Here is a 56,751-nt window from a genome sequence, read left to right as displayed (position 1 = left end):
ATGCCGGGCAATGCCTGCCACTGCGCCAGGCTGCGCTGCTGCAACTGCATCCAGCTGTCCGCAGCCAGACCGTCCGGATTGATCGGCGCACCGAGCGCCCGCAACCAATCGTGAAACGGACGCTGCCGAGCCTCGGCGAAACGTTGGCTCAACATCGTGGCGCTTTGCGGGCCGATGCCCGGCACCGTCCGTAATTGTTCTTCGCCAAGCTGCAGCCAGTCGAGCAGCCCGTCGAGATGCTGCGTCTCGAGCAGTTTCTGCCAGGTTCCAGCCCCGATGCCGTGCAGGTTCAACGCCCGCTTGCCGCTGAGCCAGGTGAGGCGGGCGTGGAACTGGCTGGTGCAGGCGGGCGAGGCGCGCAGGCAGCTCAGGGCGTGGTAGTCATTGTTATCGGGGATTTCCAGTGGCGAGCGCAGGGCGCTCTGCAGCACCACGCTTTCCAGCTTGGGAATGGTCTGCCCGGCCAGGCGGATGGCGATCTGGTCGCCGGGGCGAATGTCCAGTTGCCGCCAACGTTGCAGTGAGCCCGCGCTGACCACCTGGATGGTGCGGTCGTCGAGCTTCACCGGCTGCAAGCGCAGCAACGGGGTGATGCGCCCGGTACGGCCAATGCTGAACTCGACCGCCTCGACCAGCGCGAGCGCTTCGCTGGCCGGATATTTCCAGGCCGCTGCCCAGTGCGGCGGTTCGGCGCGCCAGCGGTCGCTGCTGGGGCGCCGGCTCTGGCGCAGCACCACGCCGTCGGTGGCGAAGGGCAGGGGGCTGCGGTACCACTGTTCTCGCCAGCGCTGTGCGGCGGTGGGGCTGGCGACGGGCTGGCTGTAGGTCCGGCTGTCCTGGAGGCCCATGCGCGCCAGGCGATCGAGGCGCTGCTGGATGTCGGCCGGCCCATTTGGCCAGTCCCAGACGAACAGGCCGATGCTGGCCGCCTGCTGCTCCTGCAATTCCTGGCGAGCCATGAAGCCTGCCACGGTGCTGCGCGCCGCGGCGCCACCCTCGCTGGCCTGCACATGGCCCGGCCGCTGCAGATAGAGTTCGCCTTGCAGAATCAGTGTGCCGCCTTCGTTCAACTGCTTGGGGATAGCATCGATGCGTGCCGCCTGTGGCGTCCAGTCCTGGCCGCTGCTGCCGTCGCCGCGGCTGATCACCTGCTGCAGGGTGCCGCCTTCGTAGTGCAGGGTTACCGCCACACCATCGACCTTGGGCTGGATCCACAGGTCATCGCGGTTCGCCATCCACTGCGCGACGGCGCGCTCATCCGCCAGCTTGCGCAGCCCGGTCTGCGCCACGGGGTGCTGGACGTCGCCTTGCGTACCGCGCAGAGGGTCGTTGCGGGTGACTTCGTCGCTGCAGCGTTGCCAATGTTCGAGGCGTGCGCGGGCCTGGTCGTAGAGTTCGTCGCTGATCAGCGAGCGACCCTGGCGGTGGTAGGCGTCGTCCCAGTGGGCGACCTGGGTCGCCAGTTCGGCGGCCTGCCGAGCATGGGCGGGAGTCTGCGCCGGGCAGTCGTCGGCCAGGGCGATGGCGGGTACTGGCAGGAAGATACAGGCAGCGATCCAGGCTTTCATGGGCGGAGCATCCTTGCTCGGGCGATGAATTGTCGAGGCGGCACGTCGGCGCCTGGGGAAGAGTTTTTCAGACTAGATGTCGATCCTGGTCGCGGCAAATCGACTGGTGCCTGTGAAACAAAAAGGCCCCGCCAGAATCTGGCGGGGCCTTGGCTGCTGCGTAAGGGCTTACAGGCCGGCGGCGGCGCGCAGGTCCGCAGCCTTGTCGGTCTTCTCCCAGGTGAAGCTGGTGAAGCTGTCGGCGCCGACGGTCAGTTGCTGCGGCTCGCGGCCGAAGTGGCCGTAGGCGGCAGTCGGCTGGTACATCGGGTGCAGCAGGTCGAGCATCTTGGTGATGGCGTACGGACGCAGGTCGAAGACGTCGCGCACCAGCTTGATGATGGTCTCTTCCGCCACCTTGTTGGTGCCGAAGGTGTTGATCGAGATGGAGGTCGGCTGGGCCACGCCGATGGCGTAGGACACCTGGATCTCGCAGCGCTCGGCCAGGCCGGCAGCGACGATGTTCTTGGCCACGTAGCGGCCGGCGTAGGCTGCCGAGCGGTCGACCTTGGACGGGTCCTTGCCGGAGAATGCGCCGCCGCCATGGCGGGCCATGCCGCCGTAGCTGTCGACGATGATCTTGCGGCCGGTCAGGCCACAGTCGCCCACCGGGCCGCCGATCACGAAGTTGCCGGTCGGGTTGATGTGGAACTGGGTGTCCTTGTGCAGCAGTTCGGACGGCAGGGTGTGCTTGATCACCAGCTCCATCACCGCTTCACGCAGGTCGGACAGCGATACGTCCGGGTTGTGCTGGGTGGACAGCACCACGGCGTCGATGCCGACTACCTTGCCGTTCTCGTAACGGCAGGTGACCTGGGATTTGGCGTCCGGGCGCAGCCACGGCAGCAGGCCGGATTTGCGCGCTTCGGCCTGGCGCTCGACCAGGGCGTGGGAGAAGCGGATCGGCGCCGGCATCAGCACGTCGGTTTCGTTGCTGGCATAGCCGAACATCAGGCCCTGGTCGCCGGCGCCCTGGTCTTCCGGCTTGGCACGGTCGACACCCTGGTTGATGTCCGGGGACTGCTTGCCGATGATGTTCATCACACCGCAGGTGGCACCGTCGAAGCCGACGTCCGAGCTGGTGTAGCCGATGTTGCAGATCACATCGCGGACGATCTGTTCCAGGTCGACCCAGGCGCTGGTGGTCACTTCACCGGCGATGATCGCCACGCCGGTCTTGACCAGGGTTTCCACGGCCACACGGGCGTGCTTGTCCTGGGTGATGATGGCGTCGAGTACGGCATCGGAAATCTGGTCGGCAATCTTGTCCGGGTGCCCTTCGGACACGGACTCGGAGGTAAACAGGGAGTATTCGCTCATCTATCGGTTGTCCTGGCGAGTGAGGGCCTCTCGGCCACGTGCGTGAGTGGAAGGGTGCGCTGGAAATGCCGCACCTGAATTTGAAAACCATTGCGCAGGCCGACATACAGGCTTTCGCCTGGCGTCAGGCCGGCGGCGATTGCCCAGTGGGCGAGATCGTCCTGTTCGAAGCCTAGCCAGAGATCGCCGCAGGTGTCGCGGGCCCAGCTCTGACCGTGGCTGCACAGTTCAGTGATCAGCAGGCTGCCGCCCGGGTTCACCTGTTCGGCCAGTTTGCACAGGGCCTGGGCCGGCGCAGCGAAGTGATGCAGCACCATGTTCAGCACCACGCAGTCGGCGCCGGGGTAGGCGTCCTGCAGGGCATCGGCCAGGTGCAGCTGCACGTTGTCCAGGCCCTCTTGCTGGCAGCGCTGGCGAGCGAGTTCGAGCATCGCCGCGCTGTTGTCCAGAGCGGTCACACGGCTGAAGCGGCGCGCCAGCTCCGGCAGGAAGCCGCCATCGCCAGGGCCGATTTCCAGCGCGCTGGCATGGGCCGGCAAGTCCAGCGAGTCGAGCAGCGCCACGACGCTGTCGCGGTACTGTGGCAGGCCGGCGATCAGATCTTGCTGAGCCTGGAAGCGCTCGGCGCTGCGGGCGAAGAAATCGCGGCTGGCAGCGGCCCGCTGCTGATGCACCTGGGCCACGCGCTGGCGCACTTCGGCGGGCAGTTCCAGGTTGTCGACTTCCTGCAGCAGCGCTGCATGCAAGGCGCCGCCGGGGCTTTCGACATGGGCGAGGGCGCGGCGATAGAAAATCGCGTTGCCTTCCCGGCGTGTCGCCACCAGGCCGGCCTGGGCCAGCACCTTGAGGTGATGGCTCATGCCCGACTGGCCGATGGCGAATATCTGCGCCAGCTCCAGCACGCCAAACGAGTCGTTGCTCAGCGCACGCAGGACGTTGAGGCGCAAGCCGTCGCCCGCGGCCTTGCACAGGGCGGACAGCAGGTCGGTGGGCTCGAAATCGAGTGAGGGCGCGCGCAGGGTCATGGCGCGCAGTCTAGTCGGTCGTTTTTCAGCCAGCAACCGCAATATCAAAAAGTTTTGATATTGCGGTTGCTGTGTTCCCGGCGGCTTTTTGCGTGGCGCAGGCGCCGCCATGGATAAAAAGCGCTGCAATATCGTCGCGGACAGACCATCTGTCATTGCCCCGATGGTGCTCGCTGGGCGAAAATGGGCGCCTTTTTCGTCCAAGCTGCTTCGGCAGTCACCCCGCAGGAGATTCAGCGATGCCCAGCCGTCGTGAGCGTGCCAATGCCATTCGTGCCCTGAGCATGGATGCCGTGCAAAAAGCCAACAGCGGCCACCCCGGTGCCCCCATGGGGATGGCGGATATCGCCGAAGTGCTGTGGCGTGACTACCTGAAGCACAATCCGGCCAACCCGAATTTCGCCGACCGTGACCGTTTCGTGCTGTCCAACGGTCATGGCTCGATGCTGATCTACTCGCTGCTGCACCTGACCGGCTACGACCTGTCCATCGACGACCTGAAGAACTTTCGCCAATTGCACAGCAAGACGCCGGGCCACCCGGAATACGGCTATGCACCAGGTGTCGAGACCACCACCGGCCCGCTCGGCCAGGGTATCGCCAACGCCGTGGGCTTCGCCCTGGCGGAAAAGATCATGGCGGCGCAGTTCAACCGCGAAGGCCACAACATCGTCGATCACCATACCTACGCGTTCCTCGGCGACGGCTGCATGATGGAAGGCATCAGCCATGAAGTCTGCTCCCTCGCCGGCACCCTGGGCCTGGGCAAGCTGATCGCCTTTTACGACGACAACGGCATCTCCATCGATGGCGAGGTTCACGGCTGGTTCACCGATGACACCCCGGCGCGCTTCGAAGCTTACGGCTGGCAGGTGATCCGTAATGTCGACGGCCACGATGCCGAAGAAATCAAGATGGCCATCGACACCGCACGCAAGTCCAGCGATCGTCCGACGCTGATCTGCTGCAAGACCATCATCGGTTTTGGCTCGCCGAACAAACAGGGCAAGGAAGAGTCCCACGGCGCCGCCCTGGGTCACGACGAAATCGCCCTGACCCGCGCCGCCCTGAACTGGAACCACGCACCGTTCGAAGTCCCGGCCGATATCTACGCCGAGTGGAATGCCAAGGAAGCCGGCCTGGCTGCCGAAGCCGAGTGGGATCAGCGCTTCGCCGCCTACTCCGCGGCCCATCCAGAACTGGCCAACGAATTCGTGCGCCGCATGGCAGGCGAGCTGCCGGCCGACTTCTCCGAAAAGGCCAGCGCGTTCATCCGCGGCGTGGCCGAGAAGGGCGAAACCATCGCCAGCCGCAAGGCCAGCCAGAACTGCCTGAATGCCTTCGGCCCGCTGCTGCCGGAGCTGCTCGGCGGCTCGGCGGACCTCGCCGGTTCCAACCTGACCCTGTGGAAGGGCTGCAAGCCGGTAGTCGCCGAAGATGCTTCGGGTAACTACATGTACTACGGCGTGCGCGAGTTCGGCATGAGCGCGATCATGAACGGCGTCGCCCTGCACGGTGGTCTGATCCCTTACGGCGCGACCTTCCTGATGTTCATGGAGTACGCCCGCAACGCGGTGCGCATGTCGGCGCTGATGAAGCTGCGCGTGCTCTACGTGTTCACCCACGACTCCATCGGCCTCGGTGAAGACGGCCCGACCCACCAGCCGGTCGAGCAACTGACCAGCCTGCGCACCACGCCGAACCTGGACACCTGGCGACCGGCGGATACCGTCGAAGCCGCGGTGGCCTGGAAACACTCGGTCGAGCGCAAGGACGGCCCGAGCGCGCTGATCTTCTCGCGCCAGAACCTGCCGCATAACCTGCGCGACCATGAAACCGAAGCGGCCATCAGCCGTGGCGGCTACGTGCTCAAGGACTGCGCCGGCGAGCCTGAGCTGATTCTGATCGCCACCGGTTCGGAAGTCGGCCTGGCCATTCAGGCGGCTGACAAGCTGACCGAGCAGGGCCGCAAGGTTCGCGTGGTGTCGATGCCGTCGACCAACGTCTTCGACCAGCAGGACGCTGGCTACAAGCAGTCGGTACTGCCGCTGGAGGTCACCGCGCGGATCGCCATCGAAGCTGCCCATGCGGACTTCTGGTACAAGTACGTCGGCCTCGAAGGCCGCGTGATCGGCATGGAAAGCTACGGTGAGTCGGCGCCCGCCGGCCAGCTGTTCGAGCACTTCGGGTTCACCGTCGAGAACATCATCGGCACCGCCGAAGAGCTGCTCGACGCTTAAGTGAGAACGACGCTGTAACGGTGGATCGGAGCGCGCGACCGACGCTCCTCTCATCCATCGTTACAGCGCCCGGTGGATCGGTAAAGCGTGATCCACCCTACGGGTTCATCCGAGATAGCCGATGTCCTATCGTACCTACCGCGTTGCCCTGAACGGCTATGGCCGTATCGGTCGTTGCGTTTTGCGTGCGCTGCATGAGCGGGCAGGCGAGGCTCGGCTGGAAATCGTCGCGCTCAACGACCTGGCCGACCAGGCCAGCATCGAATACCTGACCCGTTTCGACTCCACCCACGGGCGTTTCCCCGGCGAGGTGAAAGTCGCCGGGGACCATCTGCATATCAACGGCAAACCGCTCAAGGTGCTGCGCCTGCGCGAACCCGAGAGCGTCGACTGGCGTGCGCTGGATATCGATCTGTTGCTCGAATGCTCCGGCCAGTACACCACGCGCGAGCAGGCCGAGCGCTTCGTGCGTGCAGGCGCGCCGCGGGTGCTGCTGTCGCAGCCGATGGCCAGTGAGAGCGATGTCGACGCCACGGTGGTGTACGGCGTCAATCAGCAGTGCCTGACGGGCAGCGAGCGCCTGGTCTCCAACGCATCCTGTACCACCAACTGCGGGGTGCCGCTGCTCAAGCTGCTCGACGAGGCGGTGGGGCTGGAGTACGTCTCCATCACCACCATCCACTCGGCGATGAACGACCAGCCGGTGATCGATGCCTATCACGACGAGGACCTGCGCCGTACGCGCTCGGCCTTCCAGTCGGTGATTCCGGTGTCCACGGGCCTCGCGCGGGGCATCGAGCGGTTGCTCCCGGAACTTGCCGGGCGAATCCAGGCCAAAGCCATTCGGGTGCCGACGGTCAACGTGTCCTGCCTGGATATCACCTTGCAGACCGCCCGCGACACCAGTGCCGAGGAGATCAACCGGATCCTGCGCCAGGCCGCCGAACAGGGGCCATTGCAGGGCCTGCTGGCGTACACTGAATTGCCGCACGCCAGTTGCGACTTCAATCATGATCCCCATTCGGCCATCGTCGACGGCAGTCAGACACGGGTTTCCGGGCCTCGCCTGGTCAACCTGCTGGCCTGGTTCGACAACGAATGGGGCTTCGCCAATCGTATGCTCGACATGGCCGTGCATTATCTGGATGCCGCCGCTCACCTATCACCAGCCCCTGTTAAGGACTGATTCAATGACCCTGAACATCGCGAAAATGGCCGACCTTGATCTGCAAGGTAAGCGCGTGCTGATCCGTGAAGACCTCAACGTGCCGGTCAAGGACGGCGTTGTGAAGAGTGATGCGCGCATTCTCGCCGCGCTGCCGACCATCAAGCAGGCCCTGGAAAAAGGCGCCGCGGTAATGGTTTGCTCGCACCTGGGCCGCCCGACCGAAGGCGAGTTCAGCGAAGAGAACAGCCTGGCGCCGGTGGCTGCCTACCTGAGCAAGGCCCTGGGCCGCGAGGTACCGCTGATCAAGGACTACCTGAACGGTGTCGAACTGAAGGCCGGTGAGCTGGTGCTGTTCGAGAACGTTCGTTTCAACAAGGGCGAAAAGAAGAACGCCGACGAGCTGGCCCAGCAATACGCCGCCCTGTGCGACGTGTTCGTGATGGACGCCTTCGGCACTGCCCACCGCGCCGAGGGCTCGACCCACGGCGTTGCCAAGTTCGCCAAGGTCGCCGCGGCCGGTCCGCTGCTGGCCGCCGAGCTGGATGCGTTGGGCAAGGCCCTGGGCGCGCCGGCCAAGCCGATGGCGGCAATCGTCGCCGGCTCCAAGGTGTCGACCAAGTTGGACGTGTTGAACAGCCTGAGCGGCATCTGCGATCAGCTGATCGTCGGTGGTGGCATCGCCAACACCTTCCTGGCCGCGGCCGGTTTTCCGGTCGGCAAGTCGCTGTACGAGGCTGACCTGGTCGACACTGCCAAGGCCATCGCCGCCAAGGTCAACGTGCCGCTGCCGGTCGACGTGGTGGTCGCCAAGGAGTTCTCCGAGTCCGCCGCCGCAACCGTCAAGGCGGTCGCCGAGGTGGCCGACGACGACATGATTCTCGACATCGGCCCGCAAACCGCCAAGCAGTTCGCCGAATTGTTGAAAGCGTCGAAGACCATCCTGTGGAACGGCCCGGTCGGCGTGTTCGAGTTCGATCAGTTCGGTGAAGGCACCAAGGCCCTGGCCCTGGCCATTGCCGAAAGCCCGGCGTTCTCCATCGCTGGCGGCGGCGATACCCTGGCGGCCATCGACAAGTACGACGTCGCCTCGCGCATCTCCTATATCTCCACCGGCGGCGGCGCTTTCCTCGAGTTCGTCGAGGGCAAGGTACTGCCGGCAGTGGAAATCCTGCACAAGCGTGCAGCCGAGTAATTGACTGCAGACGGTGGGGGTCGGTGCGGGCCATTTGGTACAGACCCTAAACCTTGGCGGGCCGCGGTGGTCATTACCCTTGTATGGAAATCAGCCAGCAAGGAGTGACCCCTATGCGTAACGCGGCCGTGGTACTGATGATGTGTGTGGTTCTTGGCGGATGCGCAGGTGGCGGATCGCCACGCGACGACGCTTGCCGTGTCTTGAGCCCGGCGGAGATCGATCTGCCGACCACGCGCGAAGATCAGCGCATCGAAGGACAGAGCACAGGTGACTCGACGCCGCCTGTAGGCGAACAGAACTGCTAAGGCAAGGAGATTGCGATGAACCGTTATAAATACGCTGCTGCATTGCTTGGGTTGGCCATGTTGGCCGGTTGTGCCGGCAAGGACTACGCCGATAGCCAACAATGGAACCGCTGGGTCTGTGACAGCCAGGCCGAGGTGTTCTGGCGTTACGCCGACCCGGCTCACGAACAGGTCGATCTGCGCATGGGCGGCAGCGATATCGTTCACCGACTGAGCCTGGAGCCGTCCGGCTCCGGTGAGCTGTACAGCGACGGCACGCTGTCCTTCCATGCCAAGGGTGAAGAAGGTCTGGTCTACCGCACCGCCAATGACGATTTGCTCGGGCGCGGCTGCAAGGCGCCCTGAATGACCCGCGAGCGGGCTGCCCCACTCGCGCAAACTTGAATAGCGCCTGCCACTGCGGCAGGCTTGCACGATCAACGAGCCCTATCGGGAGATAGCAAAACATGGCACTTATCAGCATGCGCCAGATGCTCGACCACGCCGCCGAATTCGGCTATGGCGTGCCGGCCTTCAACGTCAACAACCTCGAGCAGATGCGCGCCATCATGGAAGCTGCCGACAAGACCGATTCGCCGGTTATCGTCCAGGCCTCCGCGGGTGCCCGTAAGTACGCCGGTGCGCCGTTCCTGCGCCACCTGATCCTCGCTGCGATCGAAGAATTCCCGCACATCCCGGTGTGCATGCACCAGGATCACGGCACCAGCCCGGACGTTTGCCAGCGCTCCATCCAGCTGGGTTTCAGCTCGGTGATGATGGACGGCTCGCTCAAGGAAGACGGCAAGACCCCCGCCGACTACGACTACAACGTACGTGTCACCCAGCAGACCGTTGCCTTCGCCCACGCCTGCGGCGTTTCGGTCGAGGGTGAGCTGGGCTGCCTGGGTAGCCTGGAAACCGGCATGGCCGGCGAAGAAGATGGCGTTGGCGCCGAAGGCGTACTCGATCACAGCCAGCTGCTGACCGACCCGGAAGAAGCCGCGGCCTTCGTCAAGGCCACTCAGGTCGACGCTCTGGCCATCGCCATCGGCACCAGCCACGGTGCCTACAAATTCACCAAGCCACCAACTGGCGATGTGCTGTCCATCGAGCGCATCAAGGAAATTCACAAGCGCATCCCCAACACTCACCTGGTGATGCACGGCTCCAGCTCGGTGCCACAGGATTGGCTGGCGATCATCAACGAGTACGGTGGTGACATCAAGGAAACCTACGGCGTGCCGGTCGAGGAAATCGTCGAGGGCATCAAGTACGGCGTCCGCAAGGTCAATATCGACACCGATCTGCGTCTGGCCTCCACGGGTGCGATCCGTCGTTTCATGGCACAGAATCCGGCCGAGTTCGACCCGCGCAAATATTTCGCCAAGACTGTGGAAGCCATGCGTGACGTCTGCATCGCCCGCTACGAAGCCTTCGGCACCGCCGGCAATGCGTCCAGGATCAAGCCGATCTCCCTGGAAGGCATGTTCCAGCGTTATGCCAAGGGTGAGCTGACCGCCAAGGTCAACTGATCGCAGCGCCTGGCAATTGCCCCGAAAGCCGCCTGCCCGTGATGGGCAGGCGGCTTTTCTGCATTTGGCCGGGGCGATTTCACGGCGGTGTTTTTGCCGTAAATGTGCGGTCGCGGATAATCGTTGCCTCACGAAAAACTATGTAAAACTCCTGATCCGTCATCTCGTAGGCGCTGCGCCATACTGGCGCCTCGTGTTTCAGGATGTTGGCTCCCATGCCTCAAAACTATCGCCCGTGGCTGCCATTCGGGTTGGCCGTGCTGGTTGCCACCGTGCTCGGCAGCATCGTTCAAACCCAGTTCAACCTTGCCGCCCTGCAGCAACTCGGCGCCGATATTCCTCCAGGCATTCGCCTGAGAACCACGGCCCATGATCTGCTGGGGTTCAGCCCCACCCTCGCGGCTTTGGTGGTCGCTGCCTTCCTCGTCGCCTTGCCGCTGACTTCCTGGCTCGCACCCGCCCAGGGTGTGCTGCGCTGGCTGGCCTTTCTGCTTGCTGGCGCTCTGGCGATGTTGCTGGCGCTGATCTTCGCAAATGCCGTGGCGCCAATGCCAACCTTGATCGGCGCCAATCGCTCCCTGGCCGGGACGCTTTCGCTGATGTTCTGCAGCAGCCTGGGCAGCCTGGTGTTCGCACGTTTCAGCGGCGCCGCCCGCTGATGGTCTCTTCTACAATCAAGGGTGTGATGGTGAAAGCTCTTTTGCTGGTAGTGGGCATCTGCGCAGGTGCGCTGGCCCACGCCGATTATCGGATCGAAACCGTTACTGGCGGGCTGGCACATCCCTGGGCCATGGCATTTCTGCCGGATGGGCGCATGCTGGTGACCGAGCGTACCGGGCAGCTGCGCCTGATCGATGCCCAGGGCAAATTACAGGCCGAACCGATCAAGGGGCTGCCGACACCCTTCGTGGACACTCAAGCGGGGTTGATGGAAGTGGTGCTGGACCCGCACTTCGCCAACGATCCGTGGATTTACCTCAGCTACGCCCATGGCGAGCTCGATGCCAACAACACGCGGCTGGCCCGCGCTCGCTTGGTCGACGGCGAGCTGCGCGATTTTCAGGTACTGTTCACCGCTCAGCCGGCCAAGGCGGGCGCCTCCCATTATGGCGGTCGAATCGCTTTCCTGCCCGATGACACCCTGCTACTGACCTTGGGCGATGGCTTCGACCAGCGTGAGCAGGCGCAGAACCCGGCCAACCATTTGGGCAAGACGGTGCGTTTGAACCGCGACGGCAGCGTTCCGCAGGACAACCCGCTGCGTGGCCAATCGGGTGCTGCCGAGGAAATCTACAGCCTGGGGCACCGCAACATTCAAGGCGTCGTCTACGATCATCAGCATGAGCGCCTTTACATCCACGAGCACGGCCCCGAAGGTGGTGACGAGCTGAACCTGCTGCAGCCCGGTGGCAACTACGGCTGGCCGCTGACCTCCTTTGGCGTCGATTACACCGGGGCGATGGTCACGCCATTCACCGAACTCCCGGGTTATCTGCCGCCTGAACTGCACTGGACACCATCGGTGGCGCCGTCCGGGCTGGCGTTGTACACCGGTGACCGCTTCCCGCACTGGAAAGGCGATCTGTTCGTCTCCACCCTTGCCGAAAAGAGCGTGCGCCGGGTACGGCTCGATGCGGGCCGTTTGGCTGGCGAGGACATCCTTTTCGAAGAGCTGGAGGAGCGCATACGCGGGGTCTACGATGGCCCGGACGGCGCGCTGTATCTGCTCACCGACAACGAAGAGGGCCGGTTGCTGCGCGTGGTACCGCTGTAGGTTGAGGCATAATCAGCCGCCAGCCCCTCCATCGTGAACGCCCATGACGCCGCTGAAGTACCTCCAGGGTTATCCCGCTTCCTTGCAGGAACAGGTTCGCCAGATGATCACCGGCGAGCGCCTCGGTGATTATCTGGCGCAACGCTATCAGGGTCGCCATGCGATCCAGAGTGACAAGGCCCTGTATGCCTACGTAATGGCGCTCAAGCAGGAGCACCTGAAGAATGCGCCGGCCATCGACAAGGTGCTGTTCGACAATCGCCTCGATCTGACCCACCGTGCCCTCGGCCTGCATACCGCCATCTCCCGGGTGCAGGGCGGCAAGCTCAAGGCCAAGAAGGAGATTCGCGTCGCGTCGCTGTTTCGCGAGGCGGCGCCGCAGTTCCTGCAGATGATCGTGGTGCACGAGTTGGCACACCTGAAGGAAAGCGACCACAACAAGGCGTTCTACAAACTCTGCGAATACATGCTGCCGGACTACCAGCAACTGGAGTTCGACCTGCGCCTGTACCTGACCTGGCGCGACCTGCAGGCCGCTGCGCCAGGTCAAGTTCAGTAGGCGTCGATGATCGCGTGGTGCTGCGAGCGTCCGGCTACGGTCAGCTCGACCTCGTCACCGACATGTCGCCCTAGCAGACGCTGGCCTAGCGGCGCATCGGGGCTCAGCACGAGAATCGTGCGCTGCCCGACCTGCACCTTGATCGCCGCCCCCTCCGGGCCGAGAAACAGCCATTGCTGCTGGTCGTTATCGTCGGCCAGCAGTACCAGGCTGGTCAGCCGAATGCCATGGGTAGCGTCATAGGCGCGCACCTGCAACTGGCGCCAGACGCGCAGGCGCAGGCCGATCTCTTCCACGCGGCGAGCCTGTCCGGCTGCCAGGTAGGCAGCTTCCAGCCCGAGGGTGTCGTATTTGTTCTCGGCGATGTTCTCTTCGTGGGTGGCCGTTTCATGGGCGACCCGCGCCGCCTGTTCGGCGGCATGCAGCTCGAGGCCGAGCCGCTCGATGACCTGCTGCACGATGGCGTGCTTATCCATGGTGATCAGACTCCGCTTACCGACTTTTCGCGGTTCTTGAGCAGGTGCGCCGCCAGCGTGCGCAGCGGGCCGAGCTGTCGGGCAATCAGCGAGAGCTGGGTTTGCACCAGGCGCTGAGCGTCGTCCAGGTCATCGGGTATCTGCTCCAGGCAGCTGGCGAGGTGCTCTTCATGATCGCTCTGGATCGCGACGGGTGTCTGTTCGCTCAGGCCGCGGGCAATCTCGTCGAGGCTGTCGGCCAGGCGCAGGGCGCTGGCCGGCAGCTCGTTCTGCTCGTCGGCCAGCAGGGCTTCGCCACGATGGGCGCCCAGGCCTGACAGGTAGCTGAGCAAGGTGTGGGAGAGCACCAGGAAGCGGAAGCCGATATCCGCCTCCTTACGAAAGTGCCCTGGCTCCATCAACATATTGCCCAGGGTGGTCGACAGCGCCGCGTCGGCGTTGTGGGCATTGCGCCGGGCCAGACGATAGGCGAGGTCGTCGCGCTTGCCTTCGGCGTACTGGCGCATGATCTGTCGCAGGTAGGTGCTGTTGCAGCTGAGGGTGTTGGCCACTACGCGATTGAGCCTGCGGCCCTGCCAGTCCGGCAGGATCAAGAACACCGCCAGGCCGGCGATCAGGCTGCCGAGCAGGGTATCGAACAGACGCGGCAGGATCAGCCCGTAACCGTCGCCCACCTGGTTGAAGCAGAGCAGCACCAGCAGGGTGATGGCCGCCGTGGCCACGGTGTAGCGACTGGAGCGGGTGGCGAAGAACACCACGCCGGCAGCGACGGCGAAGAAGGCCTGGATCAGCTGCGCCGGGAACAGGTCGATCAGCGCCCAGCCCAGCAGCAGGCCCAGTACGGTGCCGACGATGCGCTGCACCAGCTTCATGCGCGTGGCGCCATAGTTGGGTTGGCAGACGAACAGGGTGGTCAGCAGGATCCAGTAGCCCTGGGTCGGGTGAATCCAGTGCAGTACACCGTAACCGGCAGCCAGGGCGATGGACAGGCGCAGGGCATGGCGGAACAGCAGCGACGTCGGGGTGAGCTGCAGGCGGATGCGCTCCCATACATCGCGCAGCGATTGCGGCTCGCGGTCGAGTAGCGAGCTGTCCTGCTCCTCGGCCAGGGCATCAGGGTTGCTGGCGCTGCCGAGCAGGCGGTCGAGTGTGCCGAGGTTACCGGCCAGGGCGCCGAGCGAGCGCAGCAGATGGCGCCACGCCGGGTTGCTCTGGATACGCAGGTGCTCCAGCGACGCCTGCAGGTCGGCCTGGGCCTGGCTGTAGTGCTCGCCGTACTCGAATGGCTGGCGCAGCTCGATGGCCTGGGCCAGGGCATGACAGGCCTTGCCGTGCAGGCGCAACAGACGCTGGCAGCGGAACATCACGTCGCTGTGGAAGAAGGCTTCGGCCAGGGCGTTGTAGGGATAGTGCGAAGAGCTGGCGCGCTCGTGAATGTCCTGGGCGAGAAAGTACAGTTTCAGATAGCGGCTGACCTTGGGGCCGGGGCGGCCATTGCCGACGCGGTGCAGAATGATTTCCTTGGTGGCATTGAGCGCTGCCACCACCCGGCCATTCTGTTTGGCCAGGTCCAGACGCCGCGCTTCCACATCCAGCTGGCGCAGCGGCTCGAATAGTGCTGCCTTGAGTTTGAGGTACAGCCCCAGCTCACGGAACAACCGGGCCAGGCTCTGCTGCACCGGTTGGTGGGCGAACAAGGCATGCCAGAGCACCGACAGCACGCCATACCAGGCGGCGCCTGCCACCAGCAGCAAGGGTTCCAGCCACAGGCCGGCAATGCCACCGCGCTGTTCCACGCCGATCATGCTGTACACCGCCAGGATCAGCGTGGCCGAGCCGAGCGTGGCGAAACGCTCGCCCAGGGCGCCGAGCATGGTCAGGAAAAAGGCCGACAGCGCCAGGGCGCTGACGAACAGCCAGGGATAGGGGAACAGGAACTCGACCGTATAGGCCGCGGCGCTGAAGCAGCCCAAGGTGACCAGCAACGCGGTAAGCCGGCCCTGCCAGCTGTCATCGATCTCCGCCAGGGCGCTGGCGATCACGCCGAGGAACAGCGGAATCAGGCTGTGCATCCAGCCCTGATGCCAGCACAGCGCCAGGCTGCCGCCCAGGGCAATGAACACCCGCAGGCTGTAGCTGAACTTGTCCAATGCCCAGAGGCGACGCAGCGAGTGGCGCAAAGAGGGGGACGGCATCCGGATCGCGACCTTTAGGGAAAATGACTGACACGCTGCTCAACGCGGCGTTTCGATTGTGCCTTGCCTGCATCGTTCAGTGCGAGCGGCCGATTGCGCATTCGAAGCGCATGCTGGACGCCGCCACCGTCCAGTGGGTCACCGCGGCTGAACTCTGCGCGCGGCGCCCGGCTCCAAGATTCATGCATCGCCTCCGGCGCCGGCAGGCCCCGCCATCACTCGACAGGAGCGCCCCATGATCGATCTCCATTACTGGACGACCCCCAACGGCCACAAGATCAGCATCTTTCTCGAGGAAAGTGGGCTGGATTACCACATGCATCCGGTCAATATCGGCGAGGGCCAGCAATTCGAGCCGGCGTTTCTGAAGATCTCGCCGAACAACCGGATCCCGGCCATCGTCGACAACAATCCCACTGACGGCGGCGAGCCGATCTCGGTGTTCGAGTCCGGTGCGATTCTCGAGTACCTGACCGACAAGATCGGGCGCTTCATGCCGCTGCAACCGCGTTTGCGCGTGCAGGTCCAGCAATGGCTGCACTGGCAGATGGGCGGGCTGGGGCCAATGGCCGGGCAGAACCACCACTTCGTACGCTTCGCGCCGGAACAGATTCCCTACGCCATCGACCGCTACGTGAAGGAGACGGCGCGCCTGTATGGCGTACTGGACCGTCAGTTGGAGCGGCGTGAGTACGTGGCCGGCGACTATTCGATCGCCGACATGGCCATCTATCCTTGGGCCAAGGGTTGGGAACTGCAGCGCCAACGTCTCGAGGACTTCCCCAACATGGCCGCCTGGCTGGCGCGCATGGGTAAGAGGCCAGCGGTGCAGCGTGCGTATCAGGTTGCCGAAGCCGTTGCTCAGCGCCCCGAGCAAGTCCTGACCAGCGAGGCGCGCAAGGCGCTGTTCTAAAGCGCCTGGTCAAAGTCCTGTATGCGCATGCAGCGCCAACTACAAGGCAAACGCTGCCATCGTAGCTTTAGCTGTGGGAACGGGTGGGTACGCCCAGTCCATACCCGTTATTTTTTCCGGGCATGGCCCGCTCCCACAGATAGTTGCCAGTCCATCTTATGGGAACAATCGGCCGCTCACGCCCCACTTAGCCGTCAAAGTCGATGAATCTGGGCTGAAAGATTGAACAGGTTCTAAAACCGACGGCTGGCGGGGCGTTGCTCACGCCAGCTGCAGATCCTGCGCGGCAACCGGGCGGCCGATGAAGTACCCCTGAACATAGTCGCAGCCCAGTTGGCGCAGGTGCTCCAGCTGCTCGGCACGCTCTACGCCTTCGGCCAACACCTTCATTTCCATGCTGTGCGCCAGGGCGATGACCGCGCGGGTGATCGCCAGGTCGTCCTTGTCATGGGGCAGGCCGGCCACGAAGCTCTGGTCGAGCTTGAGCTTGTGCACCGGCAGGCGTTTCAAGCGCGCCAGCGAGCTGTAGCCGGTGCCGAAGTCGTCGATCGCCAGGCGCACGCCCAGGGCGCGCAGGCGTTCGAGCAGGGCCTGGGCCTGATCCGGGTCGTCCATCACCGCGCTTTCCGTCACTTCCAGTTCCAGGCAGCTTGCCGGCAGACCGGTGTTGGCCAGCACCTGGGCGACGCGCTGATCCAGCTCGCCGCGGCTGAACAGACGGCTGGAAATGTTCACCGCGACGAACTGCAGATGGTGCCCGGCGCCGCGCCAGGCGACCATCTGCCGGCACGCCTGTTCGAGTACCCAGGCGTCGATGGCGCTGATCATGCCGCTGTCTTCGGCGATCGGGATGAATTCACCGGGCGGCACCAAGCCACGCTGCGGGTGCTGCCAGCGCACCAGGGCTTCGACCCCTATCAGTCGGTTGTCGGTCAGGCTGTGCAGGGGTTGGTAATGCACGCGAAGTTCGTCGTTCTCGATGGCGTGACGCATGCCGGCGATCAGCTCCACGCGCTGGCGGGCGTACTCGGTCTGTTCCTGATCGTAGAACGCGAAGCCCTCGCGGCCACTGCTCTTGGCCTTGAACAGCGCCGAGTCGGCGTTGCGCAGCACGTCATCGACGGTTTTCGCGTCGTCGGGATACAGGCAGATACCGACGCTGGCCGAGATGAACAGCTCTTGGCCATCGAGCAGAAACGGCGCGTTCAGGCAGTCGATCAGCGATTGCGCCAAGTGCGCAGCCTGCTCGGCCTGGGTGCAGTCTTCGCTGAGCACGGCGAACTCGTCGCCACCGAGGCGGGCGAGGGTACTGCCGCTGCCGAGCCTGCTGGCCAGCCGCTCACCGGTAGCCTTGAGCAACAGGTCGCCGACGTTGTGGCCAAGGCTTTCGTTGATGTGCTTGAAGTGATCCAGGTCCACGACCAGCACGGCGCCGCGATCATCGTCGCGTCGGGCGCGCTGCAGGGCATGCTCGACACGCTCGCTGAACAGCAGGCGGTTGGGCAGGTTGCTCAGCGCATCGTGGTGGGCGAGGTGGTCGAGTTCCTGCTGTGAATGCTTGAGCACGCTGATGTCGGAAAACACCGCCACGTAGTGGCTGAGCAGGCCGTGATCTCCGCGGACGGCGCGGATGCACTGCCACTGTGGATAGATTTCGCCGTTCTTGCGGCGGTTCCATACCTCGCCGCTCCAGATGCCCTGGGTCTGCAGCGTGTGCCAGAGATGCTGGTAGAACGCGGCGTCGTGACGGCCCGACTTGAGCAGGGTCGGGTGCTTGCCGAGGATTTCCGCCTCGCTGTAACCGGTGATCCGGCTGAATGCCGGATTGATGTGCACGATGGTCTGCTGTGCATCGGTGACGAGCACGCCTTCCTGGGTCGATTCGAACACCGCCGCCGCCTGGCGCAAGCTGTCGGCATCGGCGCGGCGCTGGGTGATGTCCTTGACGGTGCCGATGAAGCGCTCGGGTCGACCCTGGGCATCGAGTTGCAGGCGGCCGCGCGACAACACCCAGCGGTAGCTGCCGTCGCGGTGGCGCAGGCGATAGCTGTTTTCGTAGGCGGTGTCTTCGCTCGCCTGCATCAGTTCGTCGAGGGCTCGCTGATAAGCCGGGCGATCCTCAGGGTGCAGCAATTGCAGCCACTGGTCGCGATCATCGCTCAGCTCGCCATCGCGCATGCCCAGCAGCGCGTGGTAACCCGGCGAGTAGTACACGCTCTGGCGGCGTAGGTCCCAGTCCCAGAGGCCGTCTTCGGTGGCCGACAAGGCCAGGCTGAGGCGTTCTTCGCTGGCGCGCAGCGCCGTGCCGATTCGCGCCTGGCGGCCGAGATGGCGGCTGATCGTCAGGTACAGCAGGGCGCTTGTCAGCAACACGAATACCAGGCCTTTCCAGACCTGAACCTGCTCCGTCTGTCGGGCCGTGAGTTCGAGCGATGCCAGCAGCAAGTCGCTGAACACGATCCACAGGCCGGCGGCTATCAGGTAGTTCAAAGTCAGGCGTAATGCGCCTTGCCGAGTGCTCATGGGCAGATAAGGGCTTCCCTTTCGCTGGAAAAGATCATCGCTGGGGCCAACCTTGTAACATCCTTAGTCAAAAGACCAAGTGGTTTTCCAGCAGACGATGTTGATAATGGGGTCGCGGCACTTTGTTCGCATCGCTTTTTCTCTGCAAGAGGTACCCCTGCCTATGTGGTACAACGGTTTTCTCGACTTGCCGGTCTGGCAGCTCATTGTCGTCACCCTGCTGCTGACCCACGTCACCATCGTCGCTGTGACGGTCTACCTGCACCGTTACTCGGCCCATCGCTCCCTGGAGCTGAACCCCGCGCTCAAGCACTTTTTCCGTTTCTGGCTGTGGCTGACCACAGGCATGAACACCCGCGAGTGGACGGCCATCCACCGCAAGCACCACGCCAAATGTGAAACCGCCGATGACCCCCACAGCCCAGTGGTGAAGGGGCTCGGTACGGTGATGCGCAAAGGCGCCGAATTGTATGCCGAAGAGGCGAAGAACGAAGACACCCTGCGCATCTACGGCAAGAACTGTCCGGATGACTGGATCGAGCGTAACGTCTACTCGCGCTTCCCGATTGGCGGTGTGTCGCTGATGCTGATCATCGATGTGCTGCTCTTTGGCGCGCTTGGCCTGACCGTGTGGGCCGTGCAGATGATCTGGATTCCCTTCTGGGCGGCTGGAGTCATCAATGGGCTGGGTCATGCCATCGGTTACCGCAATTTCGAGTGCCGCGACGCGGCCACCAATCTGGTGCCCTGGGGCATCATCGTTGGCGGCGAGGAGCTGCATAACAACCATCACACCTATCCCAACTCCGCCAAGCTGTCGGTCAAACGCTGGGAGTTCGACATGGGCTGGGCGTGGATCAAACTGTTCAGCTTCCTGGGGCTCGCCAAGGTTCAGCGCGTTGCGCCGATCGCTCACCGGGTGCCGGGCAAGGGGATTCTGGACATGGACACCGCCATGGCCATCCTCAACAACCGCTTCCAGATCATGGCCCAGTACCGCAAGCTGGTGATCGGCCCGCTGGTCAAACAGGAGCTGGCCAAAGCCGATGAGTCCGTCCGTCACCAGTTCCGCCGGGCCAAGCGCCTGCTCTCCCGTGAGCCGAGCCTGCTGCATGACAAGCAACAGGTGCGTATCGATGCCATGTTGGCGCACAGCCAGGCGCTCAAGGTGATTTACGAGAAGCGCCTGGCTCTTCAGCAAATCTGGGCGCGAACCAGTGCCAATGGTCACGACATGCTCGAGGCCATCAAGCACTGGGTGCACGACGCCGAGGCGAGTGGCATTCAGTCCCTGCGCGACTTCGCCGAGCAATTGAAGACGTATTCGCTGCGGCCTGTCGCTGCATGACGTAGCGCACAAAGCCGGGCGGTCGGTGAACCGCCCTCTGCAGCGATGGTCATAGCTCTGACCTGGTTGCCACACAAAAGCCCGCCATTCGGCGGGCTTTTTCGATCCTCATTGGCAACCCCCACCCTTAGCAAAAGGCCAATGTTCTGGATCGGTATATGGATGAACTTGCTGCTATCGACCTGGAAGAGCTGACCCTCGCGCTGCTGCACAGCCGTGCCGAGGGCACCCGGCTGCGTGAGCGCGAGCAACTGTTCAGCACCCTGTTGGGGAGCGTGAACGCCGTCCTCTGGGCGTTCGACTGGGAGGCTCAGCAGATCATCTACGTCAGCCCGGCCTACGAGCTGGTTTTCGGCCGCTCGGCCGGCTTGCTGCTGGCCGACTATGGCGAGTGGCGCAACAGCATCTATCCGGATGATCTGGAATACGCCGCCGAAAGCATGGCCAAAGTATTGGAGACTGGCGCCGTGGAAGCTCGCGAGTACCGGATCATCCGCGCCGATGGCGAAATCCGCTGGCTCAGCGACAAATGCTTTATCGGTCGGCAGAGCGAGACCCAGGCCTCACCGATCATCTTTGGTATCGCCGAAGACATCACCGAGAAGAAGCAGCTCGAAGGCGAATTGCATCGCCTGGCCACTACCGACGTGCTGACGCAGAGCAGCAACCGCCGGCATTTCTTCGAGTGTGCGCAAAGTGAATTCGAGTTGGCGCGCAATCAGGGCCAGCCCCTGGCTTTTCTCTTGCTCGATCTGGATGACTTCAAGCACATCAATGACACCTACGGTCATCAGGTGGGCGACCAGGTGCTGCAGCAACTGGCCAGTTGCGCAAGTTCCGTCCTGCGGCGTGGCGATCTGTTCGGGCGGATCGGTGGTGAAGAGTTCGCGGCGCTTTTCCCGGGGTGTGAGCCGGAGCTGGCCTCGCAAATCGCCCAGCGTCTGCAGCGGGAGATTCAGCGCTTGTCGCTCAGCCACGAAGGCACGACTTTCGGCATCACCGTCAGTCAGGGTTTAACTTCCCTGCGCAGCGGCGACCCTGGGCTCGATGTGCTTTACGCACGTGCCGACGCCGCCATGTATCAGGCCAAGCGCCAGGGCAAGAACCAGATCGTCACCAGCTGATCTGGCGGAAAATCGCCTTATCCCCTCTATAGTTCGGCGGATAATCGCTCATTTTTCTCGATGAGCGACCTCCCCGTTCTATCACTTTGCCAGTAACATATTGAAATGTTGGCTGTTATGCGACTTTGGTCGTCCATGGCACGTTACCTGCTGTGCTAAATTCACAGCAATGGCCCTCCAGGGCCGAAAATAATAATGCCGAGAATCAGACGATGCCTTTTGCCTGTCGCCTTAGCAGCCAGACCAACCTGTTTCACCTTTGCCCCTAAGTTTTCGTATTGCCGTACCCGTAGCTGTGGCGCCCTTCGGCTGCCTGCTACCTCACGGTCGTACCCGAATTCGGCTGGCTGCGCGCCTAGAAGGCGGAACCTTCCAGACCGATGTGCAGCACCAATAAAAGAACAGAACACTGGAGAGATCACGATGAAAAAAGCTTCCCTGGCGCTGGCCGTAGCCGCCGGCACTCTGGGTCTGACCCTGGGCAACGTTGCCAACGCTGCCTTTATCGAAGACAGCACGGCCAAGCTGGATCTGCGTAACTTCTATTTCGACAACGACAACCGTGAAAGCCAGGGCGACGTGGGTGTTGCCAATGCCCACAGTGGCCAGGTGCGTGAGTGGGGCCAGGCGTTCCAGCTGAACCTGCAGTCGGGCTTTACCGAAGGCACTATCGGTGTTGGTGTTGACGCTATTGGGCTGTTGGGCGTGCGACTGGATGGCGGTGGCCGCGCGGGCAAAGTCGGGCAGGATCGTAACCCGAGTGCTCTGTTCCCGCTGGAAAGCGATGGCAGCGCTCGTGACGAGTTCAGCAGCCTGGGCCTGACCGGCAAGATCCGTTTCTCCAAGACCGTTGCCCATGTTGGCACCCTGCAGCCGAAACTGCCGGTGGTGACTTTCAACGACGGTCGTCTGATCCCGCAGACCTTCGAAGGTGCGCAGATCACCTCCAACGAGATCGACAACCTGACCCTGATTGCCGGTCAGCTGGAGCACGCCAAGGGCCGTACTTCCAGTAACGCCGACTCGCTGGCTATCGCTGGCGCCGGTGCGGGTGCCGACAGCAACAAGTTCTACTACGGCGGCGCTGACTACAAGATCAACAAGGATCTGCTGGTTCAGTACTACTACGGCAACTTGGATGACTTCTACAAGCAACACTTCCTGGGTCTGACTCATACCCTGGCGCTGGGTGCTGGCTCGCTGAAATCCGACCTGCGCTATTTCGATACCAGCTCCGACGGCAAGAATGGCAGTGCCGCTGGTCGTGCTGATGGTTACCTGGGTTCGGGTTACTACGGCCGCAATGCTGCTGGTAACGGCATCACTACCGGTGAAGTCGACAACCGTACCTGGAGTGCGTTCTTCACCTACAGCCTGGAAGGCCACGCGCTGAGCGCCGGTTACCAGCAGGTTTCCGGTGACAGCAACTTCATCCAGCTGAATCAGGGTTCGATCCCAGGCCAGGGTGGTTCTACCACCTACCTGATCACCGACCGTCAGATCAGCAACTTCGGCCGTGCCGGCGAGCGTACCTGGATCACTCAGTACGGCTACGACTTCGGGAAGATCGGCGTACCGGGCCTGACCGCCAACGTGCTTTATATGAAAGGCGACAACATCAAGTCGGCAAGGGGCGATCTGAAAGAGTGGGAACGCGACCTGACCATCAGCTACGTGGTACAGGAAGGCGCTGCCAAGGGTCTGGGCTTCGCCTGGCGTAACGCTTCGCTGCGTTCGGAAGTTGCCAACGCCGACGCCGACCAGAACCGCCTGATCGTCAGCTACAGCATCCCGCTGCTCTAAGCTGCGTTGATGGGCCGCGCCACGCGGCGGCCCGTTCAAATGCAAAAGCCCGGACTGGTTCCGGGCTTTTGCATTTCCGCTGGTCTGCAGAGCGCTGCAGTCAGCGGGCGGTCGCCACCGGCTGCTGCTGGGTGATGCAGTGAATATTACCGCCCCCCAGCAGGATTTCCCGGCCTGGCACCATCACCACGCGGTGATCCGGGAACAGGCGCTCGAGAATGGCCTTGGCCTCCTGATCCTTGGCATCGTCGAAGCTGGGCGCGACAATACCGCCGTTGACGATCAGAAAATTCACGTAGGAGCCGGCCAGGCGCACGTCCGGGCTGCGCTCCTGGCTGCCGAGCACGCGATCGACACCGGCACATTCTGCTTCGGTGGCGTACAGAGGTCCGGGAATCGGAATCTTGTGCACGATCAGCTTGCGACCCTTGGCGTCGCGCGCGTTTTCCAGTACCGCCATGGCTTCCTGGCAGCGGTTGTAGTTGGGGTTTTGCGGATCGTCGGTCCAGGCCAGCAGTACTTCGCCGGGGCGCACGTAGCAGCAGAAGTTGTCGACGTGGCCGTCGGTCTCGTCGTTATAGAGCCCGTGGGGCAGCCAGATTACGGTGTCGATGGCCAGGTTATCGGCCAGCACCGCTTCGATCTGTTCGCGGTTCAGGTGCGGGTTGCGGTTGTGGTTGAGCAGGCATTCTTCGGTGGTGATCAGGGTGCCTTCGCCGTCGACGTGAATCGAACCGCCCTCGAGCACGAAGCCTTCGGTGCGATAACGGTCGCGGCCTTCGATGTTGAGGATCTTGCTGGCGACCTGATCGTCGCGCAGCCATGGGAAGTACAGGCCGCCCTCGAGGCCACCCCAGGCATTGAAACCCCAGTCCACGCCGCGCAACTCGCCCTGGGCATCTGTCACGAAGGTCGGGCCGGTATCGCGTACCCAGGCATCGTCAGTGGTCATTTCGACGACCCGGATGCGTTCGTGCTGCAGGTGCGCGAAGGCGTTCTCGTACTGCGCGGCGGAGGCGCACACGGTCACGGCTTCGAATTCGGCGATCGCCCTGGCGACGGCAGTGAATGCATGCTGGGCCGGCTTGCCGCCCAGGCGCCAGTTGTCCGGCCGCTCCGGCCACACCATCCAGGTCTGGCTATGGGGTTCCCATTCTGCCGGCATGCGGAAGCCATCGGCGCGGGGTGTGGAGGTCAGCGTGGTCATGGAAGTGCTCCATTACTGAAATCGTTCGAGGAGTCAGGAGGCGATTGAGCCATCCGGGATTCAAGGGCATGGGAGATATGGATACTGCTCACCGAGCTTCCCCTATACGGGTTCACATCCGATCGCTGATCTTATAGTCGATAAATATCGGCTATCAAAGCGAATTTTCAGCAGCTACTAAATTGGTTGAGCATAATTAACGGATAGGTATTTGTGTTAATCGGGTCGGCCCATTCGCGCCCACGGCTCGGATTGCCGCCACCCACGGCCAAGCCGGCCATTCTTCAGTTCCTGGTACGTTTGCGGAGTAAGGGTGGCAGATACAGCCCCAGATAGGCTTCGAATACCCGCAAGCTCTCCTCGGCGAAGCGTGGCGTGATTTCGCCGTGTTGGTGAATCGAGCGTGCGTAGACGCGGTCGCCTAGCTCCATCGCCAGGGCGAAAACATCGATATCGTCCGGTAAGGTCGGCAGTTCGAAATACTGGTCGAACAGCGCTCGGGTCTGCTGGCTCAGCTCGATATCGTGCTGGCGGTCGGCCTGGGTCACTTCGCTGAGGCCGTGCTGGACGAGAATCAGTTGCCGGGCCGCGGCATCGCCTGCATAGATGCTCAGCATACGCTGCTCGATGAGGCGAGATAGGTCGCGCCAGCAACGCAGTGGGCCAGCATCGATGGGGGCCTGCAGGCAAGCGCGGAAGGCCCGGTGGACGTCCGCCGTCAAGGCCTGGAACAGGGCGGGAACGCTGGGAAAGAAGTGGTAGACCGACGACGGCGCGATGCCGGCTCGTTCGGCCACGGTGTAGATCGACAGCGCCGCCACACCCTGTTCGGTCAACAGCGTGCGGGCCGCGGCAAGAATCTGTCCGATGCGTGCCTGGCTGCTGGCGCGGGGCTTGCGAGCGCTCACTCAGGCGTCCTCTGCTGCAGGCAGGCTATGAGATGGGTATGCGGGGCCAATGCTGGAAAAACCGCTGGGCAGTGAATCAATGTACTCGTCCTGATTGGCGATGGCGGCGCTACCACATTGTCGGCGCGCTGCTCGGTGCCGAATCATAACGCCGATCACGCCTGTGAGAACGCCGGCTTTCGCCAGCGTTTTGCGTTCACACGGTGTGCAGGTACCAGTTGTACTCAAGATCGGAGATGGTCGTCTCGAACTCCTGCAGTTCGGCTTCCTTGCAGGCGACGAAGATGTCGATGTAGTCCGGGCTGATGTACTTGTTGAGCACCTCGCTGTCGTCCAGCTCGCGCAGGGCATCGCGCAGGTTGTTCGGCAGGCTCTGCTCCAGCTGCTCGTAGGAGTTGCCTTCGATGGGCTCGCCCGGATCCAGCCTGTTGGTCAGGCCGTGATGTATGCCGGCCAGGATGGCTGCCATCATCAGGTACGGGTTGGCATCAGCACCGGCGACACGGTGCTCGATGCGAATCGCATCGCTGCTGCCAGTCGGCACGCGCACGGCCACGGTACGGTTGTCCAGGCCCCAACTCGGCGCGTTGGGCACGTAGAACTGCGCGCCGAAACGGCGATAGGAGTTGACGTTCGGGCACAGGAACGCCATCGACGCCGGCATGGTGTCGAGGATCCCGGCGGTGGCGTGGCGCAGCGGTGCGTGCTGCTCCGGCTCGTCGGTGGCGAAGATGTTCTGGCCGGTTTTCTTGTCGAGCAGCGAAATGTGCACGTGCAAGCCATTGCCCGCCTGGCCCGGGTAGGGCTTGGCCATGAAGGTGGAATCCATTTCATGGTCGTAAGCGATGTTCTTGATCAGGCGCTTGAGCAACAGTGCATGGTCGCAGGCCTTGAGCGCATCCTTGGTGTGGTGCAGGTTGACCTCGAACTGCGCTGGCGCGCTTTCCTTGACGATGGCGTCGGCGGGCAGCGCTTGTTCCTTGGCGGCTTCGAGCATGTCCTGCAGGCAATCGACGTACTCGTCGAGGTCGTCGATCAGGTAGACCTGGGTGGAGTGCGGACGCTTGCCGGAAATCGGCGATCGCGGCGGTTGCGGACGGCCATTCACGTTCTCCTGATCGATCAGGTAGAACTCCAGTTCGAAGGCCGCGCAGATGGTCAGGCCAAGTTCGTCGAACTTCTGCACCACCTGACGCAATACCTCACGGGGATCGGCAAAGAAGGGGCTGCCGTCCAGTTCGTGCATGGTCATCAGCAGTTGCGCGGTCGGTCGCTTCTGCCAGGGTTCCTTGCACAGGGTATCGGGGATGGGGAAGCAGATACGGTCGGCATCGCCGATGTCCAGGCCAAGGCCCGTGCTTTCGACGGTGGCGCCATTGATGTCCAGGGCGAACAGCGAAGCGGGCAGGTTGATGCCCTTTTCATACACCTTGTGGAGGCTGGCGCGTTCGATGCGCTTGCCGCGCACGACGCCATTCATATCTGCAATCAGAAGGTCGACGAACTGAACCTCAGGATGTTCCTTGAGGAACGCGTTCGCTTCATTGAGCTGAACGGCACGCGGGGGTACCGACATGATGCAACACCTATGTTGTTAAAAATATCAATCAATTGCTGACACACCGGGAGTCAATCCCAAACGCCAGACACTGTCAAGACAGCTCAATGCTGCCCCAATGCAGAGCATGACGGCCATTTTTAGGGCGTTTCAGGGCATTTCAAAGAAAAAACATTGCACCGTTTCAGACATTGATCTCGAGCTTCCGGCCGTCGAAATAGACGGGTTGTGTAAAAAAATGAACAAGGCTAAGCTCGAAGAAAGTCCAGATAATCCAACAATACGGGTGTTTCATGAGCTGCATGTCGCTCTTCGGCGTCATTGCCAGTCCCGCATGGTTCGCGGCATTGCCGGCTATGGCAGAAGTCATTCGAGCCTCGCGCGTAATCCTCGCAGAGCGCTTCGTGCGGCAATTGCTTATAGAGATGCCCTCGCGTCGAATCGCTCGAAAATCTGCACACTCCGTCAGCTTCCCTCTGTTCTCCCTGTCTATGCTGTTCTGTCGACCGGCGCTGCTTCGCGCGTCCAAACGATGTGCTTTTGCGTGGGTGATCGATCGCGCGTGGCGATGCCTGACAGGGACGGCGCGCGCTTTGCAAAGGCATCTGGCGCTGTCGAGTGCAACAAAGGTCGGTTACAGTCGTGGGCGATGCGGTGGCACGCCGCTATGGGCATGCAAGGCTCTGGCTGGTACGCCTGGAGGCGCTGTCGGGCGGTTGCCCGCGACGACGTGAACACCCTGGATTATCCCGTGCGCTGGTGGTGGGCGGCCAAGCCCGCTGCCAGGCTCGGGGCATGTCGAGCCGGCCGAGGATGCCGGTTTCAAAAAACCTGAGGTCTCTATGAGCACCAAATTGGACCAGCTCTCCAGCTGGTTGAAAGAACGCAAGATCACCGAAGTCGAATGTCTGGTCAGCGACCTGACGGGGATTGCCCGGGGCAAGATCTCGCCGACCAACAAATTCCTCGACGAAAAAGGCATGCGCTTGCCCGAGAGCGTACTGCTGCAGACCGTCACCGGCGATTACGTCGAGGACGATGTGTACTACGACCTGCTCGATCCGGCCGATATCGACATGTTCTGCCGTCCGGACGAGAACGCCGTGTTCATCGTGCCCTGGGCCATCGAGCCCACCGCTCAGGTGATTCACGACACTTACGACAAGCAGGGCAACCCCATCGAGCTGTCGCCGCGCAACATCCTCAAGAAAGTGCTGCGCCTCTACACCGACAAGGGCTGGCAGCCGATCGTGGCGCCGGAGATGGAGTTCTACCTGACCAAGCGCAACAGCGACCCGGACTTCCCGCTGGTGGCACCGATGGGCCGCTCCGGCCGCCCGGAAACCGGCCGGCAGAGCTTCTCGATCGACGCGGCCAACGAATTCGACCCGCTGTTCGAAGACATGTACGACTGGTGCGAGTTGCAGGGGCTGGATCTGGACACCCTGATCCACGAAGAAGGCCCGGCGCAGATGGAGATCAATTTCCGTCACGGCGAGGCGCTGCACTTGGCCGACCAGATTCTGGTGTTCAAGCGCACCATGCGCGAGGCCGCGCTCAAGCACGACGTGGCCGCGACCTTCATGGCCAAGCCGATCACTGATGAGCCAGGCAGCGCCATGCACCTGCACCAGAGCATCATCGACCTGAAGACCGGCAAGAACATCTTCTCCAACGAAGACGGTTCGATGAGCCAATTGTTCATGCACCACATCGGTGGCCTGCAGAAGTACATCCCCGAAGTGCTGCCGCTGTTCGCCCCCAACGTCAACTCGTTCCGCCGCTTCCTGCCCGATACTTCGGCGCCGGTGAATGTCGAGTGGGGCGAGGAGAACCGTACCGTCGGCCTGCGCGTGCCGGATGCCACGCCGCAGAACCGCCGGGTGGAAAACCGCCTGGCCGGCGCCGATGCCAACCCATACCTCGCCCTGGCAGCCAGCCTGCTGTGCGGCTACATCGGCATGGTCGAAGGCATCGAACCGAGCGCACCGGTGGTCGGGCGGGGCTACGAGCGCCGCAACCTGCGCCTGCCGCTGACCCTGGAAGCGGCTCTGGAGCGCATGGAAACCTGCCAGGTCGTGGAACAGTACCTGGGTCACAAGTTCGTCAGTGGCTACGTGGCGGTCAAGCGTGCCGAGCACGAGAACTTCAAGCGCGTGATCAGTTCCTGGGAGCGCGAGTTCCTGCTGCTCTCGGTCTGATTCAGCCGGGGCTGGCGCGCGATCCGCACGGCCCCGCATTCATAAAGAGGTGAACATGACGGCAAACAATGCGAACACCCAGCAATGGCAGGCCATGAGCCGCGACCATCACCTGGCGCCTTTCAGCGATTTCAAGCAGCTGGCCGAGAAAGGTCCGCGCATCATCACCCGTGGTGAGGGCGTACACCTGTGGGACAGCGAAGGCAACAAGATCCTCGATGGCATGGCCGGGCTGTGGTGCCTGGCCGTCGGCTACGGCCGCGAAGAGCTGGTCGAGGCAGCCAGCAAGCAGATGCGCGAGTTGCCTTTCTACAACACCTTCTTCCAGACCGCGCACCCGCCGGTGCTGGAGCTGGCCAAGGCACTTGCCGAGGTGACCCCCGCCGGCATGAACCACGTGTTCTTCACCGGCTCGGGCTCGGAAGGCAACGACACCATGCTGCGCATGGTTCGCCATTACTGGGCGCTCAAGGGCAAACCAGGCAAGAAGGTGGTGATCGCTCGCGAGAATGGTTACCACGGTTCTACCGTCGCCGGCGCCAGCCTGGGCGGCATGAAGGGCATGCACGAGCAGGGCGACCTGCCGATTCCGGGTATCGTGCACATCGCCCAGCCATACTGGTTCGGCGAGGGCGGCGACATGACCCCGGAAGCCTTCGGCATCTGGGCCGCCGATGAGCTGGAAAAGAAGATTCTCGACGTTGGCGAAGACAATGTCGCCGCCTTCCTGGCCGAGCCGATCCAGGGCGCCGGCGGCGTGATCATTCCGCCGGATAGTTACTGGCCTCGTGTGCGCGAGATTCTCGCCAAGTACGACATCCTGTTCGTCGCCGACGAGGTGATCTGTGGTTTCGGCCGGACCGGCGAGTGGTTCGGCAGCGATTACTACGGTAACACGCCGGACATGATGACCATCGCCAAGGGCCTGACGTCCGGCTACGTGCCGATGGGCGGCCTGGTGGTGCGCGACGAGATCGTCAAGGTGCTCAATGAAGGCGGCGATTTCAACCACGGTTTCACCTATTCCGGGCATCCGGTGGCGGCTGCAGTGGCGCTGGAAAACATTCGAATTCTGCGCGAAGAAAAGATCGTCGAGCGGGTCAGAGAGGAAACGGCACCTTATTTGCAAAAACGACTGCGCGAACTGGCCGATCACCCGTTGGTCGGTGAGGTGCGCGGAGTGGGCATGCTGGGCGCCATCGAGCTGGTGAAGGACAAACAGACCCGCGCGCGTTATCCGAGCGACAAGTCGGTGGGTATGATCTGCCGCGGTCACTGTTTCGAGAACGGACTGATCATGCGCGCCGTGGGCGACACCATGATCATTTCGCCGCCGTTGGTGATCAGCGAGAGCGAGATCGACGAGCTGGTGGAAAAGGCCCGCAAATGCCTGGATCTCACCGCCCGTGCTTTACTGGCCTGACGGCTGCTGCAGCGCTTTCGCAGGCGGCGACGGTCGGGCGTGATCAATTGCCTGTCAGGGCTTGAGCGATGGGGCTGTTATCGCCAGACTTGCCGGCCAAAAAATGGGTCCCGCCGCGTAGAACGGCGGCCCGGTTAATCGACATCATATGAGGGAGCTGAACCGCATGATCAAGACTTTCGGCAAGACTCTGCTGGCGGTGACGCTGGCCGGCGCCGTGGCCGGTATGGCGCAGGCAGATGGCAAGGTATTGAACGTCTACAACTGGTCGGACTATATCGCCCCGGACACCATCGAGAAGTTCACCAAGGAGACCGGCATCAAGGTCACCTATGACGTCTTCGATTCCAACGAAACCCTGGAAGCCAAGCTGTTCGCCGGCAAATCGGGTTACGACATCGTGGTCCCGTCCAACAGCTTCCTGGCCAAGCAGATCAAGGCCAATGTCTATCAGCCGCTGGACAAGTCCAAGCTGCCGAACTGGGAAAATCTGGACAAGAACCTGCTGAGAACCGTCGAGATCAGCGACCCGGGCAACAAGTACTCCTTCCCGTACATGTGGGGCACGGTCGGCATCGGCTTCAACCCGGAAAAGGTCAAGGCTGCGCTGGGCGAGAACGCTCCGGTGGATTCCTGGGACCTGCTGTTCAAGCCCGAGAACATCGAGAAGCTGAAGGCCTGCGGCGTGTCGTTCCTCGACTCGCCAACCGAGATCCTGCCGATCGCCATGCAGTACCTGGGCTATGAGCCGACCAGCACCGATCCGAAGCAGCTCAAGGAAGCCGAAGCGCTGTTCATGAAGCTCCGCCCGTCGGTCACCTATTTCCACTCCTCCAAGTACATCTCCGACCTGGCCAACGGCAACCTCTGCGTGGCCGTGGGTTACTCGGGTGACATCTATCAGGCCAAGTCGCGTGCCGAAGAGGCCGGTGGCAAGGTCAAGGTTTCCTACAACATTCCCAAGCAAGGTGCTGGCGCCTTCTTCGACATGGTCGCCATTCCGGCCGATGCGGAAAACGTCGAGTCCGCCCATGCCTTCCTGAATTTCCTGCTGAAGCCGGAAATCATGGCCGAGATCACCAACGAAGTGCACTTCCCGAACGGCAACGCAAAAGCCACGCCGCTGGTCGATGACGCCATCCGTAACGACCCGGGCGTGTACCCGACCCAGGAGACCATGGGCAAGCTGTACGCCTTCCCGGATCTGCCGCCGGCCGCCCAGCGCGCCATTACCCGCAGCTGGACGAAGATCAAGTCCGGTCGCTGATCGCCTGCTGACCGCGATGCCTGGCACCGCGGTTTGCGTTTATGGGCAGAGGGTGGATCGCCACCCGCCGAGCGCCGCGGTATTGCCGTGGCGCTCTCCTGAATCGCGATACGTCACCAGTCGGTGATGAGCCACAAGAAGAGGACGACCTGTGCATTTTTCCCTGGGCAAGATCCTGACAACGACCGCGCTTTCGGTTGGCTTGGCAACCCTGGCACATGCGGACGGTACCGTGCATATCTACAACTGGAGCGACTACATCGGCGAGGACACCCTGGCCGAATTCCAGAAGGCCACGGGCATCAAACCGGTCTACGACGTCTTCGACTCCAACGAAACCCTGGAAGGCAAACTGCTCGCCGGCCGTAGCGGCTACGACGTGGTGGTGCCGTCCAATCATTTTCTCGGCAAGCAGATCAAGGCGGGTGCGTTCCAGAAGCTCGACCGTTCGCTGCTGCCGAACTGGAACAACCTCGATCCCGCGCTGCTCAAACAGCTGGAAACCAACGACCCGGGTAACCAGTACGCCGTGCCTTATCTGTGGGGCACCAATGGCATTGGCTACAACGTTGCCAAGGTCAAGGAAGTGCTGGGCGTCGACAAGATCGACTCCTGGGCCGTGCTGTTCGAGCCGCAGAACATGAAGAAACTCGCCAGCTGCGGCGTATCCTTCATGGATTCGGCGGACGAGATGATCCCCTCGGTGCTCAACTACCTGGGCCTGGACCCGAACAGCCAGAGCGCCGACGACTTCGCCAAGGCCGAAGCCAAGCTGATGGAAGTACGGCCCTATGTGAGCTACTTCCACTCCTCGAAATACATCTCCGACCTCGCCAACGGCAACATCTGTGTGGCGTTCGGCTACTCGGGTGATGTCTTGCAGGCATCCGACCGTGCCGCGGAGGCCGGAAAGGGCGTCGAAATCGCCTATGCGATTCCCAAGGAAGGCGCCAATCTATGGTTCGACATGCTCGCCATCCCCAAGGATGCCAGCAACGTCGAGCAGGCCCATGCCTTCATCAACTACCTCCTCGATCCCAAGGTGATCGCCGGGGTCAGTGACTATGTCGGCTACGCCAACCCCAACGTCAAGGCGGGGGAGCTGATGGACCAGGACATTCGCCAGGACGAGTCGGTGTACCCACCGCAGGCCGTGCTGGACAAGTTGTACGTGATGGCCGAACTGCCGCCCACGGCGCAACGCCTGATGACACGAAGCTGGACCAAGATAAAGTCCGGAAGATAAACCCACGACCAGGCTGTTGAAAAAGTACCTAAGTTGTTGCTGCTTCGGCTACGTTTTTCAACGGCCTGTTTAGCGCCTGGCCCTCGCCAGGCGCCATTTTTACTGCGGGAGTTTGGTAATGGCAGTTGCTTCCAGTACCTATAAGAAGGTCATCGAGGGCAGCCAGCAACCTAAAGAGGTGTTGGTAAAGATCGAGCGCGTAACCAAGAAATTCGACGAAACCGTCGCGGTCGACGATGTTTCGCTGACCATCAACAAGGGCGAGATCTTCGCCCTGCTCGGTGGCTCCGGCTCGGGCAAGTCGACCCTGCTGCGCATGCTCGCCGGCTTCGAGCGGCCCACCGAGGGGCGCATCTTCCTCGATGGCCAGGACATCACCGAACTGCCGCCCTACGATCGACCGATCAACATGATGTTCCAGTCCTACGCGCTGTTCCCGCACATGAGCGTGGCTGACAACATCGCCTTCGGCCTCAAGCAGGACAAGATGTCCAAGGCCGAGATCGACGAGCGTGTGGCCGAGATGCTCAAACTGGTGCACATGACCCAGTACGCCAAGCGCAAGCCGCACCAGCTTTCCGGCGGTCAGCGCCAGCGCGTGGCCCTGGCCCGCTCCCTGGCCAAGCGCCCCAAGCTGCTGCTGCTCGACGAGCCTATGGGCGCACTGGACAAGAAGCTGCGTTCGCAGATGCAGCTCGAACTGGTGGAAATCATCGAGCGCGTCGGCGTGACCTGCGTGATGGTGACCCACGACCAGGAAGAGGCCATGACCATGGCCCAGCGCATCGCCATCATGCACCTGGGCTGGATCGCCCAGATCGGCAGCCCGATCGATGTCTACGAGACGCCAGCCAGTCGTCTGGTCTGCGAGTTCATCGGCAACGTCAACCTGTTCGATGGGCAGATCGTCCATGACGACACCGACCACGCCGTGATCGACTGCCCGCAGCTGGACAAGCCGATCTACATCGGTCACGGCATCAGTACCCGCGCCCAGGAAACCCAGGTCACCTATGCCCTGCGTCCGGAGAAGCTGCTGATGGCCACCCAACTGCCGGCCGACCACGAGCATCCTGACTACAACTGGAGCCACGGCATCGTTCACGACATCGCCTACCTGGGCGGCCACTCGGTCTATTACGTCAAGCTGACCTCCGGGCAGATCGTGCAGTGCTTCATCGCCAACGCCGAGCGCCGCGGCAAGCGGCCGACCTGGGATGACCCGGTGGTGGTGTTCTGGGAAGACGACAGCGGCGTGGTATTGCAATCATGAAGATGAGCAGCCTGACCAAGCGTATGCCTAACGGCCGACACCTGGTGATCGGCATTCCGTTCATCTGGCTGTTCCTGTTCTTCCTGCTGCCGTTCATCATCGTCCTGAAGATCAGCTTCGCCGAAGCCGATGTGGCGATCCCGCCGTACACGGAAATCTACACCTGGGTCGATAACACCCTGCAGGTGGTGCTGAACCTGGGCAATTACATCTTTCTTACCGAGGATGAGCTGTACCTGGCCGCTTACCTGGGGTCGCTGAAGATTGCCTTCATCAGCACCCTGGCCTGCCTGGTCATCGGCTATCCGATGGCCTATGCCATCGCCCGGGCCAGGAAGGAAACCCAGACCGTTCTGCTGCTGCTGGTGATGATGCCGACCTGGACCGCGATCCTGATCCGCGTCTACGCGTGGATGGGCATTCTCAGCAACAACGGCCTGCTCAACGGCTTTCTGCAGACCATCGGCCTGATCGACGCACCGCTGCAGATCCTCAACACCAACACCGCGGTGTACATCGGCATCGTCTACTCGTACCTGCCGTTCATGATTCTGCCGCTGTTCGCCAACCTAGTGAAGCACGACCAGAGCCTGCTCGAAGCGGCTTCGGACCTCGGTTCGAGCAACTTCAACAGCTTCTGGAAGATCACCGTGCCGCTGTCCAAGAACGGCATCATCGCCGGTTGCATGCTGGTGTTCATCCCGGTGGTTGGCGAGTTCGTGATTCCCGAGCTGCTCGGCGGGCCGGAAACCCTGATGATCGGCAAGGTGCTGTGGCAGGAGTTCTTCAACAACCGCGACTGGCCGGTAGCCTCGGCACTGGCGGTGGTGATGCTGGCGATCCTGCTGATTCCGATCATTCTGTTCAACCGCAACCAGGCCAAAGAGCTGGAGGGTCGTGTATGACGCGGTACAGCGCACAGCACCGATCAGTCTATTCAACCGGCTCTTCATCCACAGGCCGAGCCAGACAGCTGGAGGCACGGGTATGAAGAATTTCCGTTTCTCCACGCTGATGCTGTGGGTCGGCCTGTTGTTCATCTACCTGCCGATGGTCATTTTGGTGATCTACTCGTTCAACGCCTCGCGCCTGGTAACGGTGTGGGGCGGCTGGTCGACCAAGTGGTACGTGAGCTTGCTCGACGACCGCCAACTGATGGGCGCCGTCTGGCGCTCTCTGGAAATCGCCCTCTACACGGCGGTCGCCGCAGTGGCGCTGGGGACGCTGGCTGCCTTCGTGCTGACCCGCATCAGCCGTTTCAAGGGCCGCACGCTGTTCGGCGGCCTGGTCACCGCCCCGCTGGTGATGCCGGAGGTGATCACTGGTCTGTCGCTGCTCTTGCTGTTCGTCGCCATGGCTCAGCTGATCGGCTGGCCGGCGGAGCGCGGCATGATGACCATCTGGATCGCCCACACCACGTTCTGCTCGGCCTACGTGGCCGTGGTGGTATCGGCGCGTCTGCGCGAGCTGGATCTGTCCATCGAAGAGGCCGCCATGGATCTCGGCGCTCGGCCGTGGAAGGTGTTCTTTCTGATCACCATCCCGATGATCGCGCCCTCGCTGATGGCGGGCGGCATGATGTCCTTCGCCCTGTCGCTGGATGACCTGGTATTGGCCAGCTTCGTATCCGGCCCTGGCGCCACCACACTGCCGATGGAAGTCTTCTCCAAGGTGCGCCTGGGCGTGACGCCGGCTATCAACGCCATTGCCAGCCTGATCCTGTTGGCCGTGTCGCTGGCGACCTTTCTGGTGTGGTTCTTCAGCCACCGTGCCGAGGAGCGCCGCCGCAAGGCGATCCAGCAGGTCATGGAAGAAAGCCAGAACGCCATCGGTGCCCGTCCTGAGGCCAAGCCGGTGCACTGAGGCAACCAGGCTGGAAGACGCTGCCCGCCACTGCGCAAGCAGGGCGGGCATTTTCATTTCCGGCAATGGCATGCCGATGCCTGCATCATCCGTCAGAGTCTATTCACGAGCGTTTTGGGCGACATTAGAAAGACTGCTGCAAGGCAGAAGCGGACATTGATGCAGTATTTGTGGAAGCGGGCGTCCCCGCCCGCTTCCACAGTAGCTCAGCGAACGGCTGCTGCCTTTTGCGGGCAACGCGCTGAAAGTCGAGCCGAAAGGTCGTGGACGGGCTCTTGGAGAGGCTGTCGACTTCGCACCCTGGCGGTCATCGCTCGCCACGCATTCGTCATGCTGCGCCTGGCCAACCGTCAGCGCTGGTTGCCCAGCAGAGGCAAGGAAAGGCAGATATAAAAACGCCCGGGCTATCACGGCCCGGGCGTTTTCGTTACTGCAGAATTTAACGCGTCAGATGCAGGAAGTGCATGTGGCGCTCGTACTGGTCGAGGATGTCGCCGATCACTTCTTCACGGTTCCAGCCCATCACGTCGTAATCCTGGCCGCCCTCGTTGAGGTGAACCTCGGCGCGGAAGTACTTGCGCTCTTCGCTGGAGTCGTCGCGGGTGTCACGCAAGGCGAAACTCGGCTGGATCAGGGCACGGGGGCGTACCTGATACTGGAAGTCCGCTTCGGCACCATGGCTGACCGACAGGGTGACGCGACCATCTTCACCGCTCTCGACTTGCGCCTCGCGGCCCTGCTTGCGCATTTCATCGGCCACCTGCTGGCAGGCGGGTAGCACGGTCTCGGCGATGAAGCGATTCACGTGAGAGCGGCGCGGCAGCATCACCATGCTGCGCAGGCGACGTTGCCAGCCGCCAGGGGTCGATGCACCACGGGGGCTGAGCGCGACCTGATCGCGCAGATTGCGTTTGGCTCCGTCGATCTGCAGGGCACGCAGCAGGCCCCACATCGAAGCCATCAGGGCGATCACGAAGGGCAGGGCGCTGGCAATGGTCGCTGTCTGCAGCGCCTTGAGGCCGTCGGCGAGCAGCAGCGACGCCGCTACCACCGCCATCAGGGCGGCCCAGAAGATGCGCTGCCACGCCGGGGTCTGGTCCTGGCCGCCGGAGGCGAGCATGTCCACCACCATGGCGCCGGAGTCCGCCGAGGTGACGAAGAACACCACGATCATCAGCACCGCGATCTGCGACAGGATCATCGACAGCGGGAAGTGCTCGAGGAAGGCGAACAAGGCCAGGGAGCTATCCTGATTGACGGCTTCAGCGAGGTCGGTAATGCCGTCGACAAGGATCATGTGAATCGCGGTATCGCCGAATACCGTCATCCACAGCAGGGTAAAACCGGCCGGTACTACCAGCACGCCACTGATGAACTGGCGGATGGTGCGGCCACGGGAAATACGCGCGATGAACAGGCCGACGAAGGGCGACCAGGACAGCCACCAGCCCCAGTAGAATAGGGTCCAGCCGCCGATCCAGTCGGTCGGCTCGTAGGCGTACAGATTGAAGGTCTTGCTGACGATCTCCGACAGGTAACCGCCGGTGTTTTGCACGAAGGTCTGCATGATGAACACGGTCGGGCCGAGTACCAGCACGATCAGCAGCAGCCCGACGGCCAACAGCATGTTGAGCTCGGAGAGGCGGCGGATGCCCTTGTCCAGGCCGCTGACCACGGAGATGGTCGCCAGCAGCATGGTGAAGACCAGCAGGCCGATCTGCACCGTGGTGGTGGTCGGCAGACCATAGAGGTGATTGAGCCCGGTGTTGATCTGCAGCACGCCGTAGCCCAGCGAAGTGGCCACGCCGAGCACGGTACCGATAACCGCGAAGATGTCCACCGCATGGCCGATGGGGCCGTAGATGCGATCGCCGATCAGCGGGTACAGCGCCGAGCGCAGGGTCAGCGGCAGGTTATGCCGGAAGGCGAAGTAAGCCAGGATCAGCGCGACGATGGCGTAGATCGCCCAGGCGTGCAGGCCCCAGTGGAAGAAAGTCAGCTTCATCGCCTCCTTTGCCGCAGTGACCGTCTGCGGGTCGCCCACTGGCGGGTCGATGAAGTGCATCACCGGCTCGGCAACGCCGAAGAACATCAAACCGATGCCCATGCCCGCACAGAACAGCATGGAGAACCAGGTGGTGTTGTTGTATTCGGGCTCGCTGTGGTCAGGACCCAGCTTGATATCGCCGAAACGACTCATGGCCAGGAACACCACGAACATCAGAATCAGCGCGACGGCAAGGATGTAGACCCAACTGGCATTCTCGATGATCCACGCCTGCGTGGCGCCGAACACGCGCTGGGCATTGTCCTTGAATACCGTGCTGTAGATCACCAGGCAGGCGATCAGAAAGGTCGAGCCGAAGAACACCGGCGGGTTGAGGGTGGAGCGGGAAGACAGGTTTGCCCCCATTGAGCTAGCTCTCCTTGGTCAGAGTCAGTCCACGACATGCACATTCCCGGAGCAGCGTAGGCTGTATCGGGACAATGGTGGGATGGAAATGCGACTCGGTTTTTCGGATGGCCGCCAAAAGCGGAAGGCCCGCGATTGTAGCATCTCCGGTAGTCGGATTATTGGCCATGCATGCTATCGATAAGCCACTAGCCGTTTCGTTCAGCTTATTTGCGCAGGCTCACAGGCTGGTGCGGTATTGCAAGGCCTCGGCCAGGTGCTGACGGCTGATGCGCTCCTCGGCCTGCAGGTCGGCCAGGGTTCTCGCCACTTTCAGCACGCGGTGGGCGGAGCGCAGCGACAGCGTGAGGCGCTCGCAGGCGTGCTCCAGCCACTGGCGATCGGCATCGGCCAAATGACAATGGGTGCGCAGTCCGGGCAGGTCGAGAAAGGCGTTGGCGGTGCCTTGGCGCTGCAGCTGGATATCCCGTGCTGCGGCAACGCGGCCGGCAGCCGCCTCGCTGGTTTCGCCGTTTTCTGCAGGGGCATCGAGCTGGGTGCTCTCGCGGGCCACGGTAATGTGCAGGTCGATGCGGTCGAGCAAGGGCCCGGAGAGCTTGCCGCGATAACGCTGGATCTGATCCGGGCTGCAGCGACAGCGTCCGCTAGGATCGCCGAGAAACCCGCAAGGGCAGGGGTTCATGGCCGCCACCAGTTGGAAGCGGGCAGGGAAACTGACCTTGTCGCGGGCGCGGGCAATCACGATATGGCCGCTTTCCAGGGGCTCGCGAAGCACTTCCAATACGCGGCGGTCGAACTCCGGTAACTCGTCCAGAAACAGGACGCCATGATGGGCCAGCGTGATTTCTCCTGGCTGCGGGCGACTGCCACCTCCCACCAGCGCCGGGCCGGATGCACTGTGGTGCGGATGCCGGAATGGCCGTTGCGGCCAGTTATGTAACGGCGTGTGGCTCGCCACCGAGCGAATCGCGGCGACTTGCAGGGCTTCTTCTTCGGTCAGCGGCGGCAGCAGGCCTGGCAGGCGACTCGCCAGCAGGGTTTTGCCAGTACCGGGCGGCCCGCTCAGCAGCAGGTTATGGCCGCCTGCGGCAGCGACCAGCAAGGCACGTTTGGCGGCAATCTGGCCCTGCACGTCGGCGAGGTCCGGATAGGGCTGGGTATGACGTAGCAGGCCTTGGGCCTGGTAAGGCGCCAGCGGCGTCTGGCCGTTCAGGTGCGCCACCAGCTCCAGCAGATGATCGACCGCCAGCACGGTGAGGCCGGTAGCCAGGCTGGCTTCCTCGGCGTTTTCCTTCGGCACCACCAGAGTGCGCCCGGCGTGCCGGGCCGCCAGTGCTGCAGGCAGCACACCCTGTACCGGGCGGATTGCGCCGGACAAGGCGAGTTCGCCAAGGCATTCGAGGCTGGTGAGGGATTCGGCAGGCAGCTGGCCGCTGGCGGCTAGAATGCCCAGCGCGATGGCCAGATCGAAGCGGCCGCCATCCTTGGGCAGATCCGCAGGGGCGAGATTCAGGGTGATACGGCGGGGCGGGAAATCCAGCGCGCAGTTGAGGATGGCACTGCGTACGCGATCCTTGGATTCCTTGACCGCGGTTTCCGGTAGCCCGACCAGGGCCAGAGAGGGCAGGCCGTTGGCCAAGTGGGCTTCGACGGTGACGCTGGGGGCATCGACGCCGACCTGGGCGCGGCTATGGACTATCGCCAGTGACATCGATCCACTCCCTGATCACGCCTGGCCGGGCAAACTACTCGACCGGTGCCTGCTGCGTCGTTGCGGTGCGCGTTTCGAACTCGGCAACCTTGGCTTCCAGGGCTTCGAGGCGGGCACGGGTACGGGCCAGCACGACCATCTGGCTGTCGAACTCTTCGCGGCTGACCAGATCCAGTTTACTGAAGCTGCTCTGCAGCAGCGCCTTGAGCTGGCTTTCGATTTCACTGCGGGGCAGCGGGTTATCGCCGCTGAGCAGGCGGCTGGCCTGGCTGCTGAGGGCATCGAGCAACGCTTTGGGTGGCAGCATGGGAACCTTCCAGAATGAGTTGGCGGCAGTGTAGCACGGGGATTTTTTCGCGGCCGGCGTGCCGCATTCGCACTAAATGTGTGCATGGGTTGGTGCGGTTTGGCGCTCTTCTGGTGCGGCTGCTTTGGTCCAAATTCGTTCACGGTCGCCTGCAGGCCCATAAGTGCCTGAAAAGCGGCGTTTTGCCGGTATTGGCAAGATTTCTGCTTAGACGCTCATGACCCATGCACCGATGCGGTTCGGTTGTCACGAACGGGCGGCAAGGGTTCGCCGCGAACAGTTGGTCAGCCCGTCTTGGCAACCGATGCATACAAAAGCCAGACACTGAGCTTAGACTTGAGCCGGGGTAACAATTCCTGGGGCAAGTCCACCTTACACGGGAGAGAGTTTCATGAAACTAGTCACTGCCATCATCAAGCCGTTCAAGCTGGACGACGTCCGCGAATCACTGTCGGAAATCGGTGTGCAAGGCATCACCGTCACCGAAGTGAAAGGCTTCGGCCGCCAGAAGGGCCACACCGAGCTGTACCGCGGCGCTGAATATGTCGTCGATTTCCTGCCCAAGGTGAAGATCGACGTCGCCATTGCCGACGATCAGCTGGACCGCGTCATCGAGGCCATCACCAAAGCTGCCAACACCGGCAAGATCGGTGACGGCAAGATTTTCGTCGTAAACCTGGAACAGGCGATCCGCATCCGTACCGGCGAAACCGATACCGACGCGATCTAAAGCTCCGCCCCCACCCCCAAATCGTCCCAGGAGTTAAATCATGACTCTGCGAAAAATCGCAGGGCTTGGAGCCCTTTCGTCCCTGTTTTTCCCAGGCCTGGTCATGGCTCAGGAGAAAACGCTTAATTCCGGTGACACGGCCTGGATGCTGACCGCTACCGCCCTGGTGCTGTTCATGACCATTCCAGGCCTGGCACTGTTCTATGCCGGCATGGTGCGTGCCAAGAACGTGCTGTCGGTCATGATGCAGTGCTTCGCCATCACCGCGCTGATGAGCCTGCTGTGGTTCGCCTATGGTTACAGCCTGGCGTTCGACACCACCGGGATGGAAGCCGGTGTCACCAACTTCAGCTCCTTCGTGGGCGGCCTGGGCAACATGTTCCTCGGCAACCTGACCAAGGAATCGCTGACGGCGGCCTTCCCGGAAAGCGTGTTCATCACCTTCCAGATGACCTTCGCGATCATCACCCCGGCGCTGATCGTCGGTGCGTTCGCCGAGCGCATGAAGTTTTCCGCGATGCTGGTGTTCATGACCGTGTGGTTCACCCTGGTCTACGCGCCGATCGCGCACATGGTCTGGGGTGGCGACGGTGCCCTGATGTGGGACTGGGGCGTGCTCGACTTCGCAGGCGGCACCGTGGTGCACATCAACGCCGGTATCGCCGGCCTGGTGGCGTGCATCGTGCTGGGCAAGCGCAAGGGTTACCCGAGCGTGGCCATGGCGCCGCACAACCTGGGCTACACCCTGATCGGCGCGGCGATGCTGTGGGTCGGCTGGTTCGGCTTCAACGCCGGCTCCGCTGCCGCCGCTGACCAGACCGCTGGTATGGCCATGCTGGTCACCCAGATCGCCACTGCCGCCGCGGCGCTGGCCTGGATGTTCGCCGAGTGGATCACTCACGGCAAACCCAGCGCGCTGGGCATCGCCTCTGGCGTGGTCGCTGGCCTGATCGGCATCACCCCGGCTGCCGGCACCGTCGGCCCGATGGGGGCGATGATCATTGGCCTGTCGGCGGGCGTGATCTGCTTCTTCTGCGCCACCAGCCTGAAGCGCAAGCTGGGCTACGACGACTCGCTTGACGTGTTCGGTGTACACGGCGTGGGTGGCATCGTCGGCGCGCTGCTGACCGGGGTGTTCGCAGCACCAGCCCTGGGTGGCTTCGGTGAGGTCGAGAACATCGGCCTGCAACTGTGGATCCAGTTCAAGGGCGTAGCCGTCACCGTGATCTACACCGCCATCGTCACCTTCGTGATCCTCAAGGTCATCGATGCCGTGATGGGCCTGCGTGTCAGCGAAGAAGAAGAGTCGGTCGGCCTCGACCTGGCTCAGCACAACGAGCGTGGCTACATCCTGTAAGTACCAGCGGCCCGCTTTCCAGGGCGGGCCGACAGCACACGGAGTGCGCCCGGAGCCAACCCGGGCGCCTCGACCGCACAGCGCACCCCGTGCGCAACGGCCAGAGGTGATAAAAATGGATAACACAGCACTGACTGCTCTGCAGTACGGTTTCGATACCTTCTACTTCCTGATCTGTGGCGCCCTCGTCATGTGGATGGCCGCCGGCTTCGCCATGCTCGAAGCAGGCCTGGTACGAGCCAAGAACACCACCGAGATTCTCGCCAAGAACGTGGCGCTGTTCGCTATCGCCTGCATCATGTATCTGCTGATCGGCTACTACATCATGTATTCCAGCCCCGAGGGCGGCATCCTGCCGAGCTTCGGTTTTCTGATCGGTGACGAAAACACCGTCGAGTCGGTACTGGCCGGTGGCGAAGATGCCCCGTACTACGCCGCCCGCTCGGACTTCTTCTTCCAGATCGTGTTCGCCGCCACCTGCATGTCGATCGTCTCCGGCGCGGTGGCCGAGCGCATGAAACTCTGGTCGTTCATCGCCTTCGCGGTGGTGATGACCGCGGTCATCTATCCGATCCAGGGCTTCTGGAAATGGGGCGGTGGCTTCCTCGACGCGGCCGGTTTCCTCGACTTCGCCGGTTCCAGTGTCGTGCACATGGCTGGCGCCGCTGCAGCCCTGGCCGGGGTGATCCTGCTCGGGGCGCGCAAGGGCAAGTACGGCGCCAATGGCCAGGTAAACGCCATTCCGGGTGCCAACCTGCCGCTGGCGACCTTGGGCATGTTCATCCTGTGGATGGGCTGGTTCGGCTTCAACGGTGGTTCGCAGTTGAAGATGAGCACCATCGAAGACGCCAACGCCGTGGCCCAGGTGTTCGTCAATACCAACATGGCTGCGGCCGGCGGCCTGATCGCCGCGCTAATCGTGGCACGTATCCTGTTCGGCAAGGCCGACCTGACCATGGCCATCAATGGTGCGCTGGCTGGCCTGGTGTCGATCACCGCCGAGCCGCTGACCCCGACCGCGCTGCAGGCCACCCTGATCGGCGGCGTGGGTGGCGTGCTGGTGGTATTCGCCATCCTCGGCTTCGACAAGATCAAGATCGATGACCCGGTCGGTGCCATCTCCGTGCATGGTGCGGCAGGCATCTGGGGCACCCTGGCGGTCTGCCTGACCAATCCGGAATCGAGCCTGGGCGCTCAGCTGCTGGGTATCGCCTGCATCTTCGCCTGGGTGTTCATCGCCAGCCTGATCGTCTGGAGCATCATCAAGGCAGCCGTCGGCCTGCGGGTTTCCGAGGAAGAAGAATACGACGGCGTCGATCTGGTCGAGTGCGGGATGGAGGCTTACCCCGAGTTCACCGGCAAGAAATGATAGGGAAGGCGCAGGGCGCCGACCATCATCGGTAAAAATGATGGTCAACACCGGCAAAAGGGCGCTCAGGCGCCCTTTGTTTTTTTGTCCGGCACGCTAGAATGCGCGCGTTGAAAAACGAGGGCGACGAGCATGTGGCAGCAACGGCTGATCACCCTGCGGCCGCGGGAACGAGGCTTCCACCTGGTGACCGATGAACTGCTGGATGCATTACCGGAACTGGCGAGCTACAGGGTGGGTCTGTTACACCTGTGGCTGCAGCATACGTCGGCGTCGTTGACCGTCAACGAGAATGCCGATCCGGCAGTGCGTCGTGACTTCGAGCGCTTCTTTCGCCGCCTCGTGCCCGAGGATGCGACAGGTTACGAGCACTGTGACGAAGGCCCGGACGATCTGCCGGCGCATTTCAAGTCGAGCCTGCTCGGCGTTCAGTTGCAGCTACCCGTGAGTAACGGACGCTTGGCGCTGGGCACCTGGCAAGGGATTTACCTGGGCGAACACCGCGAACACGGTGGCGCCCGCCGTGTGCTAGCAACCTTGCAAGGTACGGCAAATTGAATTTTTTCCAGGCGTTCGGCAACGTCGTACGACTGGGCTATAACTAACCTGCTTTTCGCAAGTCATGAGGCTGAACATGAGCGACGAAGAACTGGAACAAGACGAACTGGAAGGCGCAGACGAGGACGATGGCGAGGAGCTGGCGGCCGCTGATGGTGATGTTGCCGATGACGACAGCGAGTCCGATAGCGCAGCGCCCGCCAAGGGCAAAGCCAAGAAGGCCGTTGAAGTCGAGGAGCTGCCGAGCGTAGAAGCCAAGCAGAAGGAACGCGATGCGCTGGCGCGCGCCATGGAAGAGTTCTTGTCCCGTGGTGGCAAGGTTCAGGAAGTGGAGCCCAACGTCGTATCCGATCCGCCCAAGAAGCCTGACAGCAAGTACGGCAGTCGCCCCATCTGACGCGAACGCTGGATTTGAATGCAAAAGCCCGCCTCTTCCAGGCGGGCTTTTGCGTTTGTGGCGGCTGCCATGTTCAGGGAAAACACGAGCTGAACGAGCAGGCGATGTGGGAGCGGCTTCAGCCGCGATCAATGTTGAAGAGACCGAAAGCCTCGCGGCTGAAGCCGCTCCCACGAGTTTGTCTCCCGTCACAGCACCTTTACGCAGGCTCGACGACCCGGTGCACATCAGTGCCGAAATCAGTCGATTGGGCTTTGCCCAACCCTTCTCAAGTCATCGAGGCCCAGCGCTGCAGCAGCGCCGGCAGCTCACCCAGGCTGCGAATCTGCGCGTCGGCTTCTTTCTCACCGGCCCAGGTCTTGCCCTCGGGGTTGAACCACACCGCACGCCAGCCGGCAGTCTGGGCGCCGGCAATATCGTCGCCGGGGTGGTCGCCGATATGCACTGCCTGTTCGGCACGCATGCCTGAGCGGGCGAGTGCTTCCTGGAATGGTTTGGCGTCAGGTTTGCCAACGCCCAGTTCTTCGGCGCAGAGGATGAAGCTGAAGTAGTCCGCCAGGCCGAGGCGACGCACGTCGGCGTTGCCGTTGGTGATCACGCCCAGGCTGTACTGGTTGGCCAACAGCTCCAGGGTGGTCACGGTATCGCTGAAGAAGGTGATGGCGTGGCGTGCCTCGAGCATCACCTGGAAGGCGCCTTCGGCCAGCTGCGCCGCATCGTCTGGGCTATGGCCGACGCCTTCCAGCGCGTGGCGCAGGGTGCGTCGGCGCAGCTCGCTGAGGCGATACTTCAGGTTGGGTTCGGCCTCCAGCAGGCGACCGCGAACCTGCCCCAGGTGATCCACCGGCTGGCTCGCCAGACGCGGTGCGTGGGCGCTGATCCAGTCACGCATGGCGGCCTCGGCAGCGAGAATCACCGGGCGGTTGTCCCACAGCGTATCGTCGAGGTCGAAGGTGATCAGGCGAATGCTCATGAGTCCTGTTCCTTGCGGCGCTTGGCCCGTGGGTGAGCACTGTCGTAGACCTTGCTCAGGTGCTGGAAGTCCAGATGGGTATAGACCTGCGTGGTGGCGATGTCGGCATGGCCGAGCAGTTCCTGTACCGCACGCAGATCCTGGGACGACTCGAGCATATGGCTGGCGAACGAATGGCGCAGCATGTGCGGATGAATGTGCTGGCCGAGCTCGCTGACGCCCGCCTGGCGTACCCGCAACTGCACGGCGCGGGCACCGATGCGCCGGCCCTGGCGGCTGATGAATACCGCGCCATCGGCCGGGTTGGCCAATGCCCGCAGCGGCAGCCATTGTTGCAGGGCTTCACGGGCCTTGCTGCCCACTGGCAGCTCGCGCACCTTGCTGCCCTTGCCGGTGACGCGCACCAGGCCGGCGGGCAGATCGAGCCAGTCGAGGTTCAGCGCGACCAACTCCGAGAGGCGCAAGCCGGATGAATAGAACAACTCGAGCATGGCGTGATCGCGGCGGGCGATGAAGTCGTCTTCCTGGGCGCCGTCGAGCAATTGGGTGGCGCGGTCCACGTCCAGCACCCTGGGTAGCTTGCGCTCGCCCTTGGGCGGCGTCAGGCCGGTTGCCGGGTCGTGGTGGCAATGGCCTTCGCGAATCAGGTAACGGTACAGGCCGCGGGTGGCCGAGAGCAGGCGTGCGAGGCTGCGTGCCGACTGGCCATCCTTGTACAGGCGGGCCACCTGGCGGCGCAGGCGGGCGGTGTCGAGCGCCGCCCAGTCGGCCAGCCCTTCCTGCTCACAATAGGCGAGCAGCTTGGCAAGATCGCGGCGGTAGCCATCCAGGGTATGAGCCGACACCTGCCGTTCGCTGCGCAGGTGTTCGAGGTAGGCGGATAAAGCGGTTTCAAGCTGCAGGCTGCAGGCGTTGGGCACAAGCGTCATATCTCCAATGCCTCATCGTTTCGGGCCTGCCGCCTGTAGTCTGCGGCTCACCGCTGCTTCTAGCGTACCGAGCGCAGCGGCGCAGAGAAGCGTGGCAGCACGCGCGACAGTACTTCGGCGATGTAGCCGAGGAACAGCGTGCCCAAGGAACTCTTGTAATGCTGCGCATCGGCGCTGCCAATCGCCAGCACGCCGTGCAGCCCCTGATGGGACAGGCCAACCACCGCCGCGGAGCCGACGTCCGCACCGGCTTCGCCGAACAGGAATTTCAGCTCGTGCTCGCGCAGCACGCCGCAGATGGTCTTGCCACCGGCCAGCAGGCCGCCGATGGCCTGGTGCGCCTCGGCGCTGTTGACGCTACGGCCGACCGGCAGCGGCGTATCGCTGAACAGGATCAGCCCCACGAACGGCACCTGGAACTCGCGGCGCAGGCTGTCTTCCACGCAGCTGACCACTTCCTCGAGGCTGCTGGCGTCCATCAGGTCGAGCACCAGCCGGCGAGTCTTGTCGAATAGCCGGTCGTTGTCGCGGGCCACATCCATCAGGTGCGACAGGCGCTGGCGCATCTCGATGTTGCGCTCGCGCAGCAGTTTGACCTGACGCTCGACCAGCGACACGGTATCGCCGCGCTGGTGCGGAATGCGCAGTTCAGGAATCAGCTCGTCATGGTCGATGAAGAACTCGGGGTGCAGGCGCAGGTAGGCCGCGACCGTTTCCGAGTCCAGGGGCTTGGGCGAATCCTGCTGGTCAGTCATAGGCGAACCTGTCCTTCGTACACGCGCACGGCGGGGCCGGTCATCATAACGGGCTGGCCGGGGCCTGCCCACTCGATGTGCAGCTTGCCGCCGGGCAGCTCCAGCTGCACGGGCGAGTTCATCCAGCCTTGGCGGATCGCCGCGACGGCGGCGGCGCAGGCACCGGTGCCGCAGGCCTGGGTTTCCCCGGCGCCGCGTTCCCATACACGCAGGCGGCCACGCTGAAGGTCGATCACCTGCAGAAAGCCGACGTTGACCCGTTGCGTAAAGCGCGGATGGTGTTCCAGCTTCGCGCCCAGCTCGTGCACCGGCGCGTTGTCGACATCATCGACGCGCAGCACCGCATGGGGGTTGCCCATGGATACCGCGGCCAGCTGGTGATTCTTGCCGTCGACCTCGACGGCATAGCTCAGCGCTTCGCCATCGGCCTGGAAGGGGATCTGCTCGGGCACCAGGCGCGGCGCGCCCATGTCCACGGTGATCAAACCGTCGGCACGCACGTTGAGCTCGATGATGCCGCCCTTGGTTTCCACGCGGATGTTCTTCTTCACCGTCAGGCGCTTGTCCAGCACGAAGCGGGCGAAGCAGCGCGCGCCATTGCCGCACTGTTCCACTTCGCTGCCGTCGGCGTTGAAGATGCGGTAGCGGAAATCCACGTCCGGGCGCTGCGGCGGCTCGACCAGCAACAGCTGATCGAAGCCGATGCCGGTGTGGCGGTCGCCCCACTGCTTGGCGTGCTTGGGCTGGATGTGGGCATGCTGGCTGACCAGGTCGAGAACCATGAAGTCGTTACCCAGGCCATGCATCTTGGTAAAGCGCAATAACATGGGCATCACTCCGGCAGGCGGCTTTCGCCCGCGAAGAGCTCGTCCAGAGTTTCGCGGCGACGCACCTCAAAGGCCTGCTCGCCGTCCACCATCACCTCGGCGGCGCGGCCGCGGGTATTGTAGTTGGAACTCATCACGAAGCCGTAGGCGCCGGCCGAACGCACGGCCAGCAGGTCACCCTCTTCGAGCACCAGCTGACGCTCCTTGGCCAGGAAATCGCCGGTCTCGCAGATCGGCCCGACCAGGTCGTAATGGCGCGCTTCGCCTTCACGGGGCTGCACCGCCGAGACTTCCATCCAGGCCTGGTAGAGGGCCGGGCGGATCAGGTCGTTCATCGCCGCATCGATGATGGCGAAGTCCTTGTGTTCGGTATGCTTGAGGTATTCCACCTGGGTCAGCAGCACGCCGCCATTGGCGACGATGAAACGGCCCGGCTCGAACACCAGGGCCAGGTCACGGCCTGCCAGGCGCTGGCGCACGGCGGCGATGTAGTCGCCAGCCTGCGGTGGTTGCTCGTCGCGGTATTGCACGCCGAGGCCGCCGCCCAGATCCAGGTGCTTGATGAAAATGCCCCGCGCGGCCAGCTTGTCGACCAGCAGCAACAGGCGATCCAGGGCATCGAGGAACGGCTCGAGGGTGGTCAGCTGCGAGCCGATGTGGCAGTCGACGCCGATCACCTCAAGGTTCGGCAGTTCGGCGGCGCGAGCATAGACCGCCTCGGCCTTCTCGATATCAATGCCGAATTTGTTCTCCTTGAGACCGGTGGAGATGTACGGGTGGGTGCCGGCGTCCACGTCCGGGTTGACGCGCAGCGAGACGGGCGCCGTGACGTCCATTTCCGCGGCAACCTTCTGCAGACGCTCCAGCTCGACGCTGGACTCGACGTTGAAGCAGTGCACGCCGACTTCCAGGGCGCGGCGCATGTCGTCGCGGCTCTTGCCAACACCGGAGAAGACGATCCGGCTCGGCTCGCCACCGGCCGCCAGCACGCGCTCCAGCTCACCGCTGGAAACGATGTCGAAGCCGGCGCCAAGGCGCGCCAGCACGTTCAGCACGCCAATGTTGGAGTTGGCCTTGACCGCGAAACACACCAGGTGCGGCATGCCGGCCAGCGCATCGGCGTAGGCGCGGTACTGCGCCTCGATATGAGCGCGCGAGTAGACGTAGGTGGGCGTGCCGAAGCGCTGGGCAATGGCGGACAGCGCCACACCTTCCGCGAACAGCGAACCGTCGCGGTATTCGAAGGTGTTCATGGGCGGCCCTTATCTGTCTTGCGAGGAGGCGGACTGGTTATCATCCGGCAGGTACAGCGGGCCTTTCTGGCCGCAGCCGCCGAGCAGGGTGGTAACGGCGACGAGCGCGATGAGGGCAGTGAACAGCCGCTTCATGGTCAAATCCTTGTAATAAAGCATAATTGCCCCCGAGTATACCGACCCCCCGGCATGTTGCCTATGCGCCGGGGTTCCCGTCCGGCGGGCCTTTGCCCTGGCCTGCCGGCATGCGCTGGCAACGACGCGCCCATGCTTTGCGTCGCTCCGATGCAACTGAATTTTTCATGAGGTAAGTGCAATGAGTTTGAGCGAAGCCCGTTTTCACGACCTGGTCGATGCCGTGCAGCAGGCGCTGGAAGACATCTTCGACGACAGTGACCTGGACATCGATCTGGAGAACTCCGCAGGCGTGCTGACGGTGCGTTTCGACAATGGTTCGCAACTGATCTTCAGCCGCCAGCCGGCGCTGCGTCAGCTGTGGCTGGCGGCCCGCTCCGGCGGGTTCCATTTCGATTATGACGAGGACAACCAGCGCTGGATCTGCGACAGCAGCGACGAACTGCTGAGCGAGATGCTCGAGCGCATCGTCGCTGAACAGGCCGGCGCCGAACTCGAGTTCGATGAAATCTGAAGATAGCGATGAGCCGTCGTCGGGCGCCGTTGCGGTGGCCTCGCCCTGCCGCCGGCGCTGTTGCCTGAACGAGGCCGAGCGCTGCCTGGGCTGCGGGCGGCTGTTGGCGGAAATCCTCGAATGGGGCAACGCCAGCGACGAGCGCCGGCGTGCCATCCGCGCCCTGGCCGAGCAGCGTCTGGCCCTCGACTGACCCGGCTCTTGTTTATTTGGGTGGCTGTGTTACGGTCGGCTTGGCTTCTGCAAAAACAGTTTCTGCAAAACCCCGTCGTCTCGATGGGGTTTTGCTTTTTTGGCGTCCAGCAAAGGAGATATGCCCGCACCATGGCCAGCACACCGTCCATCACCATTACCCGTCTCGATCTGCAGCGCCTCGAGCAGCTGCTCGATGACCTCGATGATTTCGGTCCGACCGCCGAGGCCCTGCAGACCGAGCTGGATCGCGCCGAAGTGGTTGGTCACGACCAGATTCCGGCCGGCGTGGTGACCATGAATTCGCGCGTGCATTGCCGAGAGGAAGGAAGTGGCAAGGACTACCACCTGACCCTGGTCTATCCCCAGGACGCTGGTGGCGAGGGCAAGGTATCGGTCCTTGCGCCGGTGGGTGCAGCCCTGCTGGGCCTGAGCGTCGGCCAGCACATCGATTGGCCGGTTCCTGGCGGCAAGGAACTCAAGCTGACCCTGCTGGCAGTCGAATACCAGCCCGAAGCCGCTGGCGAATACGCTCGCTGAAGCGGCGCGACTCGGCGCTGGTTCCGCTGCCGAGTCGCTTCTCGATTGACCGGGCCTCGCACAACGAGGCCCGCAATCCGCTCAGGCCGTGGTCGCGTCCCGTACCAATGGCTTGCATGCGGCCCCACACTTCTGCAAATCGATACTGCGCTCGAACAGGCGTTGCACCGCCGGCTGATGGCTGACGCCGATCAGCGTGCAGCCTGGCAGGCGTTCGCGTAGTCGCGTGAGGAGCCCGCAGGCGGCCTGCTCGTCGAGCTGGTTGGTGGCCTCGTCGAGGTACAGGGTATCGGGCCGGTAGAGCAGCGCGCGGGCCACGGCCAGGCGCTGCTGCTCACCGCCGGAAAGTTCACGCCCCCACTCGGCTTCCCGTTCCAGTTCGCTAGTCAGATGGCCGAGGCCGACATCCTGCAGGGCGCCAATCAATTCCAGGGTGTTCGGCACCAGCGCCGCGGGGTAGGCCAATGCTTCATCCAGCCGGCCGCTGGCCAGGTAGGGCTTTTGCGGCAGCAGCAGGCTGCGCCCGCCGGGCAGTTGCCAGCTGCCACGGTGGTGCGGCCAAAGGCCCATCAGGGTACGCAGCAGGGTGGTCTTGCCCAGGCCGCTGGCACCGGCCAGGCGCAGCCATTCGCCGGGACGCGCCTGCAGGGCCAGGCCGCACAACAGCGGCTCGCCGTTGGGCCGCAGCACGTCAAGCCCGCAGGTGCTGAGGGTTTCGCCGTGCTGGAGGTCGATCGGTTGCAGGTGCTCCATGGCCTGCTGGAACTGGCCGAGGCGCTGCACCGTGGCACTCCATTCAGCCAGGTCGCGGTAGGAGAAGATGAACCAGCTCAGCGAGCCCTGGACGGCGGTGAAAGCGCTGCGAATCTGCATCAGCCCGCCGAGGGTGATGGTTTTGGCGAGAAACAGCGGCAGGGCGATGAAGACCGGCACGATATTGCTGACACGGCTGTAACCCGCGGTGAAGATCCCCAGCTTCAGTTCCCGGCGCATCAGCCCGCGCCAGTTGTCGGCGATGGCCGCAAAGCGCAGCCCCAGACTTTTCCGCTCGGCGTTTTCGCCGGCATACAAAGCAATTTGCTCGGCATGTTCGCGCTTGCGCATCAGGTCGGTACGAAAGGCCGCCTCGCTGCGCTGGCGTTCGTAGTTCAGGCCGTGCAGCGGATGTCCCAGCCAGTGGGTGAGCAGGGTACCGACGGCGGTGTATAGCAGCGCGGCCCAAACCAGATAACCGTCCATGGTCAGCTCATGGCCGGCGATGGTGAAGGTCTGGGTGCCGGACAATTGCCAGAGGATGCTGACAAAGGCACCGATCTGCAGGCTGTTGATAAACAGCGAGACGACAATGCCCACGGTCTTCTCGGTCAGCAGGTAGGCGTCCTCGGCGATGCGTTGATCCGGGTGATCCGGTTCGCCGCCAAGGCCCAGGCGATAGTAGCGGCGCTCGCCCAGCCAGCGTTCCAGCAGGTGATCGTTGAGGTGCTGACGCCAGCGCAGCATCAGCGCCTTGTTGAACCAGTCCTTGGCGACGATGGCGCCGATCAGTACGCCGATGGCGATCGCGTACTGGCCCATGAGGCCGATCAGGGCCTTGCCGTCGAAGGTCGCCAGGGTGTCGTAGAAGGTCTTGCTCCATTCGTTGATGTACACGTTGACCTGCACCAGGCCGGCGCCCATGGCCAATGCCAGCGCCAATAACGCCCAGCCCGGCCAGCCGGCGCGGCTGCCCCAGAACGGCCTGGCCAGCTTGAAGAACAGGCGCAAGGTGTTCACGAGCCGGCGCCCTCGGCGGGCAATACCTGCATGCGTACTTCATTGGCCGGCGGGAAGATCTGCCGGGCCAGGCGTTGCATCGCCGCTGTTTCCAGCGCAGCAGGCAATTGCGCTTGCTCGCTGAGGTAGCGTGGGTCGCCCCAGGCCCGCTCGCTGAGCACCAGCCGGTGCAGTTGGGTGCCCGGGTCTTCGCGACGCTGGGTTTCCTTGCGCGTCAGTTCCTGGCGCAGGACCATCACGCGCTGTTCGGTGACCGCCTCCGGCAACGCCGCCAGGGTTTCCCGAGCCAGCTGCCAGAGCTCGTCGGCCCGTTGTGGGGCGCTGCTGAAATGCAGCTCGCTGTCGATGCGCTGCTGCTCGGGGCTCAGTTCGCTGTCGAAGCGCAGGCGGTAGATGCCGGTGGCATCGCCGCGCAGGCGTTGCTTGAGTTCGGCGTTGGCGATTTCACGCAGGGCGGCAATGCGTGCGGCATCGGCGGGGTTCCAGGCGTGGGGCTTGAAACTGCTGGCATACAGGCTGGCGCGTGGCTCCAGGGCGATGGCCAGCGAGGCCTGGCGCTGACCGGGTTGGCGCGCCAGGGGCGTGGCGTTCAAGGCATCGCCCCGCGGGATGGCGGCCAGGTAGCGGCTGACCAGCGCCTGCAGCTCGGCGGCGGGCAGGTCGGCCATCAGGTAGTAGGTCACCGGGGCGGCGGCCTGGCGCTGCCAGTCGGCCTCCAGCTGGCTGCGGCGCAACGCGCTCAGCGCCTCGGCGGTGGGTGCCTGCCAGTCGTCCTGGCCCTGCTTGAGGCGTCGCCAGGTGGCGTCCTGCTCGCTGCGCACATTGTCGCGCTGGCGCTGCAACTGATCGCGCAGTTGTTCGACGCTGTCGCGATAGGCCTGCTCGTCCAGGGTGGTGCGCGTCTGTCGTGCCTGGTAGAGGGCCAGCAGGCTGGCCAGTCGCTGTGGCTCGGTACTGCCCTGGGCTTGCAGGCGGCTGGCCTGCTGGTCGAAGGACAGCTGCACGCCTTCACGTTTCTTCCAGGCGCTCAGCTGTTCATCGCTCCAGCCGCTCGGCGCGGTCTGCAGGGCCAACTGGCTGGCGATCTGGGCGCGCCAGGGCAGCCCGCCCTGGTAACGAAAGCCGGCACTGGAGTCGACCCGCAGCTGCACCTTGCCGTCGGCGCCGGGGCGGCGCAGCCATACCAGGCGGTCACCGTTGCTCAGTTGCCAGTGCTCGACCCGCTCGGCGGCGAAGCGGCGCCGTTCGAGGATCAGGCCCGGGGGCAGGGCGCTGGTCAGCGTGGGGATCACGACATCTGCCTGGGCGGCAGGTGGCAGCGGCGCGGCCAGTTCACTGGTAGACAAGGTCAACCACTGCTGGCGCACGCTGGCGGCAGTCGGCATCGTCAGCGCCGTTCCGCCTGGCGCACTGAGCTGCAGCACGCGATCCGGGCTGGCCAGCCAACCATGGATGCGCCGCTGCAGATCGTCCGCGTCGATGACTTCCAGGTTGGCCAGGGTAATACGAGCGATGGCTTCGGGTTCCTGCAGCACGCGCTCGGCGATGGTCGCGTCATTGAGCTGGCGTACCCAGCCATCGAAATCCCGCGGCGCCGGATCGCTCAGCATGCGCTCGGCGATGCGGCGGATATCGTCCTTCACGGCCTGTACGTCGGCGGCGTGCAACGGGTGGCGATCGATCCGCTGCAGCTCGCGCAGCAGGGTCTGCAGCGATTGCTCATGGTGCTGGCCCTTGACCGCTGCGGCGATGGCCAACACGCCAGTACCCCGGCCGATCTGGGTCTTCACGGCGGTAAGGCTGCTGGTCTGGTTTTGATCCAGCGGCTGGCGACGTAGCTGACGTGACAGTACGCTGAGCGCGAGACGGTCGATCAGTCGATCACGACTGCCAGCACGGGTTTGCTCGCGGCTGTCGAGCTGGCTGAAGCGAAACAGCAGGGCGACCTGGTTGCTGCCGCTCTGGCTGTCCTGTGCGCGAAACACCTTCAGCCTGTCGTCCAGTGGCAGCTCCAGGTGCTCGCGACTCGGCACGTCGCCGCGTTGGGGCTTGGCGAGCGCCTGCTCGATCTGCGCGATCAGCTGCTGCGGCTCGAAGTCGCCAACGACGTTCAGCACCATGTTGTTCGGCAGGTACCAGCGCTGCTGAAAGGCCTGCAGCGCCTCCAGCTGCGCCTGCTCGATGGCCTTGCGGTTGCCGATGGTGCGGTGCGCGGGGTAGCGCGAGCCGGTGCGCTGGGCGGCGGTGCGCTTGGCGTTCATGCGCTGCGCCACACCCAGGCCGCCGCGCCATTCCTCGATGACGATGGGACGCTCGCGTTGCAGGTCCTCTGCGGTGAAATCCGCAGCGAAGGCCATGTTCGCCAAGGTTTGCAGCGCCAGCTCGCTGCTGCGCACGCCGTCGGGCGGGCTGAGCAGGTATTGGGTACGGTCGTAGCTGGTCATCGCATTGAAGTGGCGCCCCTGCTGCCAGCCGGCCTTCTGCAGGCGCTGGCGTACATCGAGCGGTTCACCGCCATGGCTGTAGAAGACCAGGTGCTCGAGCAAATGGGCGACACCAACCTGATCGTCGGCCTCGTCCACCGAGCCGGCGTGCACCGTCAGGCGCATATCCAGCCGGCCCCTTTGCTCGTCGACGGGGATCAGGTTGTAGCGCAGGCCGTTGGGCAGCTCGCCACGAATGACCATGGGGTGCCACTGCAGCGGCGTATCGCCAGCAGGCAGGGACGTACAGGCACCGAGCAGCAGCGCTGCCAGTGCCGTGAAAAGGGTTTTCACGGGATGCATGGGCGCGAGCCTTCTTAGAATTGGTAGCCGACTTCGAGCCAGTATTGGCGGCCGACTTCGTAACTGACAGTGCCGTTAGTATCGCTGACAATACTGTTGACCTTGTCTGCCACGTTGGTGATGTCTAAGGCGACGTAAGCCGACTGCTCCCGATAGGTAGGTATTTCCCATTTGACGCGTGTATCCCAGGTGGGCGCGCCAGCTACTCGTTTATTTGTGTAAGCGGCGTAGACGTCACCGTCGATGGTTATGTTGTTGGTCGAGTAGATCTGCTCGTAAGCGCCCCGATAACGGAAGAAGTTGCTCCACGTAAGGTTGAGCACCGGGATGTTGGTAACGGTGTTCAGACGTGCGGTCCAGGGACGGTTGAAGTTGTCTGCTGGCAGTTCGCTGTACGGTATGAGCTTGCCGTCGTAGTACACATCGTTGTCGGCGAGCTGGTCCACCGTGAGCACCGCTTCATAGGTGGACTGAGGGCTTTTCGTACGGCTCCAGTCGAAGCCCAGTTGGGCGTTGGTTAGGGTGCCTGCCACACGCAGAAACTCCTGTGGCGTAATCGTCAGCGTTATGGTCTGGTTGTTGCTTTTTCCGGCATTGGTGTAGGTGTAGTAATCGGCGATCGTATCGGCTCCATTGCCCGGTATCAGGCCAAGACGGCTGGCGCGACTGCGAACCACTTGATCCTTGCCATCGCGGTGTACGTACTTGAGATCGAAGCGTGCGCCAGCCAGCAGTTGCGAGAAGCCCAGCATCAGTTCGTCGTCGTAGGGCATGTCGATCTTGCGGAACGCCGATTCATCGACTCCCCAATTGATGGCTTCGCCGAAATCGCTGATGGTATTTCCGGTCGCCACGGCCCTGTTCATGCGCCAGCGCAGCGACTCCCGGCCATCGGCAAGGCGATATTTGAACAGGTTGCGGCCGTAGTAACGGTTCGCACCGCCGCTGAGTACGCTGCTGCTGTCACCAAAGAGGTCGTAGCTGGCTGCAAAACGCGGCGCTACGGTTTTCTTGTCCATATAGTTGTCGGCATCGAATCGCAAGCCAGGGCGCAGGTTGAGCTGGCCTATCTGGATGTCGTCCTGCGCATACAGGCTGTAATCGGTCTGCGTGGCTTCGATCTTGCCAGCCTGCACATAGTTGATCTGGCGAAAGAACTGGCGTGTGCGCTCACCAGCGGCATTGTTGGCGATAGAGCAC

General features: G+C 63.1%; 49 protein-coding genes (2 of these 49 only partly in view). 27 read left to right on the top strand and 22 right to left on the bottom strand.

The window, feature by feature from the left end; translation table 11 throughout:
* The 3 genes from ligB to BVH03_RS05700 form a co-directional block, all read right to left on the bottom strand.
* A protein-coding gene (gene ligB, locus BVH03_RS05710; RefSeq protein ID WP_075960272.1) for an NAD-dependent DNA ligase LigB crosses the window boundary here: on the bottom strand, positions 1–1,568 show its 5' portion. Its footprint begins 103 nt before the window's first position; 1,568 of the gene's 1,671 nt are visible here — the first part of the coding sequence; it begins with the start codon at positions 1,566–1,568; its stop codon lies off the left edge, out of view.
* Positions 1,569–1,736: 168 nt separating this feature from the next.
* Entirely contained in the window at positions 1,737–2,927 is a 1,191-nt protein-coding gene (gene metK, locus BVH03_RS05705; RefSeq protein ID WP_075960271.1) for a methionine adenosyltransferase, read from the bottom strand.
* Entirely contained in the window at positions 2,924–3,952 is a 1,029-nt protein-coding gene (locus tag BVH03_RS05700) for a metalloregulator ArsR/SmtB family transcription factor (RefSeq protein ID WP_075960270.1), read from the bottom strand. Before BVH03_RS05700 ends, metK begins: the two co-directional genes overlap by 4 nt.
* 239 nt (positions 3,953–4,191) lie before the next feature.
* Between BVH03_RS05700 and tkt the strand changes: the two genes are divergently transcribed.
* The 8 genes from tkt to BVH03_RS05655 all read left to right on the top strand — a co-directional run bounded on the left by tkt (position 4,192) and on the right by BVH03_RS05655 (position 12,704).
* The gene (gene tkt, locus BVH03_RS05695) at positions 4,192–6,192 is read left to right on the top strand and encodes a transketolase (RefSeq protein ID WP_075960269.1); all 2,001 of its coding nucleotides are present in this window, start codon (positions 4,192–4,194) and stop codon (positions 6,190–6,192) included.
* 121 nt (positions 6,193–6,313) lie between these two features.
* Complete coding sequence (gene epd / locus BVH03_RS05690) at positions 6,314–7,378, top strand: erythrose-4-phosphate dehydrogenase (protein ID WP_075960268.1); 1,065 nt, start codon at positions 6,314–6,316, stop codon at positions 7,376–7,378.
* 4 nt (positions 7,379–7,382) lie between these two features.
* Positions 7,383–8,552, top strand: a complete 1,170-nt coding sequence (locus BVH03_RS05685; RefSeq protein WP_371915341.1) for a phosphoglycerate kinase — start codon at positions 7,383–7,385, stop codon at positions 8,550–8,552.
* Positions 8,553–8,875: 323 nt separating this feature from the next.
* Positions 8,876–9,205, top strand: a complete 330-nt coding sequence (locus tag BVH03_RS05675) for an MliC family protein (RefSeq protein WP_075960266.1) — start codon at positions 8,876–8,878, stop codon at positions 9,203–9,205.
* Positions 9,206–9,306: 101 nt separating this feature from the next.
* Positions 9,307–10,371, top strand: coding sequence for a class II fructose-bisphosphate aldolase (gene fba / locus BVH03_RS05670; RefSeq protein WP_075960265.1), 1,065 nt, complete (start codon positions 9,307–9,309; stop codon positions 10,369–10,371).
* A 215-nt stretch (positions 10,372–10,586) separates the two neighbouring features.
* Positions 10,587–11,030, top strand: coding sequence for a hypothetical protein (locus BVH03_RS05665; protein ID WP_075960264.1), 444 nt, complete (start codon positions 10,587–10,589; stop codon positions 11,028–11,030).
* 26 nt (positions 11,031–11,056) lie between these two features.
* Positions 11,057–12,145 carry a PQQ-dependent sugar dehydrogenase gene (locus BVH03_RS05660; RefSeq protein WP_075960263.1) on the top strand — a complete coding sequence of 363 codons (1,089 nt, stop codon included), beginning with the start codon at positions 11,057–11,059 and terminating at the stop codon, positions 12,143–12,145.
* 43 nt (positions 12,146–12,188) lie between these two features.
* A complete protein-coding gene (locus BVH03_RS05655; protein ID WP_075960262.1) occupies positions 12,189–12,704 on the top strand; it encodes a M48 family metallopeptidase in 516 nt (171 codons plus the stop codon).
* Here BVH03_RS05655 and BVH03_RS05650 read toward each other — a convergent pair.
* On the bottom strand, positions 12,698–13,180 hold the full coding sequence (locus BVH03_RS05650) for a GreA/GreB family elongation factor (RefSeq protein WP_075960261.1): 483 nt from the start codon (positions 13,178–13,180) through the stop codon (positions 12,698–12,700). The two genes, BVH03_RS05655 and BVH03_RS05650, sit on opposite strands and share 7 nt — an antisense overlap.
* Positions 13,181–13,185: 5 nt before the next feature.
* Positions 13,186–15,375 (bottom strand): YccS family putative transporter, encoded by a 2,190-nt coding sequence (yccS, locus tag BVH03_RS05645; protein ID WP_075960260.1) that lies wholly within the window; start codon positions 15,373–15,375, stop codon positions 13,186–13,188.
* A 235-nt stretch (positions 15,376–15,610) separates the two neighbouring features.
* On the opposite strand from yccS, the gene BVH03_RS05635 reads away from it, so the two are divergent.
* Positions 15,611–16,288: a glutathione S-transferase N-terminal domain-containing protein gene (locus BVH03_RS05635; protein WP_075960258.1), complete on the top strand. Its 678-nt coding sequence runs from the start codon at positions 15,611–15,613 to the stop codon at positions 16,286–16,288.
* Between the two features lie 261 nt (positions 16,289–16,549).
* Here BVH03_RS05635 and dibA read toward each other — a convergent pair whose 3' ends face one another.
* Entirely contained in the window at positions 16,550–18,811 is a 2,262-nt protein-coding gene (gene dibA / locus BVH03_RS05630) for a phosphodiesterase DibA (protein ID WP_075960257.1), read from the bottom strand.
* 163 nt (positions 18,812–18,974) lie between these two features.
* On the opposite strand from dibA, the gene desA reads away from it, so the two are divergent.
* The 3 genes from desA to BVH03_RS05615 all read left to right on the top strand — a co-directional run bounded on the left by desA (position 18,975) and on the right by BVH03_RS05615 (position 23,086).
* On the top strand, positions 18,975–20,159 hold the full coding sequence (desA, locus tag BVH03_RS05625) for a delta-9 fatty acid desaturase DesA (RefSeq protein WP_075960256.1): 1,185 nt from the start codon (positions 18,975–18,977) through the stop codon (positions 20,157–20,159).
* A 158-nt stretch (positions 20,160–20,317) separates the two neighbouring features.
* The gene (locus BVH03_RS05620) at positions 20,318–21,283 is read left to right on the top strand and encodes a sensor domain-containing diguanylate cyclase (RefSeq protein WP_075960255.1); all 966 of its coding nucleotides are present in this window, start codon (positions 20,318–20,320) and stop codon (positions 21,281–21,283) included.
* Between the two features lie 423 nt (positions 21,284–21,706).
* On the top strand, positions 21,707–23,086 hold the full coding sequence (locus tag BVH03_RS05615; protein ID WP_075960254.1) for an OprD family porin: 1,380 nt from the start codon (positions 21,707–21,709) through the stop codon (positions 23,084–23,086).
* 100 nt (positions 23,087–23,186) lie between these two features.
* On the opposite strand, the gene aguA is transcribed toward BVH03_RS05615, so the two are convergent.
* The 4 genes from aguA to BVH03_RS05595 form a co-directional block, all read right to left on the bottom strand.
* Positions 23,187–24,293, bottom strand: a complete 1,107-nt coding sequence (gene aguA / locus BVH03_RS05610) for an agmatine deiminase (RefSeq protein WP_075960253.1) — start codon at positions 24,291–24,293, stop codon at positions 23,187–23,189.
* Positions 24,294–24,577: 284 nt separating this feature from the next.
* The gene (locus BVH03_RS05605) at positions 24,578–25,201 is read right to left on the bottom strand and encodes a TetR/AcrR family transcriptional regulator (RefSeq protein WP_075960252.1); all 624 of its coding nucleotides are present in this window, start codon (positions 25,199–25,201) and stop codon (positions 24,578–24,580) included.
* 196 nt (positions 25,202–25,397) lie between these two features.
* Entirely contained in the window at positions 25,398–26,777 is a 1,380-nt protein-coding gene (locus BVH03_RS05600; protein WP_075960251.1) for a glutamine synthetase family protein, read from the bottom strand.
* 166 nt (positions 26,778–26,943) lie between these two features.
* Positions 26,944–27,129, bottom strand: coding sequence for a hypothetical protein (locus tag BVH03_RS05595; protein WP_075960250.1), 186 nt, complete (start codon positions 27,127–27,129; stop codon positions 26,944–26,946).
* Between the two features lie 472 nt (positions 27,130–27,601).
* On the opposite strand from BVH03_RS05595, the gene BVH03_RS05590 reads away from it, so the two are divergent.
* The 7 genes from BVH03_RS05590 to BVH03_RS05560 all read left to right on the top strand — a co-directional run bounded on the left by BVH03_RS05590 (position 27,602) and on the right by BVH03_RS05560 (position 36,032).
* On the top strand, positions 27,602–28,960 hold the full coding sequence (locus BVH03_RS05590) for a glutamine synthetase family protein (protein WP_070885911.1): 1,359 nt from the start codon (positions 27,602–27,604) through the stop codon (positions 28,958–28,960).
* Positions 28,961–29,015: 55 nt separating this feature from the next.
* Positions 29,016–30,383: an aspartate aminotransferase family protein gene (locus tag BVH03_RS05585; protein WP_075960249.1), complete on the top strand. Its 1,368-nt coding sequence runs from the start codon at positions 29,016–29,018 to the stop codon at positions 30,381–30,383.
* Between the two features lie 166 nt (positions 30,384–30,549).
* Positions 30,550–31,650 carry a polyamine ABC transporter substrate-binding protein gene (locus tag BVH03_RS05580; RefSeq protein ID WP_075960248.1) on the top strand — a complete coding sequence of 367 codons (1,101 nt, stop codon included), beginning with the start codon at positions 30,550–30,552 and terminating at the stop codon, positions 31,648–31,650.
* A 151-nt stretch (positions 31,651–31,801) separates the two neighbouring features.
* Positions 31,802–32,896: a polyamine ABC transporter substrate-binding protein gene (locus BVH03_RS05575; RefSeq protein ID WP_177344892.1), complete on the top strand. Its 1,095-nt coding sequence runs from the start codon at positions 31,802–31,804 to the stop codon at positions 32,894–32,896.
* A gap of 118 nt (positions 32,897–33,014) precedes the next feature.
* On the top strand, positions 33,015–34,169 hold the full coding sequence (gene potA, locus BVH03_RS05570; RefSeq protein WP_075960247.1) for a polyamine ABC transporter ATP-binding protein: 1,155 nt from the start codon (positions 33,015–33,017) through the stop codon (positions 34,167–34,169).
* Positions 34,170–34,192: 23 nt separating this feature from the next.
* Positions 34,193–35,074 carry an ABC transporter permease subunit gene (locus BVH03_RS05565; protein ID WP_168175598.1) on the top strand — a complete coding sequence of 294 codons (882 nt, stop codon included), beginning with the start codon at positions 34,193–34,195 and terminating at the stop codon, positions 35,072–35,074.
* 82 nt (positions 35,075–35,156) lie between these two features.
* Complete coding sequence (locus BVH03_RS05560) at positions 35,157–36,032, top strand: ABC transporter permease subunit (RefSeq protein WP_075960245.1); 876 nt, start codon at positions 35,157–35,159, stop codon at positions 36,030–36,032.
* Between the two features lie 439 nt (positions 36,033–36,471).
* Here the strand turns inward: BVH03_RS05560 and BVH03_RS05555 are convergent, their stop codons facing one another.
* The 3 genes from BVH03_RS05555 to BVH03_RS05545 all read right to left on the bottom strand — a co-directional run bounded on the left by BVH03_RS05555 (position 36,472) and on the right by BVH03_RS05545 (position 40,463).
* Positions 36,472–38,445 (bottom strand): choline BCCT transporter BetT, encoded by a 1,974-nt coding sequence (locus BVH03_RS05555; RefSeq protein ID WP_075960244.1) that lies wholly within the window; start codon positions 38,443–38,445, stop codon positions 36,472–36,474.
* A gap of 220 nt (positions 38,446–38,665) precedes the next feature.
* Positions 38,666–40,156 carry a YifB family Mg chelatase-like AAA ATPase gene (locus BVH03_RS05550; RefSeq protein ID WP_075960243.1) on the bottom strand — a complete coding sequence of 497 codons (1,491 nt, stop codon included), beginning with the start codon at positions 40,154–40,156 and terminating at the stop codon, positions 38,666–38,668.
* Between the two features lie 34 nt (positions 40,157–40,190).
* Complete coding sequence (locus tag BVH03_RS05545; protein ID WP_075960242.1) at positions 40,191–40,463, bottom strand: accessory factor UbiK family protein; 273 nt, start codon at positions 40,461–40,463, stop codon at positions 40,191–40,193.
* Positions 40,464–40,854: 391 nt separating this feature from the next.
* Here BVH03_RS05545 and glnK point away from each other — a divergent pair, with 391 nt between their 5' ends.
* The 5 genes from glnK to sutA all read left to right on the top strand — a co-directional run bounded on the left by glnK (position 40,855) and on the right by sutA (position 44,874).
* A complete protein-coding gene (gene glnK, locus BVH03_RS05540; RefSeq protein WP_003096476.1) occupies positions 40,855–41,193 on the top strand; it encodes a P-II family nitrogen regulator in 339 nt (112 codons plus the stop codon).
* A gap of 40 nt (positions 41,194–41,233) precedes the next feature.
* A complete protein-coding gene (locus tag BVH03_RS05535; protein ID WP_075960241.1) occupies positions 41,234–42,550 on the top strand; it encodes an ammonium transporter in 1,317 nt (438 codons plus the stop codon).
* A 115-nt stretch (positions 42,551–42,665) separates the two neighbouring features.
* Positions 42,666–43,919: an ammonium transporter gene (locus BVH03_RS05530; protein ID WP_075960240.1), complete on the top strand. Its 1,254-nt coding sequence runs from the start codon at positions 42,666–42,668 to the stop codon at positions 43,917–43,919.
* Between the two features lie 132 nt (positions 43,920–44,051).
* Entirely contained in the window at positions 44,052–44,477 is a 426-nt protein-coding gene (locus tag BVH03_RS05525) for a secondary thiamine-phosphate synthase enzyme YjbQ (RefSeq protein WP_075960239.1), read from the top strand.
* A gap of 76 nt (positions 44,478–44,553) precedes the next feature.
* On the top strand, positions 44,554–44,874 hold the full coding sequence (sutA, locus tag BVH03_RS05520; protein WP_070885922.1) for a transcriptional regulator SutA: 321 nt from the start codon (positions 44,554–44,556) through the stop codon (positions 44,872–44,874).
* 268 nt (positions 44,875–45,142) lie between these two features.
* Here the strand turns inward: sutA and BVH03_RS05515 are convergent, their stop codons facing one another.
* From BVH03_RS05515 to BVH03_RS05490, 6 genes are read right to left on the bottom strand one after another with little or no spacing between them, the layout of a single operon-like run.
* The gene (locus BVH03_RS05515; protein WP_075960238.1) at positions 45,143–45,847 is read right to left on the bottom strand and encodes an HAD family hydrolase; all 705 of its coding nucleotides are present in this window, start codon (positions 45,845–45,847) and stop codon (positions 45,143–45,145) included.
* A complete protein-coding gene (gene xerC, locus BVH03_RS05510) occupies positions 45,844–46,776 on the bottom strand; it encodes a tyrosine recombinase XerC (RefSeq protein ID WP_075960237.1) in 933 nt (310 codons plus the stop codon). The genes BVH03_RS05515 and xerC overlap by 4 nt, the downstream gene beginning before the upstream one ends.
* A gap of 59 nt (positions 46,777–46,835) precedes the next feature.
* Positions 46,836–47,531 carry a DUF484 family protein gene (locus tag BVH03_RS05505; RefSeq protein WP_075960236.1) on the bottom strand — a complete coding sequence of 232 codons (696 nt, stop codon included), beginning with the start codon at positions 47,529–47,531 and terminating at the stop codon, positions 46,836–46,838.
* Positions 47,528–48,358 (bottom strand): diaminopimelate epimerase, encoded by an 831-nt coding sequence (gene dapF, locus BVH03_RS05500; RefSeq protein ID WP_075960235.1) that lies wholly within the window; start codon positions 48,356–48,358, stop codon positions 47,528–47,530. Before dapF ends, BVH03_RS05505 begins: the two co-directional genes overlap by 4 nt.
* A gap of 5 nt (positions 48,359–48,363) precedes the next feature.
* The gene (lysA, locus tag BVH03_RS05495; protein ID WP_075960234.1) at positions 48,364–49,611 is read right to left on the bottom strand and encodes a diaminopimelate decarboxylase; all 1,248 of its coding nucleotides are present in this window, start codon (positions 49,609–49,611) and stop codon (positions 48,364–48,366) included.
* Positions 49,612–49,620: 9 nt separating this feature from the next.
* On the bottom strand, positions 49,621–49,746 hold the full coding sequence (locus BVH03_RS05490) for a lipoprotein (RefSeq protein WP_074885553.1): 126 nt from the start codon (positions 49,744–49,746) through the stop codon (positions 49,621–49,623).
* A gap of 181 nt (positions 49,747–49,927) precedes the next feature.
* Between BVH03_RS05490 and cyaY the strand changes: the two genes are divergently transcribed.
* The 3 genes from cyaY (at position 49,928) to rnk (ending at position 50,992) form a co-directional block, all read left to right on the top strand.
* On the top strand, positions 49,928–50,260 hold the full coding sequence (cyaY, locus tag BVH03_RS05480) for an iron donor protein CyaY (protein ID WP_027903921.1): 333 nt from the start codon (positions 49,928–49,930) through the stop codon (positions 50,258–50,260).
* The gene (locus tag BVH03_RS05475) at positions 50,250–50,453 is read left to right on the top strand and encodes a DUF1289 domain-containing protein (protein ID WP_075960233.1); all 204 of its coding nucleotides are present in this window, start codon (positions 50,250–50,252) and stop codon (positions 50,451–50,453) included. The genes cyaY and BVH03_RS05475 overlap by 11 nt, the downstream gene beginning before the upstream one ends.
* Before the next feature lie 131 nt (positions 50,454–50,584).
* Positions 50,585–50,992, top strand: coding sequence for a nucleoside diphosphate kinase regulator (rnk, locus tag BVH03_RS05470; RefSeq protein WP_075960232.1), 408 nt, complete (start codon positions 50,585–50,587; stop codon positions 50,990–50,992).
* 81 nt (positions 50,993–51,073) lie between these two features.
* Here rnk and BVH03_RS05465 read toward each other — a convergent pair whose 3' ends face one another.
* The 3 genes in view from BVH03_RS05465 to BVH03_RS05455 are tightly spaced (at most 14 nt apart) and all read right to left on the bottom strand, a layout consistent with a single transcriptional unit that may run on beyond the window.
* On the bottom strand, positions 51,074–52,765 hold the full coding sequence (locus BVH03_RS05465; protein ID WP_075960231.1) for an ABC transporter ATP-binding protein/permease: 1,692 nt from the start codon (positions 52,763–52,765) through the stop codon (positions 51,074–51,076).
* Entirely contained in the window at positions 52,762–55,551 is a 2,790-nt protein-coding gene (locus BVH03_RS05460) for a M16 family metallopeptidase (protein ID WP_075960230.1), read from the bottom strand. Before BVH03_RS05460 ends, BVH03_RS05465 begins: the two co-directional genes overlap by 4 nt.
* Before the next feature lie 14 nt (positions 55,552–55,565).
* Positions 55,566–56,751: the end of a TonB-dependent receptor plug domain-containing protein gene (locus tag BVH03_RS05455; protein WP_083640000.1), read on the bottom strand. 1,700 nt of this gene lie beyond the right edge of the window; only the last 1,186 of its 2,886 coding nucleotides appear in the window; its start codon lies beyond the right edge, outside the window — the gene reads right to left on this strand; it ends in the stop codon at positions 55,566–55,568.

Source organism: Pseudomonas sp. PA15(2017), assembly GCF_001945395.1.
GTDB lineage: Bacteria > Pseudomonadota > Gammaproteobacteria > Pseudomonadales > Pseudomonadaceae > Aquipseudomonas.
The sequence above is the reverse complement of the archived record's forward strand: the minus strand, read 5'-3'. Positions and strand labels throughout refer to the sequence as shown.

What these genes read in the sequence shown, in the direction of transcription:
- xerC (WP_075960237.1), bottom strand. Translation starts at nt 46,776, where the DNA reads ATGACGCTTGTGCCCAACGCCTGCAGCCTGCAGCTTGAAACCGCTTTA.
- BVH03_RS05525 (WP_075960239.1), top strand. Translation starts at nt 44,052, where the DNA reads ATGTGGCAGCAACGGCTGATCACCCTGCGGCCGCGGGAACGAGGCTTC.
- dibA (WP_075960257.1), bottom strand. Translation starts at nt 18,811, where the DNA reads ATGAGCACTCGGCAAGGCGCATTACGCCTGACTTTGAACTACCTGATA.
- BVH03_RS05560 (WP_075960245.1), top strand. Translation starts at nt 35,157, where the DNA reads ATGAAGAATTTCCGTTTCTCCACGCTGATGCTGTGGGTCGGCCTGTTG.
- yccS (WP_075960260.1), bottom strand. Translation starts at nt 15,375, where the DNA reads ATGCCGTCCCCCTCTTTGCGCCACTCGCTGCGTCGCCTCTGGGCATTG.
- BVH03_RS05660 (WP_075960263.1), top strand. Translation starts at nt 11,057, where the DNA reads ATGGTGAAAGCTCTTTTGCTGGTAGTGGGCATCTGCGCAGGTGCGCTG.
- BVH03_RS05530 (WP_075960240.1), top strand. Translation starts at nt 42,666, where the DNA reads ATGGATAACACAGCACTGACTGCTCTGCAGTACGGTTTCGATACCTTC.
- epd (WP_075960268.1), top strand. Translation starts at nt 6,314, where the DNA reads ATGTCCTATCGTACCTACCGCGTTGCCCTGAACGGCTATGGCCGTATC.
- BVH03_RS05580 (WP_075960248.1), top strand. Translation starts at nt 30,550, where the DNA reads ATGATCAAGACTTTCGGCAAGACTCTGCTGGCGGTGACGCTGGCCGGC.
- desA (WP_075960256.1), top strand. Translation starts at nt 18,975, where the DNA reads ATGTGGTACAACGGTTTTCTCGACTTGCCGGTCTGGCAGCTCATTGTC.
- BVH03_RS05650 (WP_075960261.1), bottom strand. Translation starts at nt 13,180, where the DNA reads ATGGATAAGCACGCCATCGTGCAGCAGGTCATCGAGCGGCTCGGCCTC.
- BVH03_RS05505 (WP_075960236.1), bottom strand. Translation starts at nt 47,531, where the DNA reads ATGACTGACCAGCAGGATTCGCCCAAGCCCCTGGACTCGGAAACGGTC.
- metK (WP_075960271.1), bottom strand. Translation starts at nt 2,927, where the DNA reads ATGAGCGAATACTCCCTGTTTACCTCCGAGTCCGTGTCCGAAGGGCAC.
- BVH03_RS05620 (WP_075960255.1), top strand. Translation starts at nt 20,318, where the DNA reads ATGGATGAACTTGCTGCTATCGACCTGGAAGAGCTGACCCTCGCGCTG.
- BVH03_RS05665 (WP_075960264.1), top strand. Translation starts at nt 10,587, where the DNA reads ATGCCTCAAAACTATCGCCCGTGGCTGCCATTCGGGTTGGCCGTGCTG.
- lysA (WP_075960234.1), bottom strand. Translation starts at nt 49,611, where the DNA reads ATGAACACCTTCGAATACCGCGACGGTTCGCTGTTCGCGGAAGGTGTG.
- dapF (WP_075960235.1), bottom strand. Translation starts at nt 48,358, where the DNA reads ATGTTATTGCGCTTTACCAAGATGCATGGCCTGGGTAACGACTTCATG.
- BVH03_RS05675 (WP_075960266.1), top strand. Translation starts at nt 8,876, where the DNA reads ATGAACCGTTATAAATACGCTGCTGCATTGCTTGGGTTGGCCATGTTG.
- BVH03_RS05535 (WP_075960241.1), top strand. Translation starts at nt 41,234, where the DNA reads ATGACTCTGCGAAAAATCGCAGGGCTTGGAGCCCTTTCGTCCCTGTTT.
- BVH03_RS05475 (WP_075960233.1), top strand. Translation starts at nt 50,250, where the DNA reads ATGAAATCTGAAGATAGCGATGAGCCGTCGTCGGGCGCCGTTGCGGTG.
- cyaY (WP_027903921.1), top strand. Translation starts at nt 49,928, where the DNA reads ATGAGTTTGAGCGAAGCCCGTTTTCACGACCTGGTCGATGCCGTGCAG.
- BVH03_RS05700 (WP_075960270.1), bottom strand. Translation starts at nt 3,952, where the DNA reads ATGACCCTGCGCGCGCCCTCACTCGATTTCGAGCCCACCGACCTGCTG.
- rnk (WP_075960232.1), top strand. Translation starts at nt 50,585, where the DNA reads ATGGCCAGCACACCGTCCATCACCATTACCCGTCTCGATCTGCAGCGC.
- BVH03_RS05590 (WP_070885911.1), top strand. Translation starts at nt 27,602, where the DNA reads ATGAGCACCAAATTGGACCAGCTCTCCAGCTGGTTGAAAGAACGCAAG.
- BVH03_RS05685 (WP_371915341.1), top strand. Translation starts at nt 7,383, where the DNA reads ATGACCCTGAACATCGCGAAAATGGCCGACCTTGATCTGCAAGGTAAG.
- BVH03_RS05565 (WP_168175598.1), top strand. Translation starts at nt 34,193, where the DNA reads ATGCCTAACGGCCGACACCTGGTGATCGGCATTCCGTTCATCTGGCTG.
- BVH03_RS05595 (WP_075960250.1), bottom strand. Translation starts at nt 27,129, where the DNA reads ATGACTTCTGCCATAGCCGGCAATGCCGCGAACCATGCGGGACTGGCA.
- BVH03_RS05515 (WP_075960238.1), bottom strand. Translation starts at nt 45,847, where the DNA reads ATGAGCATTCGCCTGATCACCTTCGACCTCGACGATACGCTGTGGGAC.
- tkt (WP_075960269.1), top strand. Translation starts at nt 4,192, where the DNA reads ATGCCCAGCCGTCGTGAGCGTGCCAATGCCATTCGTGCCCTGAGCATG.
- BVH03_RS05460 (WP_075960230.1), bottom strand. Translation starts at nt 55,551, where the DNA reads ATGCATCCCGTGAAAACCCTTTTCACGGCACTGGCAGCGCTGCTGCTC.
- BVH03_RS05550 (WP_075960243.1), bottom strand. Translation starts at nt 40,156, where the DNA reads ATGTCACTGGCGATAGTCCATAGCCGCGCCCAGGTCGGCGTCGATGCC.
- BVH03_RS05655 (WP_075960262.1), top strand. Translation starts at nt 12,189, where the DNA reads ATGACGCCGCTGAAGTACCTCCAGGGTTATCCCGCTTCCTTGCAGGAA.
- sutA (WP_070885922.1), top strand. Translation starts at nt 44,554, where the DNA reads ATGAGCGACGAAGAACTGGAACAAGACGAACTGGAAGGCGCAGACGAG.
- BVH03_RS05490 (WP_074885553.1), bottom strand. Translation starts at nt 49,746, where the DNA reads ATGAAGCGGCTGTTCACTGCCCTCATCGCGCTCGTCGCCGTTACCACC.
- BVH03_RS05635 (WP_075960258.1), top strand. Translation starts at nt 15,611, where the DNA reads ATGATCGATCTCCATTACTGGACGACCCCCAACGGCCACAAGATCAGC.
- BVH03_RS05555 (WP_075960244.1), bottom strand. Translation starts at nt 38,445, where the DNA reads ATGGGGGCAAACCTGTCTTCCCGCTCCACCCTCAACCCGCCGGTGTTC.
- BVH03_RS05585 (WP_075960249.1), top strand. Translation starts at nt 29,016, where the DNA reads ATGACGGCAAACAATGCGAACACCCAGCAATGGCAGGCCATGAGCCGC.
- aguA (WP_075960253.1), bottom strand. Translation starts at nt 24,293, where the DNA reads ATGACCACGCTGACCTCCACACCCCGCGCCGATGGCTTCCGCATGCCG.
- potA (WP_075960247.1), top strand. Translation starts at nt 33,015, where the DNA reads ATGGCAGTTGCTTCCAGTACCTATAAGAAGGTCATCGAGGGCAGCCAG.
- fba (WP_075960265.1), top strand. Translation starts at nt 9,307, where the DNA reads ATGGCACTTATCAGCATGCGCCAGATGCTCGACCACGCCGCCGAATTC.
- BVH03_RS05615 (WP_075960254.1), top strand. Translation starts at nt 21,707, where the DNA reads ATGAAAAAAGCTTCCCTGGCGCTGGCCGTAGCCGCCGGCACTCTGGGT.
- BVH03_RS05545 (WP_075960242.1), bottom strand. Translation starts at nt 40,463, where the DNA reads ATGCTGCCACCCAAAGCGTTGCTCGATGCCCTCAGCAGCCAGGCCAGC.
- BVH03_RS05600 (WP_075960251.1), bottom strand. Translation starts at nt 26,777, where the DNA reads ATGTCGGTACCCCCGCGTGCCGTTCAGCTCAATGAAGCGAACGCGTTC.
- glnK (WP_003096476.1), top strand. Translation starts at nt 40,855, where the DNA reads ATGAAACTAGTCACTGCCATCATCAAGCCGTTCAAGCTGGACGACGTC.